Genomic DNA, 41871 nt, shown 5'->3' with positions numbered 1-41871 from the left:
GAGTGTCAGAGCTCAAGTCCATCGGCCAAAAGGCTGTCGCAACCGCAGACCAGGCAGCCCAGAACTCATTGAACGCCAGCTTCTCGGGGGTCTCGGGCCTCGATCAGCTCGGAGGAAATCACGGCGGCGTCATCAACGGCGGGGCCGGGTCAGCGATCACCGTGCTGCAGTCCTACGCGGAGCAGGTGTCCTGGCTCAGTGGTGCGCTGGCGGCCAGCTATGAGGCGCTGACGGGCCAGAACGCGTTCGTCGCGCGGGGCATGGACATCGCGGATGAGGGAGGTGCGATCGGCCAGGACGGGGTGAGCTTCCCGACGCGGCCGCGTCCCCGTTTCGAGAACTTCACCTTCACTCCGCCGGTGGTGCTCCCCGCGACGTCCATGAGCCAGCTGTCAGCGGACTTCTCCTCGACGAGGATCCAGGACAGTGTTGTGGCGGCACGGATGTGGCACCAGATGTCCGCCGACGTCGCTGACATTGCGGCACAGCTGCAGGCGGTGGCGTCTGATCTGGGTTCCCGTAACCGGGGTGACGTCATCGAGGCCGCCATCTCCCGGGTCTCCGAGGTTGCGCGTGCCGGTGAGACCTTCGCCATGAACTCGCAGGTGATGGGGTCGTCTGTGGAGAAATTGTCATTCATCAAGCAGCAAGGTGCCGTCACGGTGAATCTGGCGATGGCGGCGATCGCGGCGATCCCCGATCCGGTGGCACGGCAGGCGGCGGAGAGCTCCTTCCTGGCGTCCTTCCCCGCGAGTTACACGCCGACCGTGGCGACCGGTATCCCGCCGATCCGCAACCTCATGGTGATGGATCCGGCGCCGGATGGTGGCGGGGAGATCGCGCTCGGTGGTGGCACTGTCGAGGGCACCGGTTCCAAGCATGACGCGACGGGTCTGCGGGCGCCGGGCGCCCCGCTTGAGTCGCTGACCTCGCTGCAGCGTGCCATCGGGGCGGGTGAGTTCGGCACCGTGCAGGCCGGGATGGAGGGGTTGGCCGCTGTCGGCGGCAACCTCCCTGAGCTGGAGGCACTGGTGAGTGGCGCGGATGTCGGCACCACCGCGGCGTCAGCGGGCACGTTGTCTACGCCGCCGACTCTCGGCGCCCAGGGTGCCGCAGGAACCGTCCTGCCCGGCGCGACCGCAGGTGTCGGTTCCACCGGTGTGATCGGGGCACCGCTGCCTCGCGTGGGCGCATCCGGCACAGGCGGTGCACGACCGGTATTCGGGGGAGCGTTGCCGCAGGGGACGTCACTGTCCCTGCCGTCCCATGGTGCCCCTCTGACACCGGGTGTGGCAGGCAGCCTCGGCCAGGCGACCACCACCGCGGCGGGTACCGGCAGCCGGACCCCGCTGTTCCCGGGCGGGGCCACCCCGGGTGCCGTGCCCGGACCGATGGGCCCGGTCGGCTCCCTGCAGCCGGGTCGTGCCGGAGGAGGAATCGCCACCGGGCGGCCCGCTTTCGGCGGGGCGGGAGTCGCGCCGGTGAGCGGTGTGCGCCCCACTTCCACCTTGCCTGGCTCCGGGATGATCCCGCGCCTCGCCCCCGGAACCCCCGCAACTCCCGGAACCCCCGTGGCGGCGGGGGTCGGTGGTGGAACGGGGGCGGCGTCGAGAAGCACCGGAACCACGACGGGCCGCGGCATGATGCCCATGATGGGTGCGCCGATGGCGGGGCAGCAGCAGTCGAAGGCGTCCAAGGTGCGGGCGGTGACGTCCGCTGTCGAGGAGGAGGGCAATGTCGCCGCGATCCTGGGTGAGCGGCCGGCGGTCGTGCCCGGTGTGATCGGAGCGTGGGCCCGCAGCTGACCCGGGAAAACAGACCTGGGTAGGGTGGTGGCATGACTAACGACGTTGAACTGGTGGTTCTGGCCGACGAGCACGGGAAGCCCACCGGTACTGCGCCGAAGGCCACCATCCACACCGGGGATACCCCGTTGCACTTCGCCTTCTCCTGCTATCTGCTCGACTCCGACGGCCGTCTGCTGATGACCCGCCGGGCACTGTCCAAGAAGACCTGGCCGGGGGTGTGGACCAACAGCTTCTGCGGCCACCCGGGACCGGGGGAGAGCAACGAGGAGGCTGTGGTGCGCCGCAGCATCGAGGAACTCGGTTTCGCGCCGGGCGCGGTCGGGCAGATCACGCCGGTGCTGCCGGACTTCCGTTACCGGGCGGTGGACTCGAGCGGCATCGTCGAGAATGAGTTCTGCCCGGTGTTCGTCGCCCGGCTCAAGGAGGGCGAGGAGCCGGACCCGCGTCCGGACGAGATCGACTCGCTGGACTGGGCCGAGCCGGAGGCGGTCATCGCCGCCGTGGACGCCACCCCGTTCGCGTTCAGCCCGTGGCTGGTGGAGGAACTGTCCGACCAGCGGCTGCGCGACGCCATCACGCAGCGCCGGCCCTGAGTCACGCCTCGCGGTGGAACTGCGAGGGCTGCATCGTGTCGCGGGTCGGCAGGGCCATCTCCCGGAACCACGAGAAGAACGTGAGCGGGAGCTCCGGCTGGCCCTCGGGGGCTTCGGAGTGGTCGGCGAGCTCCTCGCACGCCCGGTCCAGGACGTAGGCGCTGAACAGGCGTGACATCATGGGGTCGCCGTAGCCCTCGAAGATGGCCGCCATCGTCTTGATGCACCACGGTTTGTTGCCCTCGCACGCCCAGAAGAGGGAGCGTTGCAGCGTCGCGAGGTCGTACAGCGGGGAGCCGTAGATGATGCGTTCCTCGGGCGGCTGACGCAGATCGCCCTCCCAGCCGCCGATGAACCAGGACTGGTTGTCCTCCAGCCAGATCCGGTGGAATGACATGTTCCCGTGGAGACGCTGGCACAGCACCTTGCCGCGCAGGCTGCGGTACCACTCACGGACCCAGGGTTCGAACTCCGCCAGGGCAGGGGCGCGCTGCAGGAAGCGGTCGAGGCGTTTCTCCAGCTCCTCCACCAGCGTGGCGGCGGGCACCCATTCGTAGGGGAAGGCCATGAGCATGGAGTCGTGGAGGAAACGCAGCGTCCCTCCCAGGGTGAGTCCCTGGGAGTGGGAGAACACATGCGCGGCGGCGCCCATTTTCGAGTACTCGAAGGCGTTGATGCCGGTGGGCACGCGGCGGGCGATGCCGAGGACGTAGACCTGCCCGTTGAGTTCGATCTGCAGGTGGCCGATGAGTCCGGGGGAGTGGGCGGCGGTGAGCGTCGACAGCAGCTGGACCTCGTTGGGGATGCCCGGCCAGACATGTCGGTAGAGGGTGAAGACGAACTTGTCGACGCCCTCCTCGTCGGCACAGAACAGGTTGATCTTGTACGGTTCGTTGACGACCCGGGTGGAGACGACCTCCTTCGGCAGTCGGCCGTGGAAGGTGCCGAGCCCGAAGGGGACACCTCTGTGGATGTTCCGGCAGAACTCCGTGGCGAGTTCGTTGAGCTGGAGTTCGTGGCCCTCCGGGTGGAGAACGAACTGGTGGAGCGAATCGTCCCCGGGCTGCCCTGAGGTCATCAGGGTGTGGACGGCGCCGGACACCTCGGATTCGACGACCGTGGTCAGCTCTTCAGGGGACGGCAGGGACTCATGGAGAATCCACGGCTCTGAGTACCGCCTGTCAAAGGTTTCACCCATCGGCCCTTTCCTTCCATCAGTGAGGAGAGAATGCTTCCCGAACCATTCTCAGGGGATCACCAGCCAAACTTACGCTATCCGCCGTTAACTCAAATGTGGACACAAGGCGCCCGGTGGCGTGGTCGTACTCGGGCCACCCGGGATCCTTCCCGTGGACGAAGTCGACGAAGAGCTGACGCACCTGCGCCGATTCCCCACCGCCCAGACCGAACATGGGGGAGATCTCCGCGCAGTGCAGGGCAGGTCCGTCCTTCTCGACGAACTCCGCCACCCACACCGGGCCGGGGACCTCATCACCGGCCTGGGAGACCCAGCGGCGGTTGGCGGCGTCACCGATGAGTCTCCCCATGACGCGGGATGAATCTAATTCCCGGGCCGTCTGCAGGTACCGGGCCACGGAACCACGCACGCCCATCCGCCGGGCGAGCAGCCGCACGAAGGACGGCCCCCAGCCACGGGCGTCGATCTTCCGGCCGGCGGGCATCGCGTAGTGCTCGTCGCGGGTGCAGGTGAGGAGCATGGGCATGTCGGAGAGTTCGGCGCCGTCGAAGCCCGTGGGGCCGAGCGCCATGTCCAGACCGTGGATGGTGCGGAAACGGTCGTAGGCCTTCTTCAGGAGGGCGGGCTTCTCCGCGGCCAGCCGTGTCAGGGAGTCCCGGGTCACCGGGCGTCCGAGGGCCGCCCGCAGGGACCCCTTCCTCTTCTCGAAGCTCTCCCGGGGGAAACAGGGGGACATGGCGATGAGACGTCGGAAAGCACCGCGGAAGTGGTCGCGCCGGGCCAGCCACAGCGCGACCGTGGCGCCGGCGGACTGGCCCACGAGGGTGACGTTGGTGGGGTCACCGCCGAAGGACTCGATGTTGCGCTGCACCCACTCGAGGCCGAGCTGGCAGTCGTCGATGCCGCGGAAGCGGTCGGGCTCATCGTCGTGGAAGCGGGCAAAGCCGGGCAGCTTCGTGCGGTAGCCGACGTGGACGGTGATGATGCCGTCGCGGGCGTTGGGGGCACCGTCGGCCCGGCGGTCGCCGTGGGTGCCGTTCTCGAAGCGCCCGCCGTGGATGTAGACGACCACCGGCAGGTCGCTCAGCTCCCGCGCCCCGGTCGGCGTGACGATCGACAGGGCGATGGTGTCGGGGCGGTACCTGGTGGCGTCGATGGTCTGCTGCCGCCCGACACGCTGCGCATCCTCGAAGGGGCCGGGGATGACGGAGTAGGGGATCGAGTGGAAACGGGTGATCTCCCCGTCGCTGAGACCCGTGATCTCACCGGCGGGGCAGGTCACGGTCACACGGTCATGGTCGGTCATGGAGCCCACGGTACTAGCATCGGCAGACATGACCTCCAACCCGTTGACCTCCCCGTCCACCCTGCCCTACGAGCTCCCCGACTTCCGGGCCATCCGCCTCGAGCACGCCGTCGAGGCCTTCGACACCGCCCTGGAGGAGCACGCCGCCGAGATCGCCGCGATCGTCGCCGACCCGGCTGAGCCGACCTGGGAGAACACCGTCGAGGCACTGGAGACCTCCGGCGCGCTGCTCGACCGTGTCACCGCCTGGCTGTTCAACCTGCAGGGCACCGACTCGGACGACGAGATGGACGCCGCCATCGCGCAGATCGTCCCGCGCCTGTCCGCCCACTCCGACGCCATCTACCAGGATGAGGGCCTCTACCAGCGGCTTCTCGCCGCCCCCGTGCCCGCCGACCCCGAGTCCGCCCGCCTCCACGACCTCCTCGTCCGCCGCTTCACCCGCCGCGGCGCGGGCCTGGACGCCGCCGGCAAGGCCCGCCTCGCAGAAATCAACCAGCGCCTGAGCACCCTGTCGGAGTCCTTCGGCCGCCAGCTGCTGGCCGACACCCGCGACCTGGCGGTGCTCTTCGACGACGCCGCCGACCTCGAGGGACTCAGCGAGTCCCGCATCGCCTCCGCGCGGGCCGCCGCCGAGGAGGCCGGACAGGAGGGCTGGCTCATCCCCATCGAGCTGCCCACCGTCCAGTCGGACCAGCTGGTGCTGGACAGGCCGGAGTCCCGCGCCCGCCTCTACGAGGCCTCCCAGCGCCGGGGCCTCGAGTCCAACCGGGAGAACCTCCTCGAGCAGGTGCGTCTGCGCGCCGAGCGGGCCCGCCTGCTGGGCTACGGCACCCACGCCGACTACGTCATCGCCGAGGAGACCGCCGGCACCGCCGATGCCGCCCGCCGCCTGCTCTTCGACCTGGCTCCCGCCGCCGCGGCCAACGCCGACGCCGAGCGCAAGCTGGCCGGGGAACTCGCGGACACCGATCTCGGGGCTGCCGACTGGCCCTACTGGCAGGCCAAGGTCCGGGAGCGTGACTTCGCCCTCGACGAGGACGAGCTCTCCGCCTACTTCCCGCTGCGCCAGGTGCTCGTCGACGGTGTCTTCCACTCCGCGAACCAGCTCTACGGCATCACCGTCGTCCCGCGCGAGGACCTCCACGGCTACGCCGAGGGCGTCGACGTGTGGGAGGTCCTCGACCACGACGGCGCGGGCCTCGGCCTGCTGCTCACCGACTACCGTGCCCGCCCCTCCAAGCGGGGCGGCGCCTGGATGAGCTCTTTCGTGCGCCAGTCCGGCCTGCTGGACCGCCGCCCGGTGGTGGTCAACGTCATGGGCATCACCCACCCGGTGGACGGCTCCGAGCCGCTGCTGACGATCGACCAGGTCACCACCCTCTTCCACGAGTTCGGCCACGCCCTCCACGGGCTGCTCTCCGACGTGCGCTACCCGACCCTCGCCGGCACCAACGTCCCCCGCGACTGGGTCGAGTTCCCCTCCCAGATCAACGAGAACTGGGCCTTCGAGCCGGACATCGTCCGCAACTACGCCCGCCACGTCGACACCGGCGAGGTCATCCCCCGGGAGCTTCTCGACGCCGTGGTCGCCGCCCGCCAGTTCGGCCAGGGCTTCGCCACCTCCGAGTACCTCGCCGCCGCCATCATCGACCTGGCGTGGCACTCCCTGACGGAGGAGGAGGCGGGCAAGGTGACGTCGATAAGCGACTTCGAGGAGAAGGCCCTGGAGGAGGCCGGGCTCGTGGTCGATGAGCTGGCACCGCGCTACCGCTCCACCTACTTCAACCACATCTTCGGCGGCGGCTACTCCGCGGGCTACTACTCCTACCTGTGGGCGGAGGCCCTCGACGCCGACGGCTTCGACTGGTTCCGTGGGGAGGAGGACCGCCGGGCGGCCGGCGAGCGGTTCCGCGAGCACATCCTCTCCCGCGGCGCATCACTGGACTACACCGATGCTTTCCGACGCCTGCGTGGCCGCGACAAGGACGTCACCCCGCTGCTGCACCGTCGTGGGCTGGCCGGGGTGGAACTCGGCTAGACCTGGGGTACATTGATCCGACATGGACGCCGTCACCCAGTTTCTGCTCAGTGCCCCGTTGTGGCTGCAGATCCCGCTGGTGATGGTCGTCGCTGTTCCGCTGGCCACCGTCGCGGCGGTGGCGCTGGTGCGGATCGTCGACACTGTCTCCCTGGCGGCCGAACGTGCCTGGCGGGCCTCCGTCGGCGACCACTGACATTCACTCAAAGGAGAATCATGGCCAACCCCGAGGAACTGCGTAAAGAGGATCAGAAGCTGCCGAAGGCCAGGCGCAAGTACCCGCAGTCGCGGGTGACCCAGTCGCTGTGGGTCCTCCTCGCGATCGTGGTCATCGCCTGGCTCATCAGCATGATCTAGCGTTCGCTGGCCTCCGCGATGCGGTGGAACAGCGCGACGTCGGCGAGGTCCTCGATGAGGACCGGGGTGCCGTCGGCGTCGCACAGGGGGATGCACCAGTTGGGGTACTGGTCCTTGGTGGTGCCGGGCTGATTCTGCGCCCGGATGTCACCGACCATGTCCACCAGTGAGATGCAGCTCAGCGCCGACGGGGTGCCGGCGATGAAACGGTGGATGCCGACCATGAGGTCGCCGGTGCTGCCGCGCTCGTCGCGGGCCAGCCCCTCGAACTCGGTGTCCGCCAGGGGGGTGCCGTCGAAGCAGCCGGTCTCCCGGATGCGGTCGAGCACCTCGCCCTGCCACTCCAGGTCGACGGCGTCCTCCTCGGCGGCGTCGGTGGTGAACAGCCCCAGACGCTCACGCAGCTCGATGTGCTCGCCGGCCAGGTAACCGGCGGTCGGCGGCAGATCGTGCGTGGTCACCGAGCTCAGCGCCAGCTGACGGTACTCGTGCTGCAGGCGCGGGCCCTCGACGGTGGGGGAGCCCTCGAACCACAGGATCGAGGTGCCCATGACACCCTTGGCCGCCAGGACGTCCTGCACCCACGGCTCGAAGGTGCCCAGGTCCTCGCCCACGACGACGGCGCCGGCACGCTCGGCCTCGAGCGCCAGGATGCCGACGAGTGCCTCATGGTCGAAGTACACGTAGGTGCCCGTCGTCGGCGGCTGCATGCGCGGCATGACGAAGAGACGGAACAGCCCCAGTACGTGGTCGACGCGGATGCCGCCCGAGTGGCGCAGCACCGTCGACAGCAGGTTGCGCCACGGGCGGTAGCCGGACTCCGCCAGCTTCACCGGGTGCCACGGCGGCTGGGACCAGTCCTGGCCCTGCTGGTTGTAGCCGTCCGGCGGGGCACCCACCGAGACGTCCGGTGCCAGCCAGGGGGCGAGGTTGTGGGCGTCGGCGCCACCCGGGTGCACGCCGACGGCGAGGTCGGCCATGATGCCGATCTTCATGCCGGCGGCCTTCGCGCGGGCCTGGGCGGCGGCGAGCTGCTCGTCGCAGAGGAACTGCAGCCACATGTAGAAGTCGACGACCTCGTCCATGCCCGGCTCGATGCCGTGTGCCCGCTGCGCGTGAATCTGCTCGTACTCCCGACGGGCGCACCAGGAGGCGAAGTCGACCAGACCCTGGCCCTCGCGCTCGACGTAGGCGCGGAAGGCGGCCTCCCGCTCCGGGGTGCGGCCGCGGTTGTGCATCTCGTGCAGCACGTCCAGCTTGGCCTGGTAGACGGGGTTGCGCTCGATGATCTCGTCGGAGCGGTTCATCTCACGCAGCTCGGCGGCGAGCTCCTCCAGGTCCGCGCGGGTCTCCTCGTCCAGCTGCTCCACCTCGGGGATGTCCTCGATGCGCAGGTAGATCGGGTTGATGAAGCGACGGGTCGTCGGCAGGTAGGGCGAATCCTCCGCCGGCGGGAAGGGCTCCGCGGCGTGCATCGGGTTGACCAGCAGGAAGTCGGCGCCGGCCTCCTGCGCCAGCACCTCCGCCAGCTGACCCATGTCGTGGAAGTCACCGAGGCCCCAGGACTTCTCGGAACGCACCGAGTACATCTGCGCCATGACACCGGTGACCGGCTCCTCGACGTAGCGGTCCGTGGTGGACAGCCGGGCCGGGGTGATGATGAGGGCGCACTCGTGGCGGGCCTCGTTCGACTCCAGCGTGATGCGGTGCCATCCCAGCGGCAGATCACCCGGGATGCGGAAGGTAGCCTCACCCCAGGGCTGGCCGTCGACGGTGACCGGCGGGTTCCAGTTCTCCTCCTGGTGGACGGGGCGCACGGAGCCGTCCTCGAGGATGATCTGGACGTCGGCCGGCGCGCCGTCGTGGACGTGCACGTTGAAGGTCCGGGCGTCACCGGCGACGGCGACGACGCACGGCGGCAGCGGACGGATCGCCTCCGCGGTGCGGTGGGCGTCGAGGGCGGCGCGCAGTTCAGCGCCGTCGGGGGCGTCGGAAAGCGCCACACCGAGGGCACGCAGCGTCTTGAGCAGCGTGTCGTCGGTGACGGTGATCTCCTCCCCGTCACTGGCGGTGTAGCGCGTGGCGACGCCGTGGGCGTCCGCAAGTTCTCTCAGCACGTCCTGGTTAGTCACACCGCACATCCTGCCATCTCGGTGGTCGTTCCGCTGGAACCTGCGGGGTGTGGCCGCCCTCCGGCGCCGTGACAGGGGTAGCGTTATGAGGAAACCGTCATGTATCCCGATGCGAGAGGACTCACCCCGTGCAGGAGTTCCACACCCCCGCCGACTACGACATCGCCCCCGGCGAAACCTGCCTCACCGCCATGCTCGACACGGCGCGCCGTTACCCGCACGGTGTGATGTTCACGCGCCCCGCCAACTTCGAGTGGGTCAACGTCACCTCCGCGGAGTTCGTCGCCGAGGTCTACGAGGTGGCCAAGGGCCTGGTGGCCTCCGGTGTGCAGCCGGGGGACCGGGTGGCGCTCATCTCAGACACCCGCTACGAGTGGTCCCTCCTCGACTTCGCCATCTGGGCGGCCGGCGCCGTGAGCGTGCCCGTCTACCCGTCCTCCTCCCTCTCGCAGATGCAGTGGATCATCGAGGACTCCGGCGCGGTGCTCGCCATCTCCGAGACCCGTGACCACACCGAGCTCATCTCCCACCTCGTCCTCACCGAGGACGGCACCCCGCGCCTGCAGGGCTCGCCCTCGCAGCTGCGTCGCGTCCTGGAGATCAACTCCTCCGCGATCGCCACCCTCAAGTTCGAGGGCCGGGAGATCGACGCCGAGGAGATCGACGCCCGCATCGCCCGCACCGACACCGACGGCCTGGCCTCCATCGTCTACACCTCGGGCACCACGGGGCAGCCGAAGGGCTGCCGCCTCACCCACCGCAACTGGCTGGCCGAGGTCCGCGGCGTGCTCAGCCACCCGATCGGCGCGATCGCCGTCCCCGGCACCCGCGTGCTCACCTTCCTGCCGCTGGCGCACGTGCTCTCCCGCGCGGTGTCGCTGGCCGTGGTCATCGGCGGCGCCACCCAGAACCACTGGTCCGACTTCTCCACCCTCTCCGTCGAGTTCGCGCGCTCCCGCCCGAACATGATCCTCGGTGTGCCGCGCGTGTTCGAGAAGGTGCGCAACTCCGCGGCGGCCAACGCGGCGGACGGGGGACCGGCGAAGGCGGCCATCTTCGCCCGCGCCGAGAAGACCGCCATCGCCTACTCCCGCGCCCTGGACACCCCGGAGGGGCCGTCGCGGACGCTGTCGGCCAAGCGGGCCCTGTTCGACAGGCTCGTCTACTCCAAGATCCGCGCCGCGATCGGCGACTCGGTGAAGTACTGCATCACCGGTGGATCCGCGATGAGCCACGACCTGCTGCACTTCTTCCGTGGCCTCGGCGTCACCGTCTACGAGGGCTACGGCCTGACCGAGACCGCGGCCGCCGCGGCCGTCGACTTCGAGGACCAGAAGATCGGCACCGTCGGGCGTCCGCTCGGCGGGGTGAGCATCCGGGTCAACGACGAGGGCGAGATCCTCATCAAGGGCCCCATCCTCTTCGACGGCTACTGGAACAACGACGAGGCCACCGCGGAGTCCATGGAGGACGGCTGGTACAACACCGGTGACCTCGGCGAGCTGCTGGAGACCGGCCACCTGGTCATCACCGGCCGCAAGAAGGACCTCATCGTCACCGCCGGCGGCAAGAACGTCTCGCCCGGCCCGATGGAGGACTCCCTGCGCGCCCACCCGCTCATCTCCCAGGCGATGGTCGTCGGCGACGGCAAGCCCTTCATCGGTCTGCTCGTCACCCTCGACGAGGAGGCACTCACCCGCTGGAAGCTCAACCGCAACATCCCGGAGGACAAGTCCGTCGCGGACCTGGCGATGGACCCGTCCCTGCGCGCCGAGATCCAGGATGCGGTGAACACCGTCAACTCCACGGTCTCGCAGGCGGAGGGTATCCGTAAGTTCTACATCCTGGACCGGGACCTCACGGAGGAGGAGAATGAACTCACCCCGACGATGAAGGTGAAGCGCAACATCGTCGCCCAGCGGTACGCAGACGCCATCCGGCACCTCTACAAGAGGTAGTCCGGCGAGTCACACCGACTCTGGGACGGAACTGTCATAGAGTCAGCCTCGATCCAGGAAAAAGACAGGGGGCAGCCTACGATGCAGAAGATCGCCGCCGAGCTGCGCCACCGCGAGCTCACCCAGGAGATCTACAACATCGGCGACGAGGTCGTCGAGTACATCGAGCATCTCCTCGAGGCCATCCGCGACTGGGACGCCGAACTCACCGTCGACTGCCTCGCGGAGTTCGATGAGATCCTCGCTGATGCGCGCCGCGACTCGCGCCACATCATCGGCGAACTCCTCGGCCTGCGCCAGGCACTCATCTCCGGGGTGCGTGCCGGGGTGCTCTCCGCGTCGGCGTCGCCGTCCTCACGGCTCGTCGAGCCCGAGCTTCTCGACGCAGCCTCGCTCGAGGAACTCTTCACCTTCACCGAACTCGACGGGCGCACCGCGCTGGTCGTCGAGCACCTCGGGGAGATCGTCGAGTGGGTGCTGGCACAGACCGACATGGTCGCGGGCAACCTCGACGCCGTGAGCCTGCCGCACCTGTTCGCGCGCGTCGGCACGCACGTGACCACCGTGGTGGAGGGCTGGCTGGAGACCGTCGCCCACGCCTACCCGGGGTACACGCGCTCCATGCGCGGGGACAATCCGCCGGAGTTCCTCGCGGAGCGGGCACGCATCGACGCCATCGTCGCCCGTGTCGCCGCCAAACGTGCCCGCCGGGGCGCCGCCAGCTAACCTGGGCTGAATGTTCGGCGTTTACATCCACGTCCCCTTCTGCACGACCCGCTGCGGGTACTGCGACTTCAACACCTACACCCCGGGTGAGCTCGACATGGCGCCCGTCGCCTACCTCGACTCCCTGGCCCGCGAGCTGGAGCTCGCCTCCGGACCGCCCGCCGACACCGTCTTCATCGGGGGCGGCACGCCCTCCCTCCTCGGCGCGGAGGGCCTCACGCGGATCCTCTCCCTCGTGCGCGACAACTTCGGCCTCGCGCCCGACGCGGAGATCACCACGGAGTCCAACCCGGAGTCCACGTCACCCGGGTTCTTCTCCGCGCTTCTCGACGCCGGCTTCACCCGCATCTCCCTCGGCATGCAGTCCGCCGCCCCGGGGGTCCTGCGCGTGCTGGACCGCACCCACACCCCGGGTCGCGCGGTGGCGGCCGCCAGGGAGGCCCGGGCCGCCGGCTTCGAGCACGTCAACCTCGACATGATCTACGGCACCCCCACCGAGACGGACGACGACGTCCGCGCCACCCTCGACGCGGTGCTCTCCGCGGACGTCGACCACGTCTCCGCCTACTCCCTCATCGTGGAGGAGGGCACCGCCATGGCCCGCAAGGTCCGCCGCGGCGAACTCCCCGCCCCCGACGAGGACGTCTACGCCCACCGCTACGAGATGATCGCCGCCCGCCTCGAGGACGCCGGCTTCGACTGGTACGAGGTGTCCAACTGGGCGAAGCCGGGTGGCGAATGCCGCCACAACGGGATCTACTGGCGCGACGGCGACTGGTGGGGTGCCGGCCCGGGCGCCCACTCGCACCTGGGCGACCGCCGCTTCCACAACGTCAAGCACCCCGCCCGCTACGCGGCGATGCTGGCCGGTGGCGAACTGCCCGTCGCGGGGGAGGAGATCCTCACCGCCGCCGACCGTCACACCGAGAAGATCATGCTCGGCCTGCGCCTGCGCGAGGGCATCCCCCTCGCGTGGATCGAGGAGGCGGGGCACGGGGTCGTCGAGAAGCATGTGGCGGGTGGACTGCTGCAGCACCGCGGCGACCGCATCGCGCTGACCGACGCGGGGCGGCTCCTCGCCGACGGCATCATCACGGACATTCTGGTCGCCGAGGAGGCCTGAACCTCCCGTGCCTTCCGCGCGGCCGGGGATTGGGGTTAGAATGCTGGCAATCAAGGGAGGTGAGTGCCAGATGGCGAGTTCGACGGACAGGCGTCGGCAGGAGGTGCTGCGTGCCATCGTGGCCGACTACATCGCCTCCCAGGAGCCCGTGGGGTCGAAAGCCCTGCTGGAGCGGCACCGGCTCCAGGTGTCGAGTGCGACGATCCGCAACGACATGGCGGTGCTCGAGTCCGAGGGGTTCATCGTGCAGCAGCACGCCAGCTCCGGGCGCATCCCCACGGAGAAGGGCTACCGCCAGTTCGTGGACCACATCCACGACCTCAAGCCGCTGTCCGCGGCCGAGCGGCGGGCGATCCTGACCTTCCTCGAGGACGGCGTCGACCTCGAGGACGTCCTCCGCCGCTCCGTCACTCTCCTGGCGCAGCTCACCCGCCAGGCCGCGGTGATCCAGCTGCCCAACCTCAAGGTCTCCCGCGTGAAGCACGTCGAGGTGGTGGCGCTCGGCCCGACGCGCCTGCTGCTGGTGCTCATCACCGACACCGGGCGGGTCGACCAGCGCAACGTCGAACTCGAGGAGGCCATCGACGCGGAGGGTGTCATCCTCCTGCGTGACCTGCTCAACGGGGCGCTCGTGGACCGGACCCTCACGGAGGGCTCGACGAGCCTGGAGGAGCTGGCGGAGAACCCGCCGGCCCGGATCAGTCACGCCCTGACGCGGTCGGCGACGCGCCTCATCGAGACCCTGGTGGAGCAGCCCACCGACCGGCTCATCCTGGCCGGAGCCTCCAACCTCACGCTCGGACTGCCGGGCGTCATCGAGGCGCTGGAGGAGCAGGTGACGGTGCTCAAGCTGCTCACGAACGTGCCGGACCTGGGCAACGTCAGCGTGCTCATCGGTGAGGAGAACGAGGACGAGGACCTGCACGACGCCTCGATCGTCGCGACGGCCTACGGCTCCGACGGGCACGCCCTCGGCGGGCTCGGGGTGGTCGGTCCGACGTTCATGGACTACCCGGGAACAATCTCGAAGGTGTCGGCCGTTGCACGGTATGTCAGCCGTGTTCTGGCCGGCGAGTAGTATCTATTCGGTTATCCAACAGTCAAGAAGGAACTAATCTCATCGTGGCTCGTGATTATTACGGAATTCTGGGTGTCGAGAAGTCGGCGACCGACGCGGAGATCAAGAAGGCCTACCGCCGGCTCGCCCGCAAGTACCACCCGGACGTGAACCCCTCGGAGGAGGCGGCGGAGAAGTTCCGTGAGGCGTCGGTGGCGCATGAGGTGCTCACCGACCCCGAGAAGCGGCGGATCGTCGACATGGGCGGCGACCCGATGGAGCAGGGCAACGGCGGCATGCCGGGCGGCTTCGGCGGGGGTGGCGGCTTCGGTGACATCTTCGAGGCCTTCTTCGGTGGCGGCGCGGGCGGGGCCCGTGGTCCGCGGTCCCGTGTCCAGCCGGGTAATGACGCCCTGCTGCGGGCCTCGATCACCCTCGAGGAGGCTTTCGCGGGTGTGAAGAAGGACATCACCGTCGACACCGCCGTGGTGTGCGACCACTGCGCGGGCTCCGGTTCGGAGTCCCGGTCGAAGCCCGTCACCTGTGGCCAGTGCCACGGTCAGGGTGAGGTGCAGGAGATGCAGCGTTCCTTCCTGGGCAACATCATGACCTCGCGTCCCTGCCCGGCGTGTGACGGCTACGGCGAGATCATCCAGGACCCCTGCACCCGCTGCTCCGGTGGTGGTCGCGTGAAGAAGCGCCGTGACCTGGTGGTCAACGTCCCGGCCGGCATCAGCAACGGCATGCGCATCCGCATGGCGGGGCAGGGCGAGGTCGGCCACGGTGGTGGCCCGGCCGGTGACCTCTACGTGGAGGTCTCCACCCGTCCGCACCCGGTGTTCCACCGGGAGGGGGACAACCTGCACGTCACCGTCCGCGTCCCGGCCGTCGACGCCGCCCTGGGGGCGCAGGTCACCCTCGAGGACCTCAAGGGCGAGGACCTCATCATCGACATCCCGGCCGGCACCCAGCCCTCCGATCAGATCCACCTCGTCGGCGAGGGCATGCCGCACCTGCGCACCGAGGGGCGCGGCGACCTCTACGCCCACGTCCAGGTGTTCATCCCCACCGAGCTCGACGACCGCACCCGCGAGCTCCTCGAGCAGATCCGCGCGCACCGCAACGAGTCCTCCCGCGTCAACCGCGAGGGCGAGGATGACGGCGGCTTCTTCTCCCGGCTGAAGAGCAAGTTCCGTAACCGATGAGTCTGCCCGTCTTCGTCCACCCCGGCCCCTTCGAGGGGACGGTCACTCTGGCCGGCCCGGAGGGGCGGCACGCGGTCACCGTCAAGAGGATCCAGCCCGGCGAGCAGATCATGCTCGTCGACGGCCGCGGGACCCACGCCACCGTCACCGTCACCGCCACCCGTGGCAGGGAGGAGCTGACGGGGGAGGTGGAGGAGGTGGGCGTCGACACGCAGCCGCGTCCGGCGGTGACCGTCGTGCAGGCCCTGCCCAAGGCGGACCGCTCCGAGCTGGCCGTCGACCTGGCGACGCAGGCCGGGGCCGATGAGATCGTGCCGTGGCAGGCGGAGCGCTGCGTCGCTAAGTGGGTCGGACCGAAGGCCGCCAAGGGTGTGGCCAAGTGGGAGGCGGCGGCGCTGGCGGCGGCGAAGCAGTCGCGCCGGACCCGCATCCCGACGGTCCGGGAGCCGGTGACCACGGCGCAGCTGGCCGAGCTCATCGCCGGGCGTCCCGCGCTGGTCCTCCACGAGGAGTCGGCGACCCCGCTGCGGGAGATCGACCTCGACGTCGATGAGCTCGTGCTCATCGTCGGACCCGAGGGCGGCATCGGCCCGGAGGAGCTGGCGAAGCTCACCGACGCGGGGGCGCGGGCCGTGAAACTGGGCCCCGAGGTACTGCGCACGGCGAGTGCGTCGATGGTGGCCCTGTCGGCCATCGGAGTGCTCACGGGCCGCTGGTAGAGTTCCCCTAAACGTTTCGAGAAGAAAGCAGGCGCCGTACTCCGTGGCAGCAGAGGTCATCACGAGGAAGGTCGAGCTCGATTCGGCGTACGCCCAGTCGGTGCTCGGCATCAACGACGGGAACCTGCGGGTCCTCGACAACCAGATCGACGCGGACTTCCACGCCCGCGGACACCTCGTCACCGTCACCGGACCGGACCATGAGGTCGCCCGCGCGGTGAAGGTGCTCGAGGAGCTGGAGTCGATCGCCCGCCGCGGGCACGTCATCTCCCCGGACTCGGTGAAGCACGCGGTGTCGATCGTCACCGTCGAGGCCCCGCAGTCCGTCGCCGAGGTCCTGGCCAGCGACATCGTCTCCCGCCGCGGCAAGACCGTCCGCCCCAAGACCCTGGGGCAGAAGGAGTACGTTGACGCGATCGACGAGCACACCATCGTCTTCGGCGTCGGCCCCGCCGGCTCCGGCAAGACCTACCTGGCGGTGGCGAAGGCCGTGCAGGCGCTGCAGTCGAAGCAGGTCACCCGCATCATCCTCACCCGCCCCGCCGTCGAGGCCGGGGAGAAGCTCGGCTTCCTGCCGGGCACCCTGAGCGACAAGATCGACCCCTACCTGCGTCCGCTCTACGACGCGCTGCGTGACATGCTCGACCCGGAGATGATCCCCAAGCTCATCGAGGCCGGTGTCATCGAGGTCGCCCCGCTGGCGTACATGCGTGGCCGCACCCTCAACGACGCCTTCGTCATCCTCGACGAGGCCCAGAACACGACGCCCGCGCAGATGAAGATGTTCCTCACCCGCCTGGGCTTCGGGTCCAAGATGATCGTCACCGGGGACATCACACAGGTGGACCTGCCGACCGGCCAGAAGTCGGGCCTGCGTCTGGTCCGCCACATCCTCCGCGGGGTGGAGGGCATCCACTTCTCGGAGCTGTCGAGCAGGGACGTCGTCCGTCACTCACTCGTCGGCCGCATCGTCGACGCCTACGACACCTACGAGGAGAAAGTGCAGTCATGAGCATCGAGGTCTTCAACGAATCCGGGTACGCGGGCGTCAACGAGGAGATGCTCATCGACGTCGCCTCCTTCGCCCTCGGCGAGATGGACATCCACCCCGATGCGGAGGCGTCCATCCACATCGTCGACCTGAAGACGATCACGGACCTCCACGTGCGCTGGCTCGACCTGGACGGCCCCACCGACGTGATGACCTTCCCCATGGACGAGCTCACCCCGGGTTCCGGCACCGCCCTCGGCGGCCGCCCCGACTCGAAGCACCCCGGCCCGGCGCTGCTCGGTGACATCGTGCTGTGCCCCGAGTTCGCCGCGAAGCAGGCGACCGCCGCCGGCCACGGCCTCGACCACGAGCTGGCCCTGCTCACCGTGCACGGCTGCCTGCACCTGCTGGGCTACGACCACGCCACCCCGGCCGAGGAGCAGGAGATGTTCGCCCTGCAGAACGAGCTGCTCGCCGACTGGTACGACGACGTGGCCCGCCGCGGCGTCGAGTACCAGCCGAAGCCGACCGGCGCGCAGGCCTTCCCCTCCGCCGCGGACCGCGAGGCCCTCGACGAGATCGTCCCCGGGGGAGGCATCCCGGCCATCGGCGAACCCGCCGGTGAGGCCTGATGGACACGGATGTCATCTGGTTCGGTGGAGTGACGCTGCTGGCGTTGGCTCTGGCGGGCCTGGTCGGCACCGTCGAGTCCGCCGTCAGCTCCATCTCCCGTGCCCGCGTCGAGGGCATGGTCAAGGACGAGGTCGGTGGCGCACGGTCGCTGCTCAAGGTCGTCGAGCACCGCGCGGACAACATCAACCTGCTCATCCTGCTCAAGACGCTTCTCGACGCCACCGCCGCCGTCTTCGCCGCCGCCCTCGCGAGGGAGCTCATCGCCTCGGACGGGTGGGCCATCACGATCGCCATCGTGGTGGTCGCCCTGTTCACCTACGCCGTGGTCGGTGTCTTCGCCCGCACCATGGGCCGCAAGAACCCGTACTCCATCTCCCTGCGTTCCGCGATGGTGCTGCAGGGCACGGCGTTCGTCCTCGGCCCGGTGGCACGGGTGCTCATCTGGGTGGGCAACCTCATCGCCCCGGGCAGCGGTTTCCGGGACGGCCCGTACGCCGCCGGGGTGGAGCTCCGGGAGATGGTCGACATCGCCCTGGAGCACGGCATCGTGGAGCTCGAGGAGCGCCGCATGATCCAGTCGGTGTTCGACCTCGCGTCGACCACCGCCCGTCAGGTCATGGTGCCGCGCACCGAGATGATCTGGATCGAGGAGGGCAAGCACGCCGGCCAGGCGACCACCCTGTGCGTGCGTTCGGGCCACTCGCGGGTGCCCGTCGTCGGTGAGAACATCGACGACATCCTCGGCATCGTCTACATCAAGGACCTGGTGCGTCACACGTACCACCTCACCGACGGCGGCGCGTCCGTCGCGGTCACCGAGGTCATGCGCCCGCCGACCTTCGTCCCCGACTCGAAGAACCTCGATGAGCTGCTCCATGAGATGCAGCGCGACAAGATCCACATGGCCATGCTCGTCGACGAGTACGGCGGCATCGCCGGCCTGATCACCATGGAGGACATCCTCGAGGAGATCGTCGGTGAGATCGCCGACGAGTACGACGTCGCGGAGGTCGCGCCGATCGAGAAGATCGGGCCGCGCACCTACCGGGCGGTCTCGCGTCTGTCGCTGGAGGACCTCGCCGACGAGATCCACGACGACCACGACATCGACATCGAGTTCACCGAGGAGATCGAGGACCAGGTCGAATCCGTCGCCGGTCTCATCGGTTATGAGCTGGGGCGCGTGCCCCTGCCGGACGCCACGGTGGAGACCTGCGGGCTGCGCCTGACCGCCGAGGGCGGCCGCGACCGCCGGGGCCGGATACGTGTCCGGTCGGTCGTCGTCGAGGTGCTGGAACGCCCGGTGGAGGAAGACGACGCCGGCTGATTGTTTTTCCCCCCGTGGGGGAGCACAATGACGGGCGTGAACATCCTCTCGATCCAGTCCTCCGTGGCGTACGGCCACGTCGGCAACTCCGCCGCCGTCTTCCCGCTCCAGCGTCTGGGGCATGAGGTGTGGCCGGTCTACACCGTCAACTTCTCCAACCACACCGGTTACGGGGCGTGGCGGGGTCCGATGATCCCGGCCTCCGAGGTGGCGGAGATCATCACGGGCATCGAGGAACGCGGTGTCCTCGGGGAGGTCGACGCGGTGCTCTCCGGTTACCAGGGTGGTGCGGAGATCGCGGACGTCATCATCGACGCCGTGGCGAAGGTCAAGGCCGCCAACCCGCAGGCCGTCTACGCCTGTGACCCGGTGATGGGCAACGCGAAGTCGGGCTGCCACGTCTCCGACCTCATCCCGCCGCTGCTGCGTGACCGGGTGGTCCCGGTGGCCGACATCATCACCCCGAACCAGTTCGAGCTGGGCTATCTCACCGGCCGGGAGGCCAGCTGCCTGGAGTCCACCCTCGAGGCGGTGGACGCCGCGCGGGAGATGGGTCCGTCGACCGTGCTGGTCACCTCGGTGGAGCGCCCGGACCGCCCGGAGAACACCATCGAGATGCTGGCGGTCAACGACTCCGGGGCCTGGCTCGTCCAGACCCCGTACCTGCCCTTCAAGCGCAACGGCTCCGGTGACGTCACCGCCGCGCTGTTCACCGGCCACTACGTCTCCACCGGGGACGCCGCCGACGCCCTGGCGAAGACGGCCTCCTCCGTCTTCGACCTCGTCGAGAACACCTACCGGGCCGATTCCCGCGAGCTGCTGCTCATCGAGTCCCAGGACGCCTACGCGAATCCGCGGATGCAGTTCGAGGTCACGCAGGTCAGGTAATCTGAACACCATCATTCCCCAGGACCAAGGAGTCCCCATCAGCTCATTCACCGACACCCCGGAGGGTTTCCGCTCCGGCTTCGTCAGCTTCGTCGGCCGGCCCAACACCGGCAAGTCCACCCTCACCAATGCGCTGGTGGGGGAGAAGATCGCCATCACCGCCAACCAGCCGGAGACCACGCGCCACCCGATCCGTGGGCTCGTCCACCGGGAGGACGCGCAGATCGTGGTCGTGGACACCCCGGGTCTGCACAAGCCGCGCACGCTGCTGGGTGAGCGGCTCAACGAGATGGTCAAGGACACCTACGCGGACGTCGACCTCATCGGTTTCACCGTCCCGGCGGACGAGAAGATCGGCCCCGGCGACCGTTGGATCCTGGAGAATCTGCGCAGCGTGGTGCCGGATACGCCGATCATCGGCATCGTCACCAAGCTGGACAAGGCGTCGAAGGACCAGGTCGGTGCGCAGCTGCTCGCGCTGCACGAGCTGCTCGGCGGGGAGTCCGAGGTGGTGCCGGTCTCCGCACAGGACGGCACCCAGGTGGACGTGCTTCTCGACGTCATCACGTCCCTCCTCCCCGAGGGGCCCAAGTTCTACCCGGACGACCACGTCACCGACGAGGAGACGGAGAAGCGCATCTCCGAGCTCATCCGTGAGGCGGCGTTGAGCGGCCTCAAGGACGAGCTGCCGCACTCGGTGGCGGTCGAGGTGGACGAGATCTACGACGAGCACGGGAAGACGACCATCCACGCGATCATCTACCTGGAGCGGGAGGGCCAGAAGTCCATCATCCAGGGGCGTGACGGGCGTCGTCTCGGCCGGATCATCCACAACTCGCGCCAGGAGATCATCAAGCTGCTGGGCCGGAATGTGTTCCTGGACCTGCGTCTCAAGGTGCTGAAGAACTGGCAGTCCGACCCGAAGTCTCTGGGCCGCCTGGGGTTCTAGGTGCGTGCCCAGCCGTACCGGGACCGCGCCCTGGTGGTGCGGACCTACGATTTCGGCGAGGCCGACCGCATCATCGTGCTGCTGACCCGCAACCACGGGGTGAAGCGCGGCGTCGCGAAGGGGGTGCGGCGCGCGAAGTCCCGCTTCGGGTCGCGGCTCCAGCACTTCGTGGACATCGACGTGCAGCTCTACCCGGGCCGCAACCTCGAGTCCATCACGGGGGCGGACACGGTGGCGTTCTACGGCAGCGGCATCATCGACGACTACGAGCGCTACACCGCGGCCTGCGCGGCCCTCGAGACCGCGGAGCGGCTCGCCCACGACGGGGACCCGTGGCTCTTCGACCACCTCACCGAGACCCTGGCCCGCATGCAGACCACCGACCATCCGACGGTGGTGCTCGACGCCTTCCTGCTGCAGGCCATGACCCACGCCGGCTGGGCCCCGAGCCTCTTCGACTGCGCCCAGTGCGGGACACCCGGCCCGCACCACGCCTTCCACCCCGCGGTGGGTGGGGCCGCCTGCGTGCAGTGCCGCCCACCGGGGTCGGCGGAGGTTCCAGAGGAGTCCCTGCACCTCATGTGGCTGCTCAACAATGCGCACTGGCCGGCGGTGCGGGAGGTCGTCGGTAAGCAACCGCATCTCAGTGCCGTCGCACACCGTCTGACCAGGGCACACCTGCAGTGGCACCTGGAACAGAAGGTCACCAGCCTGGGCGTGATGGACCAGACGTAGACTTGTCTGCGTGACTCCTCCAACTCCTCCGGACATCCCGGCCCAGTTCATCCCCGACCACATCGCCCTGGTCATGGACGGCAACGGGCGGTGGGCCCAGCAGCGGGGCCTCAAGCGCACCGAGGGACACAAGCGCGGTGAAGCGGTCCTCATGGACGTCGTCGACGCCTGCCTCGCCCTCGGCGTGCCGTACCTCTCGGCCTACGCCTTCTCGACGGAGAACTGGCGCCGCTCCGCGGAAGAGGTGCGCTTCCTCATGGGATTCAACCGGGACGTGCTGCGCCGCCAGCGGGACATCCTCCACGAGAAGGGCGTGCGCGTGCGCTGGGTCGGCCGCCGCCCCCGCCTGTGGCGCACCGTCATCCGCGAACTCGAGACCGCCGAGGAGCTGACGAAGGACAACACCCGCATGACCCTGGCCATGTGCGTCAACTACGGCGGCCGCGCCGAACTCGTCGACGCCGCCCGGGAGATCGCCCGCCGGGCCGCCGCTGGGGAGCTGCGCCCGGAGCAGATCACGGAGAAGACGTTCTCCTCCTTCCTGGACGAACCGGACATGCCTGACGTGGATCTCTTCCTGCGGCCGTCGGGGGAGAAGCGGACCTCCAACTTCCTGCTCTGGCAGTCCGCGTACGCTGAGATGGTCTACCAGGACAAGCTGTTCCCCGACTTCACTCCCCAGGATCTGTACGATGCTGTGGTTGAGTACGCTTCGCGTGACCGTCGTTTCGGTGGCGTGAAGCAGCAGTAGAAGAGAGACGATACCCCGTGGTGTACAAGGTTCCCCCCACCACCGAGCCCACTCCGGCGCAGATCAGCAAGTGGCGCCGCTATCTGGCCAACGAACGTGCGGAGGCCGCCCTCTACCGGGAACTGGCTCGCAAGAAGACTGGTGAGGAACGGGAGATCCTGCTCGCACTCGCGGAATCCGAGTCCCGCCACGAGCAGTTCTGGCGGGAGAAGCTCGGCGAGTACGTCGGCTTCCCCCGCAACCCGGACCTGAACACCCGCATCATGGGCTTCATGGCCCGGCACTTCGGCTCCGTGTTCACCCTCGCCCTCATGCAGACCGCCGAGTCCCGCAGCCCCTACATCAAGGACGAGGACGCCTCCCCGCAGATCGCCGCGGATGAACGCATCCACGCCGAGGTCGTGCGCGGCCTGGCCGCCCGGGGCCGTGAGCAGATGTCCGGCGGTTTCCGCGCCGCCGTCTTCGGCGCGAACGACGGCCTGGTGTCCAACCTGGCGCTCGTCGTCGGTGTCATGGGTTCGGGTGTGTCCTCGAACATGATCCTGCTGACCGGTATCTCCGGTCTGCTCGCCGGAGCCCTGTCCATGGCCGCCGGTGAGTACGTCTCCGTCAGCTCGCAGAAGGAACTGCTCGAGGCGTCCACCCCGCACCCCAAGGCGCACACGCTGCTGCCCTCCCTGGACGTCAACGCCAATGAGCTGGCGCTGGTCTACCGGGCGCGCGGGATGGGGGAGAAGGAGGCCGCCGCCAAGGCCAAGGCCGAGTTCTCCCGCATGGCGCTGGAGCAGGCCATCGGCCTCGACCGCGAGGACAGCCCCGACGCCCGCCACGACGTGGAGCCGGTCAACGCCGGCGAGGTCGTCGGCTCCCCGTGGACGGCCGCCGGCTCGAGCTTCCTGTTCTTCGCGGGCGGTGCGTTCATCCCGATCATCCCGTTCATCTTCGGGGCGTCGCCGGTTCTCGGGGCGCTCATCGCCGCCGTCCTCGTGTCCGGTGCGCTGATGTTCACCGGCGGTGTCGTCGGCGTGCTCTCCGGCCGGGCGCCGCTCGGGCGTGCGATGCGCCAGCTCGCCATCGGCCTGGGGGCCGCGGGCATCACCTATCTGCTGGGCGTGGCGTTCGGCACCGTGGTGGGCTAGTTCTCCTTCTCCGCGGCGGCACGGCAGGCGGGGCAGCGGCCGTAGATCTCGGCGTCGTGTCCCGTCAGCTCGAAGCCGTGCTCCTCGGCGACGGCCTTCGCCCACGTCTCGACGGTACCGCCCCCGATCTCCTCGGTGCGACCGCAGCCGGTGCACACCAGGTGGTGATGATGGTGGGGGGAGACACACTGCCGGTAGAGGGTTTCGCCGGTGGCCATGTGGAGGACATCCACCGCCTCGATCTCGGCGAGGGACTGCAGGGTGCGGTAGACGGTGGTCAGACCCACCTGCTGATCCCGGTCCTCCAGCTCACGGTGGATCTCCTTGGCCGACGCGAACGTGTCGATCTCGGAGAGGACGTTGATCACTGCGGTGCGCTGGCGGGTGTTGCGGGCGCCCAGCTTCGGCACACCGGAAGGCAAGGGAGACATGTACGGGTTCTTCCTGGAAAAGGGATCGAGTACACAGCCCATTATGTACGCTGCGGCCGATTGAGGCAGCGTGAACGGCGGGGATCAGGAGAAAGAGGCGGGCATGGGCGGGGTGGGGGAGGGGTCCGGGATGGTCTCCAGCCCCGGGGTCGCGGCGGCGGCGGCCGGGGCGTGGGCGACCTGGCCGACCACGTCCTCCTCGGTTCCGGAGCCACGGGACTCGTCGACGTGGCCGATCTTGACCACCGACGCCAGGGAGGTCTTCTCGTCGGCGGGCTTGTTCGCGTCGGCTGCGGCGGCCTGCATCTCCCGGGCGTGGAGACCCAGGGTCACCGCGGCACCGATGAGGTCGGCGACCTCCGGGAGGACGAGGCGGTAGATGACCTCGCGGCCCCGACGCTCGGAATCGACGATGCCGGAGCGCTTGAGCACGCGGAGATGCTGGGAGATGAGCGGCTGGGACTTCCCGAGACCGTCCACGAGCTCGTGGACGAAGTGGTCGCGGATGGACAGACGCCAGATGATCTGCACCCGCAGGCGAGAATCAAGCGCGCCGATGATGACTTCGGCGGCGTCAAGATCAGTGTCCGAATAGGTGTTCATCCCAGCCCAATTCTTTGTGAAACAGGTCCGAACGGACAGCAGGGGTTCCGTTCTAGACCATAGGTAATATTAGTAATGTTCTGCTTTTGCCGGCATAAGTGCTCAGACATGCTGGTTTCTAGATTATACCTGTACCGTATATCACTCTAGACATTTGCCTTATCGTGCGAAAGTTGTCCCCGCATTCTGCCCCTGTACGGGTTTGAATGGGTGGGGTTTCCGCGGACACGACCATTGTCCCATGTGGCCCGGTCAACCCCCTGATGACCGGGCGGACGGGGTGCGGCTAGACTCGTTGTGAATCATCAACGACTTATCCCCTACCAGAGGAGTCTGAAGCCACATGGCGTCCGTCATCGATACCGTCATCAACCTGTGCAAGCGTCGCGGATTCGTGTTCCAGGCAGGCGAGATCTACGGCGGTTCCCGTTCCGCATGGGACTACGGTCCGCTCGGTGTCGAACTCAAGGAGAACATCAAGCGCCAGTGGTGGCGTCACATGGTCACCTCCCGTCCTGACGTCGTCGGTGTCGACACGTCCATCATCCAGCCGCGTCAGGTGTGGGTGACCTCCGGCCACGTCGAGGTCTTCACCGACCCGCTGGTGGAGTCCCTCCACACCAACAAGCGTTACCGCGCTGACCACCTGCTGGAGGCGTACGAGGAGAAGCACGGCCACCCGCCGGCCAACGGCCTCGCCGACATCAACGACCCGGAGACCGGCCAGCCGGGCAACTGGACCGAGCCGCGCCCCTTCTCCGGCCTGCTGAAGACCTTCCTCGGCCCGGTCGACGATGAGGAGGGCCTGCACTACATCCGTCCGGAGACCGCACAGGGCATCTTCGTCAACTTCAAGAATGTCATGACCTCCGCGCGCATGAAGCCGCCGTTCGGCATCGCCAACATCGGCAAGTCCTTCCGCAACGAGATCACCCCGGGCAACTTCATCTTCCGTACCCGCGAGTTCGAGCAGATGGAGCTGGAGTTCTTCGTCGAGCCGGGCACCGATGAGGAGTGGCACCAGAAGTGGATCGACGAGCGCTTCGAGTGGTACGTCGACCTGGGCATCAACCGTGACAACCTCCGCTTCTACGAGCACCCGAAGGAGGCCCTGTCCCACTACGCCAAGCGCACCGTCGACATCGAGTACGCCTACAACTTCAAGGGCACCAAGTGGGGCGAGCTGGAGGGCATCGCCAACCGCACGGACTACGACCTGAAGGTCCACTCCGAGGCCACCGGCGAGGACCTGTCCTACTTCGACCAGGAGACCAACGAGCGCTGGATTCCCTACGTCATCGAGCCGGCCGCCGGCCTGGGCCGCGCCTTCATGGCGTTCCTCGTCGACGCCTACACCGAGGATGAGGCCCCGAACGCCAAGGGCGGCGTCGACACCCGCACCGTGCTCAAGCTCGACCGTCGTCTCGCCCCGGTGAAGGTCGCCGTCCTGCCGCTGTCCAGGAAGCAGGAGCTGGCTGAGCCGGCCGAGAAGATCGCCGCGCAGCTGCGTCAGCTGTGGAACATCGAGTACGACACCTCCGGTGCGATCGGCCGCCGCTACCGTCGTCAGGACGAGATCGGCACCCCGTTCTGCGTCACCGTCGACTTCGACACCCTCGAGGACAACGCCGTGACCGTCCGTGAGCGTGACTCCATGGAGCAGGAGCGCGTGAAGATCGAGGACCTGCAGGACTACCTGGCCACCCGCCTCGTCGGTTGCTAGTCATGCACTACACCAGCTGGGACCGCAGCGACGTCGAGCATCCCGTCCTCCTCGCGGAGGGCGGTCCGGAGGTGCTTGCCCGATTCGACAAGACCTCCGCCGACGTCGCCGGTGAGCGGTGGACACTGAACTTCGACGCGGAGACCGGTGCCATCGCCACGCTTCTCGACGCCCCCGTGGTCACCGCCACGGCGAACTTCAAGAAGGACAAGTCGATCCCGGTGTCCGTCGGTGCCCGGAGCTTCGTCCTCGTCAACGAGTCGTCCAACAACTGGATCATCGACGACGAGAACGGCAACAAGGTCGGCCAGTTCTCCGGCGGCAACAACGGCGTGCGCAAGGCCATCCTCGAGTTCGAGGGTGAGACCGACCTGCCCGCCGACGTGGTCGTCGGCCTCAGCTGGCTGACCAGGCTGGTCCTGGAGACCCGCCTGTTCCGCTCCACGATGATGGTCATCGCCACGCTGGCGATCATGTCCGTCATCGCGATCCTGGCGTTCCTCCTCTAGGCAGATGGAGACCGAGGAACGCCCCGCCGGTCCGTGGTGCTGGGAGGGCAACGAGCTTCTCGACGCCCACCGCAACCGCGTCGCCGCCGTCCGTTCCGACGTCATCTTCTTCGGCTCGGAACGCCTCCTCGTCGAGTCCGACCCCGGCCCCATCCAGTTCCGGGCCCGGGCCACGACCGGCGACGGCCGCGTGTTCACGCTCGCCCAGAACGGTTTCACCGTGGGCACCCTCTACGCCGACTGCGCCGGCCGGCTCTACGAGCTGCGCCGCACCAGCATCTGGCGGAAGGAGCGCAGCATCATCGACGCCACCGGCGGCATGGTCGCCCGCGTCCGCCCGCTGATCTCCGGCCGCGTCGAACTGCACGCCGGTCCCACCTACGACGATCTGCCGCCCATCGACGCGGTGTTCCTGTCGTGGGGCTGCGTGCTCGTGGACTCCCCGGTGCGCCGCCCGCGGGTGTAGCCGACACCGGGGGATTGTCAAGCGGGGAACTCGGCGGGGCGGCGTTTCTGTGGACAAGCGGGGGTTGTCCACAGCCCACGGACCATGCTTCTCGACGCCCCCTCCCTTCCGGTTTATCGTCCGGGGCATGAACACCATCGAGGCGTTGACGGCCCTGCGGGCCATGACGGTGCTGGAGGACATCTTCTCCGGCACCGTCACCCTCGACGACCTCGACCTGCTGGGTGTCCGGGACGCCGGTGCCTGGGACACACTCGCCCGGACCTATTTCGGCCCCACCCGGCAGCGGGGACTGCAGTCCGCGGCGGTGGCCGCGGCCGCCGGACTGTCGCTGGATGCAGTGGCGGTGGTGGAGAAACACACGAAGAAACTGCTGCGCGGGGCAGAGGTGTCGCAGTGGGAGCTCCGCGTCGAGTTGTGCGGCCTGCGGGGCACGGTCGCGGAGATCGACCGGGCGGCCGCCGCGGTGGTGCGTGCGTACAACCGGCAGGTCGGGGACGCGGAGAAGAAGGCCTGGGGGAAGAGGGCCCTGAAGGGCGGGAAGAACACCGATGCGGCCGGGCTGCGCACCTTCACCGTCACCGGCCCGGAGCGCGTCATCGAGGGGCTGCTGGGCACGGTACGGGTCGCCGCTGCGGAGCTGCGGCGGGAGGATCCGCGCCTGGGGTATGAGCAGGCGATGTTCGACGCCTTCATGTCCTCCCAGGGCGGTGGCGGGGTAGGCCCGGTCGCCCCGGTCCCGTACGTGGTGGTGCCGTTGCCGGAGTGGGCGAAGGTGCTGCGCCAGGAGGGGGATGAGACCGTCTTCGGCCTGACCGACGGCACCACGATGACCGGCAGGGAGCTGGTGGAGCAGGTCACCGCGGAGTACCACATCGCCGGGATCTACGACCCGGTGTCGGGTCCGGTGAATGCGTACCGCTCGGAGCGCACGGCCTCGCCGAAGCAGCGGATGATGCTCGCCACGGAGTCGTTGACGTGCGAGGCGTTGTGCCCGACGCCGGCGGACCAGTGCGAGGTGCACCATGTCCGGGCGTGGAAGCAGGGCGGGGAGACCAACACGGTCAACATGACGATGCTGTGCCCGAAGCACAACGGCCTCAACGACGATGACCCGGGGAAACCACCCCGGAACGGTCGGGTGGAACGGTCCCCGGGTGGGGTGGTCTTCCACCCGCCCGACGGTGGCCCGCCGCGGGTGAACCCGCACCCGATACGCAGGTTCTCGGCCCGCGGCCTGGTCAACTGCTGATCAGGCCGGGGTTCCGGCGTGCCTAGAAGGAGCCGCCGCGGAAGCCTCCGCCGCCGCCTCCGCCGAACCCGCCGCCGCCTCCACCACCGAAGCCACCACCGAAACCGCCTCCCCGGCCGCCGCCGGAGAGGATCTCGTTGATGACCATGCCGGTGATGATGCCGCCCATGTTCCCTCCGCCACCGCGCCCGCGGTAGTTCGCCTGCTGGCGGCGCTGGTAGTCGTTGTAGTCCGACTGCGCACGCTTGAGGGCCCGCTTGGCGACGCTCGCCGCCTGCCGCGCATGCTCGATCGCCTGCCGGGTCTCGGAGGTGCGCATCTGGAGGGACTGCGCCTGGAGCCGCTTGGCGTCGGCGAGCATGGTGCGTGCCTCCGCCTTGATGACCCGGCCCCGGGAGGCGATGAAGTCCTCGGCGGACTGGATCGCGGAGCCCGCGGAGTGGAGCTGCTGGTCGAGGATCTGCAGCTGGCGGGTCTGGTCGGCGGTGGACTCCCGGACGCGGTCGAGCTGCTCGTCGAGCTCGCCGTCGATGTCGGTGAGCACGGTGTAGGCGCCGAGCGGGTCCGTCGTGGACTGGGCGCGGGCCTGCTCGACCACGGTGATGGCGCGGCCGACGACCTCGTCGAGCTTCTCCCAGTCGGCGCGGGCTCCCTCGGAGATGCCGCGGCGCTTGAGGTCACCGGCCTCCCGGATCTCGTCCTCGACCTCGATGAGCAGGTCACCGAGGCCGGCCTGGGCGGTGGCGATGTTGTCGTCGGCACGCTCGATGCCGCCGAGCAGCCGGTCGGCGACCTCGATGGCGTGCTCGGAGTCGCGGATGGCGTCGACGAGTCCGGCCTGCTCACCGGCCGGCCGCGCCTCGAGTTCGCGGGCGACGGCCAGGGACTTCTCGGCCTCGTCGAGGGAGGCGGAGGACAGGTCGACGTTGTCGGTGATCGACTCGAGCACGTCGTCCGAGTAGCGGTCGCGCAGACCCGCGAGCTGTTCTGCGGCGCGTGGGAGACGGGTGCGCAGGTCGACGGTGCGCTGGGTGAGCTCGTCGATCTTGCGGTCGGCGGTGGCCAGCAGGTTGCGCATGTCGGCGAAGGCGGCGGCTTCGGTGTCGAGGGCGTTGTCGGCCTGGCCGCAGGAGGAGATGATGGAGACCAGCATGGAGCGGCGCTCGGCCTCGGTCTCCGGGATGGAGTCGTTGAGACGCTGCTGCAGGGCGAAGGCCTTCTGCAGGGTGGTCGTGGAGTTGTTCATCGCCCTGGTGAAGGAGCGGGTGCGCTCGGGGCCGAACTCGGCGATCGCCAGGTCGAGTTCCTCGCGGCCGCGGCGGATCGACTCATCGGTGGAGACGAGCTCCTCGTGGGCGAGCTGCTCGAGGGTCTCCATCGGCAGGGACGCGAGGCGGCGGGTGTCGGAGGGGTCGATGGCGCGGGAGTCCTGGAGGACGGCGGCGGAGGTCTGCTTCCGCTTGCGTCGGGAGTAGGCGTAGATGCCGCCACCGGCCGCGACGGCTGCTGCGGCGCCACCGCCGAGCCAGGCCAGGGACTCGCCGGACATCTCACCGGAGGTGACCGCGGCGTTCACCGCCGCGTCGGCGGCGCCGTACCAGTCGGAGTTGACCAGGGAGGGGTAGGCGGCGTCGGCCATGCGGTCCACCTCGGGCTGGGGCCAGTCGTCGCCGCCGTTGATGCCGAACTGACGGTCCTCGGTGGCAACGGCCATGACGACGGTGTTGCCCTCGCCGTTGAGTGCCACGGCCTGGTCGGTCCACTCCTCGGGGCTGAGGCCGCCGAAGCTGGGGAGGAAGACCACGAAGATCGACTTGTGTGCGTCGATCTTGTGCTGCTGGATCTTGTCGGTGAGGTCGGCGCTCTGGGCGGCGTCGAGGACCCCGGAGTAGTCGGTGACCGGGGAGGAGAGGCGTTCGGGGGCCACGGCGGTGTCGGGTGCCTGGGCGAGCACCTGCGGGCTGGCCAGCGCGGTCGTCAGCGGGGCGGCGCTGACCAGCGCGGCAGCACCGATCACCGCGGCGGCGGCCAGAGTTTTCGGGCGGGGCAGCATGCGTTTCATGTCGCCCAGACTACCGTCTGTGACGTGATCCGTATCCTGCTGCATCCTTACCGACGCCGCCGTCGTCCCGCCCCCGCCGACTCCCTCGTCATCCTGGGGACGGCCCAGTACGACGGCACCCCCTCCCGCCAGTTCGCGGCCCGCCTGGATCATGCGGTGGGGTTGTGGGAGGCGGGCGTCGCGAAGCATGTGTACCCCCTCGGTGGGAAACTCCCCGGGGACCGCTTCACCGAGGCGGAGGTGGGGAAACGCTACCTCGTCGAGCGTGGGGTGCCGGCGGAGGCGGTGACACCGGTGCCGGACGGCAACGACACGCAGGGTTCCTACGCCGCCCTGGTGGGGAGGCACGAGGTGGGGCGGGCGATCATCGTGACGGACCCGAACCACGCGCTGCGGGCGGAGATCCTCGCGCGGCAGGCGGGGATGGAGGCGGTGGCGTCACCGACGCGGACCAGCCCCTCCCACTTCCCGACGCCCGCGTGGTGGCGGACCCTGGCGCACGAGGTCGGCGGGATGCTGGTCGTCGATGTGTCCCGCGTCCTGGGGGAGGGGGCGGCGGATAGGCTGGAGGGAATGCTGCGCAGGCTGGAGGCCGGCCTGCGCCCCTCGCGTCGGGCGCGTCACGACGCACTGACCGATAAGTGAGAGGACCGATGTACGCCTACTCGTCAGCCGACACGGAACGTCGGTACGCAGAAGCCCCGAAGGGCAGTGAGTTCGAGGACTCGCAGGCCGACCACCGCGGTGACTTCGGCCGCGACCGGGCCCGCGTCCTCCACTCCGCCGCTCTCCGACGCCTCGCCGACAAGACCCAGGTCGTCGGCCCCCGCGACGGCGACACCCCGCGCACCCGCCTCACCCACTCGCTGGAGGTCGCACAGATCTCCCGCGGCATCGGCTCCGGACTCGGCCTGGACCCCGACCTCTGCGAGATGGCCGGCCTCACCCATGACATCGGCCACCCGCCCTACGGACACAACGGCGAGGTCGCGCTCAACGAGGTCGCCGCCGACTGCGGCGGCTTCGAGGGCAACGCGCAGACCCTGCGCATCCTCACCCGCCTCGAGCCGAAGACCGTCTCCGCGGAGGGGGAGAGCCACGGACTCAACCTCACCCGCGCCGCCCTCGACGCCGCGTGCAAGTACCCGCGCACCCGCACCAACCCCGACGGCACCGTCAACCGCAAATACGGCTGCTACGACGAGGACGCGCACATCCTCGAGTGGCTGCGCGCGGGCCACACCGACGACCTGCCCTCCATGGAGGCGCAGACCATGGACTGGGCCGACGACATCGCCTACTCCGTCCACGACGTCGAGGACGGCATCGTCTCCGGACGCATCACCCTCCACGTCCTGTGGGACCTGGTCGAACTCGCCGCCCTGGCGGAGAAGGGGGCCCGCGCCTTCGGCGGCACCCCCGAATCGCTTGTCGACGCCGCCGACTCCCTCCGCCAGCTCCCCGTCGTCAGCAGGGCCGCCGACTTCGACCTCTCACTCGCCGGCTACGCGGACCTCAAACGCATGACCTCCGAACTGGTCGGCCGTTACGTCGGCGCCACCGTCGGCGCCACAGCAGGGCAGGAACTGCTCGGCCGCCAGCACGGGCAGCTCATCATCCCGCCGCAGGCGCAGGCCGAGGTGACCCTGCTCAAGACGATCGCCGTCCTCTACGTCATGGACGCACCGACGCACGTGGCCCGCCAGGACCGCCAGCGCGAACGCATCTACCGCGTCTTCGACTACCTCACCGCCGGCGCGCCGGGCTCACTGGCCCCCATGTTCCGGGAGTGGTGGGAGCAGGCCGACACGGACGCGGCACGCCAACGGGTCGTGGTGGACCAGATCGCGTCGATGACGGAGTCCCGCTTGGAGCGCCTGGCGAAGCAGTCTGCCGGGTTGGCCGCCTTCATGGGGTGAACCCCGCCACCGACGGTGCTGCCGGTGACGGGGTTCGACGGAACGTCGCGTAGAAGCGACTAGAAGCTGGAGCCCTGGAAGGCGGCGGACAGCTTCGAGAAGTCGATCTCACTGGAGAGCTCGAACGGGTCGGACGGGGCCGGCTCCTCGGTCTTCTCCTCGACGAACTTGATGTCGAAGAGGTAGCTGTTCCAGTTGGAGGTGCGGATGTGCACGGTGTAGTCGCCGTACTCCTGGGTCTTACCGAACTGCTCGTCCGGGGTGGTGGGGGCGGTGATCGTCAGGGTGGGCAGGCCCTCCTCGTTGACGCCGCGCTGCACGTTCCACAGGGCAGTGGACTCGCCGGGGGCGGTTTCAATGTAGGCGTTGCGGATCTCGATGCCCTCGCCCACGCTGTCGGCGGTCAGGGTGATGGTCTCATCGGGGAGGAACTCGGTGCCCTTGCTGGACTCGAAGGAGATCTCCTCGAGGCCCTTGGCGATCTCCTCCTCGGTGACCGGCTCGGTGCCGGGCTCGGCGGCGAGGACCTGCGGGGCGCTCAGGCCGGCGAAGGCGATGGTGGCGGCGGCGACGCCTGCGGTCAGGGTGCGGAGCTTCATGGGGACCTTTCGGATCGGGGATTCAGTGCGGGCCCCACCGTATTCAAGGTCCGGCGCTTATATAAGGGAGTTGGCGGATGCTGAAACCCTGACCAGCACGAACGCGCAGAAGTGTGCGGGTACTTTTATGGTTCCTGCAGGATCAGGGCAGAGAAACGTCAGTTCTCCGCGTCGGGGATCACGCAGAACGACTCGTAGTGGTCCTCGGAGTAGTACCAGACGTCCGGGTCGGTCTCCGTGCCGCCGCCGACGACGATCCGCTTGGGGCCGCGGTGCCCCATGCCCGGGGTGTCGACGGTGTAGCTGCGGTAGTAGCTGCTCTTCTCCTTCGGCAGGAGGCCCTCGTAGTTGCCGAAGTGGCCGCCGTCCTCGCCCGGGTACTCGTAGGGTCCGCCGGAGAGGATGTCGGCGATGACGGGCTCGGCTTCGTCGGGAAGCGAGGCGACCTCGCAGACCTCGAGGCCGTCGACGAGCGTCGGGGTCTGCTGGGTGCCCAGGTCAACCCCGTAGAAGGCGGCGACGGCGGCGAGCACCACGGCGCCGAGGGTGGCGAGGACGGAGTTCTTCTTCACGCCCCGATACTAACTTGACCCGCGCGGTACCCTGTTCATCATGGCTAAGGGGCGTATTCCGGACAGTGACATTCAGGCGATCCGTGAGCGCGCACTCATCGAGGAGATCGTCGGCGAGTACGTTCAGCTCAAGCCGGCGGGCCATGATTCGCTCAAGGGGCTGAGCCCGTTCAAGGACGAGCGCACCCCGTCCTTCCACGTCCGCCCGAACCGCGGGTACTTCCACTGCTTCTCCACGGGCAAGGGTGGTGACGTCTTCACCTTCCTCATGGAGATGGAGCACATCTCCTTCCCGGAGGCGGTGGAGGCGGTCGCCCAGGAGATCGGGTACACGATCAACTACCAGGGTGGGACGACGGGGGCGCGTCGTGAAGAACCGGGCACCCGCAAACGCCTCATCGACGCGAACAAGGCGGCCCACCAGTTCTACCGTGAGCAGCTGGAGACCCCGCAGGCGCAGACGGCCCGCGAGTTCCTCCTCGACCGGGGCTTCTCCCAGGAGCACATCTACGCCTTCGAGTGCGGTTACGCCCCGGAGGGCTGGGACACCCTGACCAAGCACCTGCTGCGCAAGGGCTTCGAGTTCCAGGAGTTGGAGGCCGCGGGCCTGTCCAAGATGGGGCGCCGCGGGCCGATCGACGCCTTCCACCGTCGTCTGCTGTGGCCGATCAAGGACCTGTCGGGCAATGTCATCGGCTTCGGGGCGCGCAAGCTCTTCGAGGACGACCAGATGGGCAAGTACATGAACACCCGCGACACGATGCTCTACAACAAGTCGAAGGTGCTCTTCGGTCTGGATGTGGCGAAGAAGAACATCGCCGCCGGTCACCAGGCCGTCGTGGTGGAGGGCTACACGGATGTCATGGCGATGCACGCCGCGGGCGTGACCACCGCCGTCGCCTCCTGCGGCACCGCCTTCGGCGACGAGCACCTGCAGATCCTGCGCCGCCTCATGCTCGACGACAACTACTTCCGCGGCGAGCTCATCTACACCTTCGACGGCGATGAGGCCGGGCAGAAGGCCGCCATGCGCGCCTTCGAGGGAGACCAGAAGTTCACCGGCCAGTCCTTCGTCGCCGTCGCCCCGCCCGGCATGGACCCCTGCGACCTCCGCCTCGAGCGGGGGGACGCCGCGGTCCGTGATCTCGTCGCGGACCGCATCCCGATGTTCCAGTTCGTCGTCGAGTCGATGCTCGCGGAGCACAACCTCGACACGGTGGAGGGCCGCCTCCAGGCTTTGCGACGCACCGTCCCCGTCGTCGCCGGCATCAAGGATCCGGTTCTCCAGGGCGAGTACGCCCGCCAGCTCGCCGGCTGGGTGGGCTGGGCGAACACCGAGGAGGTGGTGCAGCAGGTCCGTGCGGAGGCCCGCCGCCCGAAGCAGGAGAAGCGCCGTCGCGCCGTGCGTTTCGATTCCGCCTCCTCCGCCCCCGTCGACACCACCCCGGCCGTGCCCATGCCGAACCCGCGCGACCCCCACCTGTGGCCGCAGCGCGAGTCCCTCAAGCTGGCCCTGCAGTACCCGGAGCTGACCGGCCCCTACTTCGACGGGCTGAGCACCGACGCCTTCACCCACCCCGCCTACCGGATGATCCGCGAGGCGATGGGCACCCTCGGTGGAGCCGGCACCGCCCACAGCGGCGTCGACTGGATCGCCGGTGTCGCCGGGGAGATGATCGACCTCATGGGACGCAACCTCGTCTCCGAGCTGGCCGTCGAGGAGATCCCCATGGAGGAGGAGCACCTGCGCAACTACGCGGACTCGGTGCTCTCCCGCCTGCAGGAGGCCGAGGTGGGTAACCAGATCGCCCAGCTCAAGAGCCAGCTGCAGCGTATGCGTCCCTCCGATGACGAGCAGGCCTACAACTCACTGTTTGCCGACCTCGTCGCCCTGGAGCAGGCGCGCCGGGAGCTCAACGAGCGGGCCTTCCGGGGACTGCCGGCGGAGTAGCATGCCCGAGACAATGGCCCGGGTGGTTCCGGTCATGGTGTCGCTGCTGCCCGGCGAGGCGGCGGGCCAGTGGAGCGCAGGAGCCCCGGGCAACCCACCTAGTCCTGGTCAGGCTCCAGGACCTGCTGGTCGTCGGTACGCAGGTTCTTCACCTCGCGCATACGCGGCTGCGGGTCGAGGCGGTCGGCGACGGCCTTGCGGGTCGCGTCGACGGCCTTCTTCGTCACGGGGGAGTTGACGGCGGCGGTGTAGCCCTTCTTGATCTGCTCGAATCGCCTGCGGCCGGCCTTGGTCCCCAGGACGTAGCCTGCTGCGGCTCCGATGACGAACTGGATCATGAGGGTGTGCGCTCCTTGGAATACAGGGGGTGGAAGGTCAGGGGACAGCCTACCTGCTGGCCGCCGAGTCGACGGGTGTCTCCGGGTGGGAGATCGCGGCGGCGGCGCGGATGAGGCCGAGGTGGGAGAAGGCCTGCGGGTAGTTGCCGGCGAGCCTGCCGAATTCGGTGGAGTACTCCTCGGCGAGCAGCCCGAGGTCGGAGGAGGTGGCGCACACGCGGTCCATCTTGGCACGGGCGTCGTCGAGGCGGCCGGAGTGGGCGTACTGCTCGATGAGCCAGAAGGAGCACAGCAGGAAGGGGTACTCGCCGCCGGAGATGCCGTCCACGCCGGTGCCGGCGGGGTAGCGGTGGAGGAAGCCGGCGTCGTCGATGAGTGTCTCCTCGATGCGCGCCACGGTGCCGAGGATGTGCGGATCGTTGTAGGGGAGGAAACCGATCTGCGCGAGCTGCAGCAGCGACGCGTCGACGTCGGTGCCGCCGTAGGCCTGGGTGAAGGACTGCAGTTCCTCGTTCCAGCCCTGCTCCATGATCTCGGTGCGCAGGCGTTCGCGGAGTTCGCGCCAGCGGTCGACGGGGCCGGTGAGGCCGTGCTTCTCGACGGCCTTCACGCCCCTGTCGAACGCCGCCCACATCATGGCGCGGCCGTGGGTGAAGTAGGCGGGTTCGCTGCGCATCTCCCAGATGCCGTGGTCCTTGACGTCGAACATGTGCTCCTGGAAGTCGAGGATCGACTTCTGCAGGTCCCAGGAGAACTCGTCCTCCTCGACGCCTGCGTTGCGCAGGGTCTCCAGGGCGATCATGACCTCCCCGACGACGTCCGCCTGGTACTGCTCGGCGGCGCCGTTGCCGATGCGCACCGGGCGGGAGTTCTCGTAGCCGGGCAGGTGGTCGAGCTCGAACTCGGGGAGGTGCCGTTCGCCGCGCAGCCCGTACATGATGCGCAGTTCCTTGGAGTCGCCGGCGATGGCGCGCAGCAGCCACTGGCGCCAGTTGTCGGCGCGGGCGGTGAATCCGGCCGCGACGAGCACCTCGATGGTCAGGGCGGAGTCGCGCAGCCACACGTAGCGGTAGTCCCAGTTGCGTTCGCCGCCGAACTCCTCCGGCAGGGAGGTGGTGGGGGCGGCGACGATGCCGCCGCTGCGGGAGTCGGTGAGCGCGCGCAGCACGAGGAGGGAGCGGGTCACCATCTCCGGGTACTCACCCCGGTAGCTGCTTCCCGACGCCCACCTCTCCCACGCCTCCTGCGTGATCGCCAGGGCCTCGCTGTAGTCGGGGGCCTCCGGGATCTCGCGGTGGGAGGGGAACCAGGTGAGGATCCATTCCAGGCTCTCGCCCTCGGTCAGGCGGAATTCCCCGAGGTGCGCGCCGGTGTCCTCGTTGAGGGTGAGGTACGGCCCGCGGAGGTGGACCGAGTCGGGGCCGGCGACGCAGCGGATCTCGCCGAGGTTCCGCTCCGCGTCGAGCACCTGGTAGCGGTAGAAGGGGGTGGCCTGGCCGTAGTCGAAACGCAGGCGCAGGACCGAGCGGATGTCGATCTCCCCGGAGGTGCACACCACGCGCCGCACCAGGTCGGTGCACTCGAACAGTCCGTTCTCCGGATCCATCGGCATGAAGTCCGTGACGGTCGCGGTGCCGGTCTCCGACTCCCATGTCGTCTCCAGGACGAAGGAGTCACCGAGGTAGCGGCGAGCCGTGACGCGGGCCCCGGGGGCGTCGATGAGCCAGTGGCCGTGCTCCTCCGTGCCGAGCAGCTTCGTGAACACCGCCTGGGAGTCGAAGCGGGGCAGGCAGAGCCAGTCGATGCTGCCGTCCTCGGCGACCAGTGCCGCGGTGTGCGTGTCGGACAGGAGTGCGTACTTCTCGAGGGGCGTGCTCGTGGTCATGACATCATTGTAGGGGCGGGGTTGCGGGGTCCGCCTCAATACATGAGGCTGGGGGCATGAAACGCATGGAGAATCACACCATCGTCATCTTCGGCGGGGCGGGGGACCTGGCCCGCCGCCTGCTCATCCCCGGGCTCGGGGAGTACGCGGAGTCCCTGCGCATCATCGGCGTGGGGCGGGAGGACGTGGACTACCCGGCGCTCGTCGCAAAGAGTGGTGCGGAGCACCTGGCGGCCGACGCTGAGTTCATCGTCGCCGACGCCACCGACCCCGCCGACCTGCGCCGGGTGCTCGAGGCGGCGGGGGAGGGGGCGGTCCTCTACTTCGCGCTGCCACCGGCGGTCTCCGTCGCGGCGGTCGAGGTACTCGCCGACGTCGACCTGCCCGCCGACCTCCTCTTCGCCATGGAGAAGCCCTACGGCGGCTCCGCGGAGGAGGCGGAGGAACTCGACCGTCGGCTGCTGGCCGTCACCGATGAGGAGCACATCTTCCGGGTGGACCACTTCCTCTGCGAGGCGGCCGTCGCCAACCTGAGTGGCCTCATCCGTGCGAACCTGCCGCTCGGGGCGACCTGGTCGGGGGAGTTCATCGAGGCGGTCGACATCATCTACGACGAGACCCTCGCGCTGGAGGGACGCGCCGAGTTCTATGACTCCACCGGCGCCCTCCGCGACATGATCCAGTCGCACCTGCTGCAGGTGATGGCGCACATCCTGTGTGTCGACGGCCGTGCGGAGCCTGCCGGGGTACTTGCCGTCACCTCCGTGGTCGGGGGCAGCGTGCACCGCGCCCGTTACGTCGGCTACGTCGACGAGGAGGGCGTCGATCCCTCCCGCGGCACCGAGACGCTCGTCCAGCTCGATCTGGCCGTGGATCTTCCCCGGTGGCGGGACACGCGGATCCGTCTGCGCTCGGGGAAGGCGATCGGCGACCCGGAGCAGGCCGTCACCGTCCACTACCGGGCGGCGGAGGGGCGGGCCCCCGCCCGGCTGGTCCTGCCCTTCGCCGACGACATGCTCCTGGAGCTCAACGTCCCCGATCCCGGTGACGCCGGGGATCTGCGGCGTGTCACCCTCCATTCCGGCACCGTCCCCTCCCGGCTGAGTCCCTACGGGCGGGTCGTGCGTGCCCTGTTCGCCGGGGACCACTCGGTGGAGGTGCCCGTCGGCACGCCGCAGCGGGCGTGGGAGATCCTCCGCCCCGTCCTCGACGCCTTCGAGGCAGGGGAAGTCCCGCTGGAGGAGTATCCGGTGGGGTCCGCGGGTCCGGACGGATGGCGTTAGACGAATGTGATCTCCAATCACCGGACACCCGATCGGGGACGCGCTAAGTTCGTAGTACCAACGAATCGGAGGGAGGTGTGGCGTGAACAGCGATAACCCACGTGGCCGTCTGGCCGGGGTGCTGGCCTTCGCCGCGCTCCTCTGTGCCAGCGTCACCGAACAGGAGTCGTCCCCGGTCACCGGAGCTGCCGAGTCGGGGCAGCTGCCCACCCCGGGCAAATAGTACGGAAGAAGCCGTATCAAACTTTCGGATGGTGCTAACGTGGGGTTCATGGCCACGACCACTGTCCGACCACGTAGGAACGGGAAACGCGGCAGGCATGGCATCTCCCCGTGGGTCCCCAACCAGCACGGCGCCTGGGCGATGCTCATCAGCCCCGCTGTGCTGGGGCTGATCTCCGGTGTCCACCTGCTTGCCGACGCCCCCTCGTGGCGTCCCCTCACCGTCCTGCCGGCGGTACTGGTCGCCTGGTTCTCCGGCTACTTCGCCTTCTTCGCCTTCGGTCTCGCCGCCAAGGCGCGCAACCCCCGGCGTCGGGCCGGCTACCTGAGGCCGATATACGTCTACGGCCCGGTCTCCCTGGCGGGTATCGCGGTGGCCCTCCTGCTGCAGCCGCAGCTCATGTGGTGGGCTGTCCCGTTCGCGCCGCTCGTGGCGGTCGCCGTGTGGGAGACCCTGCGGGGCCGCGGACGCTCCGCCCTCTCCGGGGTGTCGACGGTCGTCGCCTCCGCACTCCTCCTCCCCGCCCTCACCGCGGTCGGCGCCGGCTCGGGCGCACCGTCGGAGGTGCCGACCCTCATCTGGGTGTGCATGGCATTCCTGGCACTGTACTTCTCGGGCACGATCCCCTTCGTCAAGACCATGATCCGTGAACGCGACAACCCGCTCTACCTGAAGATCTCCATCAGCTACCACGTCGTCGCCCTGCTCATCGTGGTGGCCCTGGCCGTGTGGGCGGGGAAGTGGGTCGCCGGCTCGCTGGCGGTGCTCACGATGCTCGTCGCCCTCGGTCGTGCGGTGGGCATCCCGTGGTCGGCCCGCCACGGCGAACCCTGGACCGCCCGCCGGGTCGGCATGGCGGAGGTGCCGGTGCTGCTCATCGCCTGCGCGGCGGTGCTGGCGGCGATCTTCCTCTGACATCCCCTTGAACGGCGCAAATCCCGGGGTGATCGTTGCAGGGCAACGGTCCCGGGATTCACTTCTTCACGTCCTCGGTTCTGCATAAGCTGGAACCGGTTCGGTGAAGCATTACGATGAGTGTAACCTGCGTCACGTAGGGGAGTCAATGGTCCCGGAAACGCGGAAAGCCACCGGGTGTCCGGTGGCCTTCTCTTCTGCTCCCCCAACTGGGCTCGAACCAGTGACCTTTCGATTAACAGTCGAATGCTCTGCCAACTGAGCTATAGGGGATTAATTTGTGCCGTGCTGTTCTGTGCTTTCGCTCTTCCCTGCAACGAGTCATAACTATATGACACCTTCGTTCAGGTGACAAATCGCCAGGTCAGACGATATTTTTGAAACGGTCCCGCACGCTTTGCGGGAACCGGGTGTCGCGCGGTTATACTGGCGAGGTTCCACCTTTCGGGGGCCATAGCTCAGTCGGTTAGAGCCGCGGACTCATAATCCGTAGGTCGCGGGTTCGAGCCCCGCTGGCCCCACGTTGAACAGCGCAAACGCCCCCTCCGACATTGTCGGAGGGGGCGTTTCCATCGCTTTATTCACCACAGAAGCACTCGCCCAAGGCCAGGGATTAGAACGCGACTGCGAACACTGATCCGGCAGATTAGCCCGCACCTCCACGGGCGGCGTCGGACACCTACTCCGGTCCGGGTGCGCCTCACGCCAGTCCAACACATGACGACGCCACGCATCGTCCTTACGCTCCAACGCCTGCTGTCCAGCCGGCCGATCGTCCGGTCCCGCGCGGCGAACCCCTCCTCCATGACATCGAGCACCCGGTCGACCGCCGCCTGGATCTTGCCGTCCTCCTTCTCCTGCGTCACCGTCTGAACCTTCGCACGGGCAGCCACCCGCGCTGAGGCATAGGACAGCCACGCAGCGATGACGACACCGAGGAAGCTAAGTACGTTCTCGGGCTCGACCTGCACCATGTTCCCCCTCAATCGGTCTGATATGAATCTCGGTCCGGGCCCCCTTCCACAGGGGCCAGAACGTCAGCAGGACCAGCGACGGGTAGATACTGAACCCGACGTAGCTGAGGGCAAAGTCCCCTACCGGGGCGCCGCCAGGATGACTGGCCGCCCACAGAGCATGAATGCCGACGACCGCCCCGGCGAGTGCGAGCATCCCGATACCGGCCCACACCAGTGCCCACACGTGGAACCCGTGGTACGCCTCCGCAGGGTGGGGGACCTGCTGCAGTCCCTCTTTACTGGTCGTCTTGTCGTCGTCGGTGGCCGCAAATGCTGAGCCTGTAACGGTACTGACCGCTCGGTTAGATATGGAGAGTGAAGGAACCACATCAATCGAAAGGAACACTGTGAGCGACAACTTCACGTATGACCCTTTTGGCATCGTTGTCGGTATCTTCTCCATGGCGGTTTTCGTTGCGCTGATTTCCGACCTTTTCACAGGGAAACTCTCAAGCGCAATCGGTGAGCAATAGCAAATCCAGAAAGGG

Annotated in this window: 39 protein-coding genes, 2 tRNA genes and 1 pseudogene; 30 read left to right on the top strand and 12 right to left on the bottom strand. The window is 68.5% G+C overall.

Annotated features, from left to right (window positions below):
• Window positions 1-1805, top strand: a 1805-nt coding sequence (locus tag GXZ33_RS04065) for a hypothetical protein (RefSeq protein WP_291339576.1), incomplete at its 5' end; no start/stop codon positions are given.
• Between the two features lie 32 nt (window positions 1806-1837).
• Window positions 1838-2401, top strand: coding sequence for an isopentenyl-diphosphate Delta-isomerase (idi, locus tag GXZ33_RS04060; protein WP_291339574.1), 564 nt, complete (start codon window positions 1838-1840; stop codon window positions 2399-2401).
• Between the two features lies 1 nt (window position 2402).
• Here the strand turns inward: idi and GXZ33_RS04055 are convergent, their stop codons facing one another.
• Both GXZ33_RS04055 and GXZ33_RS04050 read right to left on the bottom strand, forming a co-directional pair.
• Complete coding sequence (locus GXZ33_RS04055) at window positions 2403-3599, bottom strand: hypothetical protein (RefSeq protein WP_291339572.1); 1197 nt, start codon at window positions 3597-3599, stop codon at window positions 2403-2405.
• 16 nt (window positions 3600-3615) lie between these two features.
• Window positions 3616-4905, bottom strand: a complete 1290-nt coding sequence (locus tag GXZ33_RS04050; protein ID WP_291339570.1) for a carboxylesterase family protein — start codon at window positions 4903-4905, stop codon at window positions 3616-3618.
• A 28-nt stretch (window positions 4906-4933) separates the two neighbouring features.
• Here GXZ33_RS04050 and GXZ33_RS04045 point away from each other — a divergent pair, with 28 nt between their 5' ends.
• From GXZ33_RS04045 to GXZ33_RS04035, 3 genes are read left to right on the top strand one after another with little or no spacing between them, the layout of a single operon-like run.
• On the top strand, window positions 4934-6946 hold the full coding sequence (locus tag GXZ33_RS04045; RefSeq protein WP_291339568.1) for a M3 family metallopeptidase: 2013 nt from the start codon (window positions 4934-4936) through the stop codon (window positions 6944-6946).
• Between the two features lie 22 nt (window positions 6947-6968).
• Window positions 6969-7142 (top strand): hypothetical protein, encoded by a 174-nt coding sequence (locus GXZ33_RS04040; protein ID WP_291339566.1) that lies wholly within the window; start codon window positions 6969-6971, stop codon window positions 7140-7142.
• A 20-nt stretch (window positions 7143-7162) separates the two neighbouring features.
• Window positions 7163-7303: a hypothetical protein gene (locus GXZ33_RS04035; RefSeq protein ID WP_040086395.1), complete on the top strand. Its 141-nt coding sequence runs from the start codon at window positions 7163-7165 to the stop codon at window positions 7301-7303.
• On the opposite strand, the gene malQ is transcribed toward GXZ33_RS04035, so the two are convergent.
• Window positions 7300-9435 (bottom strand): 4-alpha-glucanotransferase, encoded by a 2136-nt coding sequence (gene malQ / locus GXZ33_RS04030; protein ID WP_291339563.1) that lies wholly within the window; start codon window positions 9433-9435, stop codon window positions 7300-7302. The genes GXZ33_RS04035 and malQ overlap by 4 nt on opposite strands.
• Window positions 9436-9563: 128 nt before the next feature.
• Here malQ and GXZ33_RS04025 point away from each other — a divergent pair, with 128 nt between their 5' ends.
• The 14 genes from GXZ33_RS04025 to GXZ33_RS03960 all read left to right on the top strand — a co-directional run bounded on the left by GXZ33_RS04025 (window position 9564) and on the right by GXZ33_RS03960 (window position 23636).
• Window positions 9564-11393 (top strand): long-chain fatty acid--CoA ligase, encoded by a 1830-nt coding sequence (locus GXZ33_RS04025; protein WP_291339562.1) that lies wholly within the window; start codon window positions 9564-9566, stop codon window positions 11391-11393.
• Between the two features lie 81 nt (window positions 11394-11474).
• Entirely contained in the window at window positions 11475-12119 is a 645-nt protein-coding gene (locus GXZ33_RS04020; protein ID WP_291339561.1) for a hypothetical protein, read from the top strand.
• 10 nt (window positions 12120-12129) lie between these two features.
• The gene (gene hemW, locus GXZ33_RS04015; RefSeq protein WP_291339560.1) at window positions 12130-13242 is read left to right on the top strand and encodes a radical SAM family heme chaperone HemW; all 1113 of its coding nucleotides are present in this window, start codon (window positions 12130-12132) and stop codon (window positions 13240-13242) included.
• Window positions 13243-13312: 70 nt separating this feature from the next.
• Window positions 13313-14320 (top strand): heat-inducible transcriptional repressor HrcA, encoded by a 1008-nt coding sequence (hrcA, locus tag GXZ33_RS04010; RefSeq protein WP_291339579.1) that lies wholly within the window; start codon window positions 13313-13315, stop codon window positions 14318-14320.
• 44 nt (window positions 14321-14364) lie between these two features.
• Window positions 14365-15504 carry a molecular chaperone DnaJ gene (gene dnaJ / locus GXZ33_RS04005; protein WP_040086378.1) on the top strand — a complete coding sequence of 380 codons (1140 nt, stop codon included), beginning with the start codon at window positions 14365-14367 and terminating at the stop codon, window positions 15502-15504.
• Window positions 15501-16223, top strand: a complete 723-nt coding sequence (locus GXZ33_RS04000) for a 16S rRNA (uracil(1498)-N(3))-methyltransferase (RefSeq protein ID WP_040086376.1) — start codon at window positions 15501-15503, stop codon at window positions 16221-16223. The genes dnaJ and GXZ33_RS04000 overlap by 4 nt, the downstream gene beginning before the upstream one ends.
• A gap of 43 nt (window positions 16224-16266) precedes the next feature.
• On the top strand, window positions 16267-17235 hold the full coding sequence (locus GXZ33_RS03995) for a PhoH family protein (RefSeq protein ID WP_291339555.1): 969 nt from the start codon (window positions 16267-16269) through the stop codon (window positions 17233-17235).
• Window positions 17232-17846, top strand: coding sequence for an rRNA maturation RNase YbeY (gene ybeY, locus GXZ33_RS03990; RefSeq protein ID WP_291339553.1), 615 nt, complete (start codon window positions 17232-17234; stop codon window positions 17844-17846). The genes GXZ33_RS03995 and ybeY overlap by 4 nt, the downstream gene beginning before the upstream one ends.
• Complete coding sequence (locus GXZ33_RS03985; RefSeq protein ID WP_291339552.1) at window positions 17846-19174, top strand: hemolysin family protein; 1329 nt, start codon at window positions 17846-17848, stop codon at window positions 19172-19174. Before ybeY ends, GXZ33_RS03985 begins: the two co-directional genes overlap by 1 nt.
• A 36-nt stretch (window positions 19175-19210) precedes the next feature.
• On the top strand, window positions 19211-20062 hold the full coding sequence (gene pdxY / locus GXZ33_RS03980) for a pyridoxal kinase PdxY (RefSeq protein ID WP_291339550.1): 852 nt from the start codon (window positions 19211-19213) through the stop codon (window positions 20060-20062).
• A gap of 37 nt (window positions 20063-20099) precedes the next feature.
• Entirely contained in the window at window positions 20100-21011 is a 912-nt protein-coding gene (era, locus tag GXZ33_RS03975; protein ID WP_291339578.1) for a GTPase Era, read from the top strand.
• Window positions 21012-21746: a DNA repair protein RecO gene (recO, locus tag GXZ33_RS03970; RefSeq protein WP_291339548.1), complete on the top strand. Its 735-nt coding sequence runs from the start codon at window positions 21012-21014 to the stop codon at window positions 21744-21746. It begins immediately after the preceding gene.
• Window positions 21747-21756: 10 nt separating this feature from the next.
• A complete protein-coding gene (locus GXZ33_RS03965; RefSeq protein WP_291339546.1) occupies window positions 21757-22497 on the top strand; it encodes an isoprenyl transferase in 741 nt (246 codons plus the stop codon).
• 20 nt (window positions 22498-22517) lie between these two features.
• Complete coding sequence (locus GXZ33_RS03960) at window positions 22518-23636, top strand: VIT1/CCC1 transporter family protein (protein WP_291339544.1); 1119 nt, start codon at window positions 22518-22520, stop codon at window positions 23634-23636.
• Here GXZ33_RS03960 and GXZ33_RS03955 read toward each other — a convergent pair.
• A complete protein-coding gene (locus tag GXZ33_RS03955; RefSeq protein ID WP_291339542.1) occupies window positions 23633-24067 on the bottom strand; it encodes a Fur family transcriptional regulator in 435 nt (144 codons plus the stop codon). The two genes, GXZ33_RS03960 and GXZ33_RS03955, sit on opposite strands and share 4 nt — an antisense overlap.
• A gap of 84 nt (window positions 24068-24151) precedes the next feature.
• Window positions 24152-24670 carry a metalloregulator ArsR/SmtB family transcription factor gene (locus tag GXZ33_RS03950; RefSeq protein ID WP_291339540.1) on the bottom strand — a complete coding sequence of 173 codons (519 nt, stop codon included), beginning with the start codon at window positions 24668-24670 and terminating at the stop codon, window positions 24152-24154.
• Between the two features lie 343 nt (window positions 24671-25013).
• On the opposite strand from GXZ33_RS03950, the gene GXZ33_RS03945 reads away from it, so the two are divergent.
• The 4 genes from GXZ33_RS03945 to GXZ33_RS03930 all read left to right on the top strand — a co-directional run bounded on the left by GXZ33_RS03945 (window position 25014) and on the right by GXZ33_RS03930 (window position 28620).
• Complete coding sequence (locus GXZ33_RS03945; protein ID WP_291339538.1) at window positions 25014-26393, top strand: glycine--tRNA ligase; 1380 nt, start codon at window positions 25014-25016, stop codon at window positions 26391-26393.
• 2 nt (window positions 26394-26395) lie between these two features.
• The gene (locus tag GXZ33_RS03940) at window positions 26396-26902 is read left to right on the top strand and encodes a hypothetical protein (protein ID WP_291339537.1); all 507 of its coding nucleotides are present in this window, start codon (window positions 26396-26398) and stop codon (window positions 26900-26902) included.
• Window positions 26903-26906: 4 nt separating this feature from the next.
• On the top strand, window positions 26907-27368 hold the full coding sequence (locus GXZ33_RS03935; protein ID WP_291339535.1) for a hypothetical protein: 462 nt from the start codon (window positions 26907-26909) through the stop codon (window positions 27366-27368).
• 127 nt (window positions 27369-27495) lie between these two features.
• Window positions 27496-28620: an HNH endonuclease signature motif containing protein gene (locus GXZ33_RS03930; RefSeq protein WP_291339533.1), complete on the top strand. Its 1125-nt coding sequence runs from the start codon at window positions 27496-27498 to the stop codon at window positions 28618-28620.
• Between the two features lie 22 nt (window positions 28621-28642).
• Here the strand turns inward: GXZ33_RS03930 and GXZ33_RS03925 are convergent, their stop codons facing one another.
• Window positions 28643-30682: a TPM domain-containing protein gene (locus tag GXZ33_RS03925; protein WP_291339531.1), complete on the bottom strand. Its 2040-nt coding sequence runs from the start codon at window positions 30680-30682 to the stop codon at window positions 28643-28645.
• A gap of 24 nt (window positions 30683-30706) precedes the next feature.
• Between GXZ33_RS03925 and GXZ33_RS03920 the strand changes: the two genes are divergently transcribed.
• Both GXZ33_RS03920 and GXZ33_RS03915 read left to right on the top strand, forming a co-directional pair.
• Entirely contained in the window at window positions 30707-31327 is a 621-nt protein-coding gene (locus GXZ33_RS03920) for a YdcF family protein (RefSeq protein ID WP_291339530.1), read from the top strand.
• Window positions 31328-31335: 8 nt separating this feature from the next.
• Window positions 31336-32601 (top strand): deoxyguanosinetriphosphate triphosphohydrolase, encoded by a 1266-nt coding sequence (locus GXZ33_RS03915; RefSeq protein ID WP_291339529.1) that lies wholly within the window; start codon window positions 31336-31338, stop codon window positions 32599-32601.
• Between the two features lie 59 nt (window positions 32602-32660).
• Here GXZ33_RS03915 and GXZ33_RS03910 read toward each other — a convergent pair whose 3' ends face one another.
• Entirely contained in the window at window positions 32661-33200 is a 540-nt protein-coding gene (locus tag GXZ33_RS03910; RefSeq protein WP_291339528.1) for a hypothetical protein, read from the bottom strand.
• A 158-nt stretch (window positions 33201-33358) separates the two neighbouring features.
• Window positions 33359-33772: a ribonuclease domain-containing protein gene (locus GXZ33_RS03905; protein WP_291339527.1), complete on the bottom strand. Its 414-nt coding sequence runs from the start codon at window positions 33770-33772 to the stop codon at window positions 33359-33361.
• A 40-nt stretch (window positions 33773-33812) separates the two neighbouring features.
• Between GXZ33_RS03905 and dnaG the strand changes: the two genes are divergently transcribed.
• Window positions 33813-35723, top strand: coding sequence for a DNA primase (dnaG, locus tag GXZ33_RS03900; RefSeq protein WP_291339526.1), 1911 nt, complete (start codon window positions 33813-33815; stop codon window positions 35721-35723).
• A gap of 98 nt (window positions 35724-35821) precedes the next feature.
• Here the strand turns inward: dnaG and GXZ33_RS03895 are convergent, their stop codons facing one another.
• Complete coding sequence (locus GXZ33_RS03895; protein ID WP_291339525.1) at window positions 35822-36061, bottom strand: hypothetical protein; 240 nt, start codon at window positions 36059-36061, stop codon at window positions 35822-35824.
• A 49-nt stretch (window positions 36062-36110) separates the two neighbouring features.
• The gene (locus GXZ33_RS03890; protein ID WP_291339524.1) at window positions 36111-37946 is read right to left on the bottom strand and encodes a glycoside hydrolase family 15 protein; all 1836 of its coding nucleotides are present in this window, start codon (window positions 37944-37946) and stop codon (window positions 36111-36113) included.
• Between the two features lie 56 nt (window positions 37947-38002).
• On the opposite strand from GXZ33_RS03890, the gene GXZ33_RS03885 reads away from it, so the two are divergent.
• From GXZ33_RS03885 to GXZ33_RS03875, 3 genes are all read left to right on the top strand, one after another.
• Window positions 38003-39229, top strand: a complete 1227-nt coding sequence (locus tag GXZ33_RS03885) for a glucose-6-phosphate dehydrogenase (protein WP_291339523.1) — start codon at window positions 38003-38005, stop codon at window positions 39227-39229.
• A gap of 82 nt (window positions 39230-39311) precedes the next feature.
• Complete coding sequence (locus tag GXZ33_RS03880; RefSeq protein ID WP_291339522.1) at window positions 39312-39452, top strand: hypothetical protein; 141 nt, start codon at window positions 39312-39314, stop codon at window positions 39450-39452.
• Between the two features lie 48 nt (window positions 39453-39500).
• Complete coding sequence (locus GXZ33_RS03875; protein ID WP_291339521.1) at window positions 39501-40367, top strand: YwiC-like family protein; 867 nt, start codon at window positions 39501-39503, stop codon at window positions 40365-40367.
• A gap of 200 nt (window positions 40368-40567) precedes the next feature.
• Here GXZ33_RS03875 and GXZ33_RS03870 read toward each other — a convergent pair.
• Window positions 40568-40640 (bottom strand) — tRNA-Asn (locus GXZ33_RS03870).
• Window positions 40641-40814: 174 nt separating this feature from the next.
• On the opposite strand from GXZ33_RS03870, the gene GXZ33_RS03865 reads away from it, so the two are divergent.
• Window positions 40815-40888: transfer RNA gene (locus GXZ33_RS03865), tRNA-Ile, on the top strand.
• A gap of 421 nt (window positions 40889-41309) precedes the next feature.
• On the opposite strand, the pseudogene GXZ33_RS03860 reads toward GXZ33_RS03865, so the two are convergent.
• A pseudogene (locus GXZ33_RS03860) lies at window positions 41310-41871 on the bottom strand (hypothetical protein); the annotation flags it as partial.

Origin of the sequence: Corynebacterium sp. (genome assembly GCF_012838985.1) — a bacterium.
Classification (GTDB): Bacteria; Actinomycetota; Actinomycetes; order Mycobacteriales; family Mycobacteriaceae; genus Corynebacterium.
This window is presented reverse-complemented; position numbering and strand designations above follow the sequence as displayed.

Excerpts from the sequence above, each read along its gene's own strand:
- GXZ33_RS03935 (WP_291339535.1), top strand. The coding sequence starts at position 26,907 with ATGGAGACCGAGGAACGCCCCGCCGGTCCGTGGTGCTGGGAGGGCAAC.
- GXZ33_RS03925 (WP_291339531.1), bottom strand. The coding sequence starts at position 30,682 with ATGAAACGCATGCTGCCCCGCCCGAAAACTCTGGCCGCCGCCGCGGTG.
- hemW (WP_291339560.1), top strand. The coding sequence starts at position 12,130 with ATGTTCGGCGTTTACATCCACGTCCCCTTCTGCACGACCCGCTGCGGG.
- GXZ33_RS04000 (WP_040086376.1), top strand. The coding sequence starts at position 15,501 with ATGAGTCTGCCCGTCTTCGTCCACCCCGGCCCCTTCGAGGGGACGGTC.
- GXZ33_RS03915 (WP_291339529.1), top strand. The coding sequence starts at position 31,336 with ATGTACGCCTACTCGTCAGCCGACACGGAACGTCGGTACGCAGAAGCC.
- GXZ33_RS04050 (WP_291339570.1), bottom strand. The coding sequence starts at position 4,905 with ATGACCGACCATGACCGTGTGACCGTGACCTGCCCCGCCGGTGAGATC.
- GXZ33_RS03940 (WP_291339537.1), top strand. The coding sequence starts at position 26,396 with ATGCACTACACCAGCTGGGACCGCAGCGACGTCGAGCATCCCGTCCTC.
- GXZ33_RS03950 (WP_291339540.1), bottom strand. The coding sequence starts at position 24,670 with ATGAACACCTATTCGGACACTGATCTTGACGCCGCCGAAGTCATCATC.
- GXZ33_RS04040 (WP_291339566.1), top strand. The coding sequence starts at position 6,969 with ATGGACGCCGTCACCCAGTTTCTGCTCAGTGCCCCGTTGTGGCTGCAG.
- GXZ33_RS03955 (WP_291339542.1), bottom strand. The coding sequence starts at position 24,067 with ATGTCTCCCTTGCCTTCCGGTGTGCCGAAGCTGGGCGCCCGCAACACC.
- hrcA (WP_291339579.1), top strand. The coding sequence starts at position 13,313 with ATGGCGAGTTCGACGGACAGGCGTCGGCAGGAGGTGCTGCGTGCCATC.
- GXZ33_RS04045 (WP_291339568.1), top strand. The coding sequence starts at position 4,934 with ATGACCTCCAACCCGTTGACCTCCCCGTCCACCCTGCCCTACGAGCTC.
- GXZ33_RS03885 (WP_291339523.1), top strand. The coding sequence starts at position 38,003 with ATGAAACGCATGGAGAATCACACCATCGTCATCTTCGGCGGGGCGGGG.
- dnaG (WP_291339526.1), top strand. The coding sequence starts at position 33,813 with ATGGCTAAGGGGCGTATTCCGGACAGTGACATTCAGGCGATCCGTGAG.
- GXZ33_RS03895 (WP_291339525.1), bottom strand. The coding sequence starts at position 36,061 with ATGATCCAGTTCGTCATCGGAGCCGCAGCAGGCTACGTCCTGGGGACC.
- GXZ33_RS03875 (WP_291339521.1), top strand. The coding sequence starts at position 39,501 with ATGGCCACGACCACTGTCCGACCACGTAGGAACGGGAAACGCGGCAGG.
- GXZ33_RS04020 (WP_291339561.1), top strand. The coding sequence starts at position 11,475 with ATGCAGAAGATCGCCGCCGAGCTGCGCCACCGCGAGCTCACCCAGGAG.
- ybeY (WP_291339553.1), top strand. The coding sequence starts at position 17,232 with ATGAGCATCGAGGTCTTCAACGAATCCGGGTACGCGGGCGTCAACGAG.
- idi (WP_291339574.1), top strand. The coding sequence starts at position 1,838 with ATGACTAACGACGTTGAACTGGTGGTTCTGGCCGACGAGCACGGGAAG.
- GXZ33_RS04035 (WP_040086395.1), top strand. The coding sequence starts at position 7,163 with ATGGCCAACCCCGAGGAACTGCGTAAAGAGGATCAGAAGCTGCCGAAG.
- GXZ33_RS03910 (WP_291339528.1), bottom strand. The coding sequence starts at position 33,200 with ATGAAGCTCCGCACCCTGACCGCAGGCGTCGCCGCCGCCACCATCGCC.
- GXZ33_RS03945 (WP_291339538.1), top strand. The coding sequence starts at position 25,014 with ATGGCGTCCGTCATCGATACCGTCATCAACCTGTGCAAGCGTCGCGGA.
- GXZ33_RS03930 (WP_291339533.1), top strand. The coding sequence starts at position 27,496 with ATGAACACCATCGAGGCGTTGACGGCCCTGCGGGCCATGACGGTGCTG.
- GXZ33_RS03890 (WP_291339524.1), bottom strand. The coding sequence starts at position 37,946 with ATGACCACGAGCACGCCCCTCGAGAAGTACGCACTCCTGTCCGACACG.
- GXZ33_RS03985 (WP_291339552.1), top strand. The coding sequence starts at position 17,846 with ATGGACACGGATGTCATCTGGTTCGGTGGAGTGACGCTGCTGGCGTTG.
- GXZ33_RS04055 (WP_291339572.1), bottom strand. The coding sequence starts at position 3,599 with ATGGGTGAAACCTTTGACAGGCGGTACTCAGAGCCGTGGATTCTCCAT.